53 protein-coding genes (2 of these 53 only partly in view) are annotated in these 57,671 nt (G+C 66.7%); 28 read left to right on the top strand and 25 right to left on the bottom strand.

Translation table 11 applies throughout. From position 1 onward, the window contains the following. The 4 genes in view from G6N56_RS09415 to G6N56_RS09400 are tightly spaced (at most 56 nt apart) and all read left to right on the top strand, a layout consistent with a single transcriptional unit that may run on beyond the window. Positions 1-113, top strand: the 3' portion of a protein-coding gene (locus G6N56_RS09415; RefSeq protein ID WP_085255426.1) for a CoA transferase. The gene continues 1,117 nt to the left of window position 1, outside the view; only the last 113 of its 1,230 coding nucleotides appear in the window; the start codon falls outside the window, past its left edge; it ends in the stop codon at positions 111-113. After that, complete coding sequence (locus G6N56_RS09410; RefSeq protein ID WP_085255425.1) at positions 110-1,303, top strand: acyl-CoA dehydrogenase family protein; 1,194 nt, start codon at positions 110-112, stop codon at positions 1,301-1,303. Before G6N56_RS09415 ends, G6N56_RS09410 begins: the two co-directional genes overlap by 4 nt. A gap of 4 nt (positions 1,304-1,307) precedes the next feature. Continuing rightward, positions 1,308-1,994, top strand: coding sequence for a GntR family transcriptional regulator (locus tag G6N56_RS09405; RefSeq protein WP_085255424.1), 687 nt, complete (start codon positions 1,308-1,310; stop codon positions 1,992-1,994). Positions 1,995-2,050: 56 nt separating this feature from the next. Continuing rightward, entirely contained in the window at positions 2,051-2,410 is a 360-nt protein-coding gene (locus G6N56_RS09400; protein WP_085255423.1) for an Rv1352/Rv1906c domain-containing protein, read from the top strand. On the opposite strand, the gene G6N56_RS09395 is transcribed toward G6N56_RS09400, so the two are convergent. From G6N56_RS09395 to G6N56_RS09370, 6 genes are read right to left on the bottom strand one after another with little or no spacing between them, the layout of a single operon-like run. After that, positions 2,386-3,936, bottom strand: coding sequence for a class I adenylate-forming enzyme family protein (locus G6N56_RS09395; protein WP_085255422.1), 1,551 nt, complete (start codon positions 3,934-3,936; stop codon positions 2,386-2,388). The genes G6N56_RS09400 and G6N56_RS09395 overlap by 25 nt on opposite strands. Beyond that, a complete protein-coding gene (locus G6N56_RS09390) occupies positions 3,929-5,509 on the bottom strand; it encodes a class I adenylate-forming enzyme family protein (RefSeq protein ID WP_085255421.1) in 1,581 nt (526 codons plus the stop codon). The genes G6N56_RS09395 and G6N56_RS09390 overlap by 8 nt, the downstream gene beginning before the upstream one ends. Then, complete coding sequence (locus G6N56_RS09385; protein ID WP_085255420.1) at positions 5,499-6,974, bottom strand: class I adenylate-forming enzyme family protein; 1,476 nt, start codon at positions 6,972-6,974, stop codon at positions 5,499-5,501. The genes G6N56_RS09390 and G6N56_RS09385 overlap by 11 nt, the downstream gene beginning before the upstream one ends. Continuing rightward, positions 6,974-7,765 carry an enoyl-CoA hydratase/isomerase family protein gene (locus tag G6N56_RS09380; RefSeq protein ID WP_085255419.1) on the bottom strand — a complete coding sequence of 264 codons (792 nt, stop codon included), beginning with the start codon at positions 7,763-7,765 and terminating at the stop codon, positions 6,974-6,976. Before G6N56_RS09380 ends, G6N56_RS09385 begins: the two co-directional genes overlap by 1 nt. After that, entirely contained in the window at positions 7,756-8,568 is an 813-nt protein-coding gene (locus tag G6N56_RS09375) for an enoyl-CoA hydratase/isomerase family protein (RefSeq protein ID WP_085255418.1), read from the bottom strand. The genes G6N56_RS09380 and G6N56_RS09375 overlap by 10 nt, the downstream gene beginning before the upstream one ends. Then, complete coding sequence (locus tag G6N56_RS09370) at positions 8,565-9,386, bottom strand: enoyl-CoA hydratase/isomerase family protein (protein WP_085255417.1); 822 nt, start codon at positions 9,384-9,386, stop codon at positions 8,565-8,567. The genes G6N56_RS09375 and G6N56_RS09370 overlap by 4 nt, the downstream gene beginning before the upstream one ends. A 130-nt stretch (positions 9,387-9,516) precedes the next feature. Between G6N56_RS09370 and G6N56_RS09365 the strand changes: the two genes are divergently transcribed. Together G6N56_RS09365 and G6N56_RS09360 are read left to right on the top strand one after the other, a co-directional pair. After that, complete coding sequence (locus tag G6N56_RS09365) at positions 9,517-10,209, top strand: hypothetical protein (protein ID WP_163645099.1); 693 nt, start codon at positions 9,517-9,519, stop codon at positions 10,207-10,209. Next, positions 10,206-11,093, top strand: coding sequence for an enoyl-CoA hydratase/isomerase family protein (locus tag G6N56_RS09360; protein WP_085256147.1), 888 nt, complete (start codon positions 10,206-10,208; stop codon positions 11,091-11,093). The genes G6N56_RS09365 and G6N56_RS09360 overlap by 4 nt, the downstream gene beginning before the upstream one ends. Before the next feature lie 39 nt (positions 11,094-11,132). On the opposite strand, the gene G6N56_RS09355 is transcribed toward G6N56_RS09360, so the two are convergent. After that, on the bottom strand, positions 11,133-11,933 hold the full coding sequence (locus G6N56_RS09355; RefSeq protein ID WP_085256148.1) for a TetR/AcrR family transcriptional regulator: 801 nt from the start codon (positions 11,931-11,933) through the stop codon (positions 11,133-11,135). 244 nt (positions 11,934-12,177) lie between these two features. On the opposite strand from G6N56_RS09355, the gene G6N56_RS09350 reads away from it, so the two are divergent. The 13 genes from G6N56_RS09350 to G6N56_RS09290 all read left to right on the top strand — a co-directional run bounded on the left by G6N56_RS09350 (position 12,178) and on the right by G6N56_RS09290 (position 25,528). Beyond that, positions 12,178-12,975, top strand: coding sequence for an SDR family NAD(P)-dependent oxidoreductase (locus tag G6N56_RS09350; protein WP_085256149.1), 798 nt, complete (start codon positions 12,178-12,180; stop codon positions 12,973-12,975). A 45-nt stretch (positions 12,976-13,020) separates the two neighbouring features. Continuing rightward, entirely contained in the window at positions 13,021-14,028 is a 1,008-nt protein-coding gene (locus G6N56_RS09345) for a dihydrodipicolinate synthase family protein (RefSeq protein ID WP_085256150.1), read from the top strand. Between the two features lie 93 nt (positions 14,029-14,121). Beyond that, the gene (locus tag G6N56_RS09340) at positions 14,122-14,394 is read left to right on the top strand and encodes a GlsB/YeaQ/YmgE family stress response membrane protein (RefSeq protein ID WP_085256151.1); all 273 of its coding nucleotides are present in this window, start codon (positions 14,122-14,124) and stop codon (positions 14,392-14,394) included. Positions 14,395-14,550: 156 nt separating this feature from the next. After that, positions 14,551-15,393 carry an enoyl-CoA hydratase gene (locus G6N56_RS09335; protein ID WP_085256172.1) on the top strand — a complete coding sequence of 281 codons (843 nt, stop codon included), beginning with the start codon at positions 14,551-14,553 and terminating at the stop codon, positions 15,391-15,393. A gap of 29 nt (positions 15,394-15,422) precedes the next feature. Then, complete coding sequence (locus G6N56_RS09330) at positions 15,423-16,625, top strand: amidohydrolase family protein (protein WP_085256173.1); 1,203 nt, start codon at positions 15,423-15,425, stop codon at positions 16,623-16,625. 11 nt (positions 16,626-16,636) lie between these two features. Further along, positions 16,637-18,253 carry an acyl-CoA synthetase gene (locus G6N56_RS09325; protein WP_085256152.1) on the top strand — a complete coding sequence of 539 codons (1,617 nt, stop codon included), beginning with the start codon at positions 16,637-16,639 and terminating at the stop codon, positions 18,251-18,253. Next, positions 18,250-19,080 carry an amidohydrolase family protein gene (locus G6N56_RS09320; protein ID WP_085256153.1) on the top strand — a complete coding sequence of 277 codons (831 nt, stop codon included), beginning with the start codon at positions 18,250-18,252 and terminating at the stop codon, positions 19,078-19,080. Before G6N56_RS09325 ends, G6N56_RS09320 begins: the two co-directional genes overlap by 4 nt. A gap of 2 nt (positions 19,081-19,082) precedes the next feature. Continuing rightward, positions 19,083-20,141 (top strand): acyl-CoA dehydrogenase family protein, encoded by a 1,059-nt coding sequence (locus tag G6N56_RS09315; RefSeq protein WP_085256154.1) that lies wholly within the window; start codon positions 19,083-19,085, stop codon positions 20,139-20,141. A 14-nt stretch (positions 20,142-20,155) separates the two neighbouring features. Next, positions 20,156-21,355: an acyl-CoA dehydrogenase family protein gene (locus G6N56_RS09310; RefSeq protein WP_085256155.1), complete on the top strand. Its 1,200-nt coding sequence runs from the start codon at positions 20,156-20,158 to the stop codon at positions 21,353-21,355. A gap of 271 nt (positions 21,356-21,626) precedes the next feature. After that, complete coding sequence (locus G6N56_RS09305; protein ID WP_085256174.1) at positions 21,627-21,989, top strand: DoxX family protein; 363 nt, start codon at positions 21,627-21,629, stop codon at positions 21,987-21,989. A 148-nt stretch (positions 21,990-22,137) separates the two neighbouring features. Next, complete coding sequence (locus tag G6N56_RS09300) at positions 22,138-23,919, top strand: FAD-dependent oxidoreductase (protein ID WP_085256156.1); 1,782 nt, start codon at positions 22,138-22,140, stop codon at positions 23,917-23,919. Then, the gene (locus G6N56_RS09295; RefSeq protein ID WP_085256157.1) at positions 23,916-24,374 is read left to right on the top strand and encodes a VOC family protein; all 459 of its coding nucleotides are present in this window, start codon (positions 23,916-23,918) and stop codon (positions 24,372-24,374) included. Before G6N56_RS09300 ends, G6N56_RS09295 begins: the two co-directional genes overlap by 4 nt. A gap of 71 nt (positions 24,375-24,445) precedes the next feature. Beyond that, positions 24,446-25,528, top strand: coding sequence for a methyltransferase (locus G6N56_RS09290; protein ID WP_085256158.1), 1,083 nt, complete (start codon positions 24,446-24,448; stop codon positions 25,526-25,528). 65 nt (positions 25,529-25,593) lie between these two features. Here the strand turns inward: G6N56_RS09290 and G6N56_RS09285 are convergent, their stop codons facing one another. The 10 genes from G6N56_RS09285 to G6N56_RS09240 all read right to left on the bottom strand — a co-directional run bounded on the left by G6N56_RS09285 (position 25,594) and on the right by G6N56_RS09240 (position 39,134). Next, positions 25,594-27,240, bottom strand: a complete 1,647-nt coding sequence (locus tag G6N56_RS09285) for a long-chain-fatty-acid--CoA ligase (RefSeq protein ID WP_085256159.1) — start codon at positions 27,238-27,240, stop codon at positions 25,594-25,596. Between the two features lie 28 nt (positions 27,241-27,268). Then, the gene (locus G6N56_RS09280) at positions 27,269-30,214 is read right to left on the bottom strand and encodes a type I polyketide synthase (RefSeq protein WP_085256160.1); all 2,946 of its coding nucleotides are present in this window, start codon (positions 30,212-30,214) and stop codon (positions 27,269-27,271) included. After that, positions 30,211-30,471, bottom strand: coding sequence for an acyl carrier protein (locus tag G6N56_RS09275; RefSeq protein ID WP_232069256.1), 261 nt, complete (start codon positions 30,469-30,471; stop codon positions 30,211-30,213). The genes G6N56_RS09280 and G6N56_RS09275 overlap by 4 nt, the downstream gene beginning before the upstream one ends. Positions 30,472-30,473: 2 nt before the next feature. After that, entirely contained in the window at positions 30,474-31,442 is a 969-nt protein-coding gene (locus G6N56_RS09270) for a hypothetical protein (RefSeq protein WP_085256162.1), read from the bottom strand. Further along, a complete protein-coding gene (locus G6N56_RS09265) occupies positions 31,439-32,590 on the bottom strand; it encodes a hypothetical protein (protein ID WP_085256163.1) in 1,152 nt (383 codons plus the stop codon). The genes G6N56_RS09270 and G6N56_RS09265 overlap by 4 nt, the downstream gene beginning before the upstream one ends. A 537-nt stretch (positions 32,591-33,127) precedes the next feature. Further along, complete coding sequence (locus G6N56_RS09260) at positions 33,128-34,024, bottom strand: alpha/beta hydrolase (protein ID WP_264020123.1); 897 nt, start codon at positions 34,022-34,024, stop codon at positions 33,128-33,130. Positions 34,025-34,356: 332 nt separating this feature from the next. Then, entirely contained in the window at positions 34,357-34,638 is a 282-nt protein-coding gene (locus tag G6N56_RS09255) for a hypothetical protein (protein WP_085256165.1), read from the bottom strand. An 82-nt stretch (positions 34,639-34,720) separates the two neighbouring features. After that, positions 34,721-37,495, bottom strand: a complete 2,775-nt coding sequence (locus tag G6N56_RS09250; protein WP_142280637.1) for a helix-turn-helix transcriptional regulator — start codon at positions 37,493-37,495, stop codon at positions 34,721-34,723. A 197-nt stretch (positions 37,496-37,692) separates the two neighbouring features. Further along, complete coding sequence (locus G6N56_RS09245; RefSeq protein ID WP_142280638.1) at positions 37,693-38,265, bottom strand: hypothetical protein; 573 nt, start codon at positions 38,263-38,265, stop codon at positions 37,693-37,695. A 47-nt stretch (positions 38,266-38,312) separates the two neighbouring features. Beyond that, the gene (locus G6N56_RS09240) at positions 38,313-39,134 is read right to left on the bottom strand and encodes a CAP domain-containing protein (protein ID WP_142280639.1); all 822 of its coding nucleotides are present in this window, start codon (positions 39,132-39,134) and stop codon (positions 38,313-38,315) included. Positions 39,135-39,666: 532 nt separating this feature from the next. Between G6N56_RS09240 and G6N56_RS09235 the strand changes: the two genes are divergently transcribed. Next, positions 39,667-40,368 (top strand): hypothetical protein, encoded by a 702-nt coding sequence (locus tag G6N56_RS09235; RefSeq protein WP_085256168.1) that lies wholly within the window; start codon positions 39,667-39,669, stop codon positions 40,366-40,368. A gap of 79 nt (positions 40,369-40,447) precedes the next feature. Here G6N56_RS09235 and G6N56_RS09230 read toward each other — a convergent pair whose 3' ends face one another. After that, entirely contained in the window at positions 40,448-40,894 is a 447-nt protein-coding gene (locus tag G6N56_RS09230; RefSeq protein WP_142280640.1) for a hypothetical protein, read from the bottom strand. A 388-nt stretch (positions 40,895-41,282) separates the two neighbouring features. Between G6N56_RS09230 and G6N56_RS09225 the strand changes: the two genes are divergently transcribed. From G6N56_RS09225 to G6N56_RS09215, 3 genes are all read left to right on the top strand, one after another. Then, complete coding sequence (locus tag G6N56_RS09225; protein WP_085256170.1) at positions 41,283-41,567, top strand: hypothetical protein; 285 nt, start codon at positions 41,283-41,285, stop codon at positions 41,565-41,567. 279 nt (positions 41,568-41,846) lie between these two features. Continuing rightward, the gene (locus tag G6N56_RS09220; protein ID WP_142280641.1) at positions 41,847-42,770 is read left to right on the top strand and encodes an AAA family ATPase; all 924 of its coding nucleotides are present in this window, start codon (positions 41,847-41,849) and stop codon (positions 42,768-42,770) included. 59 nt (positions 42,771-42,829) lie between these two features. Then, on the top strand, positions 42,830-43,801 hold the full coding sequence (locus G6N56_RS09215) for an IS481 family transposase (protein ID WP_085255190.1): 972 nt from the start codon (positions 42,830-42,832) through the stop codon (positions 43,799-43,801). A gap of 24 nt (positions 43,802-43,825) precedes the next feature. Here the strand turns inward: G6N56_RS09215 and G6N56_RS09210 are convergent, their stop codons facing one another. Then, positions 43,826-44,017 carry a hypothetical protein gene (locus G6N56_RS09210; protein WP_158090692.1) on the bottom strand — a complete coding sequence of 64 codons (192 nt, stop codon included), beginning with the start codon at positions 44,015-44,017 and terminating at the stop codon, positions 43,826-43,828. Positions 44,018-44,092: 75 nt separating this feature from the next. On the opposite strand from G6N56_RS09210, the gene G6N56_RS09205 reads away from it, so the two are divergent. Together G6N56_RS09205 and G6N56_RS09200 are read left to right on the top strand one after the other, a co-directional pair. Continuing rightward, positions 44,093-45,730, top strand: coding sequence for a helix-turn-helix transcriptional regulator (locus G6N56_RS09205; protein ID WP_158090693.1), 1,638 nt, complete (start codon positions 44,093-44,095; stop codon positions 45,728-45,730). A 488-nt stretch (positions 45,731-46,218) separates the two neighbouring features. After that, complete coding sequence (locus G6N56_RS09200) at positions 46,219-46,698, top strand: hypothetical protein (protein WP_085254805.1); 480 nt, start codon at positions 46,219-46,221, stop codon at positions 46,696-46,698. A gap of 155 nt (positions 46,699-46,853) precedes the next feature. On the opposite strand, the gene G6N56_RS09195 is transcribed toward G6N56_RS09200, so the two are convergent. The 5 genes from G6N56_RS09195 to G6N56_RS09175 form a co-directional block, all read right to left on the bottom strand. Beyond that, positions 46,854-48,485 carry a monocarboxylic acid transporter gene (locus tag G6N56_RS09195; protein ID WP_085254806.1) on the bottom strand — a complete coding sequence of 544 codons (1,632 nt, stop codon included), beginning with the start codon at positions 48,483-48,485 and terminating at the stop codon, positions 46,854-46,856. Further along, the gene (locus G6N56_RS09190) at positions 48,482-48,778 is read right to left on the bottom strand and encodes a DUF485 domain-containing protein (protein WP_408632697.1); all 297 of its coding nucleotides are present in this window, start codon (positions 48,776-48,778) and stop codon (positions 48,482-48,484) included. The genes G6N56_RS09195 and G6N56_RS09190 overlap by 4 nt, the downstream gene beginning before the upstream one ends. Positions 48,779-49,020: 242 nt before the next feature. Next, positions 49,021-50,232, bottom strand: a complete 1,212-nt coding sequence (locus G6N56_RS09185; protein ID WP_085254967.1) for a CaiB/BaiF CoA transferase family protein — start codon at positions 50,230-50,232, stop codon at positions 49,021-49,023. Positions 50,233-50,253: 21 nt separating this feature from the next. After that, positions 50,254-51,450 (bottom strand): cytochrome P450, encoded by a 1,197-nt coding sequence (locus tag G6N56_RS09180; protein ID WP_085254808.1) that lies wholly within the window; start codon positions 51,448-51,450, stop codon positions 50,254-50,256. An 88-nt stretch (positions 51,451-51,538) separates the two neighbouring features. After that, complete coding sequence (locus G6N56_RS09175; RefSeq protein WP_085254809.1) at positions 51,539-53,191, bottom strand: acyl-CoA synthetase; 1,653 nt, start codon at positions 53,189-53,191, stop codon at positions 51,539-51,541. 207 nt (positions 53,192-53,398) lie between these two features. On the opposite strand from G6N56_RS09175, the gene G6N56_RS09170 reads away from it, so the two are divergent. Both G6N56_RS09170 and G6N56_RS09165 read left to right on the top strand, forming a co-directional pair. Then, a complete protein-coding gene (locus G6N56_RS09170) occupies positions 53,399-54,526 on the top strand; it encodes an alpha/beta hydrolase family protein (protein WP_085254810.1) in 1,128 nt (375 codons plus the stop codon). 2 nt (positions 54,527-54,528) lie between these two features. Further along, positions 54,529-55,590 (top strand): TIGR03857 family LLM class F420-dependent oxidoreductase, encoded by a 1,062-nt coding sequence (locus G6N56_RS09165; RefSeq protein ID WP_085254811.1) that lies wholly within the window; start codon positions 54,529-54,531, stop codon positions 55,588-55,590. Between the two features lie 83 nt (positions 55,591-55,673). On the opposite strand, the gene G6N56_RS09160 is transcribed toward G6N56_RS09165, so the two are convergent. After that, positions 55,674-57,170 (bottom strand): acyl-CoA carboxylase subunit beta, encoded by a 1,497-nt coding sequence (locus tag G6N56_RS09160; RefSeq protein WP_085254812.1) that lies wholly within the window; start codon positions 57,168-57,170, stop codon positions 55,674-55,676. An 85-nt stretch (positions 57,171-57,255) separates the two neighbouring features. Here G6N56_RS09160 and G6N56_RS09155 point away from each other — a divergent pair, with 85 nt between their 5' ends. Beyond that, positions 57,256-57,671, top strand: partial view of an LLM class F420-dependent oxidoreductase gene (locus G6N56_RS09155; protein ID WP_085254813.1) — the start only. The gene runs 607 nt beyond the window's last position; only the first 416 of its 1,023 coding nucleotides appear in the window; its start codon is at positions 57,256-57,258; its stop codon lies beyond the right edge, outside the window.

The raw sequence follows: 57,671 nt of genomic DNA, 5'->3' as shown, positions 1-57,671 counted from the left end.
CCGCCGACGTCCTCGCCCGGGGCTTGAGATTGACGACGGCCGACATCGACCGCTTGACGAGCGCCAACACGATCGCCGCGCCGAACCGGGCGAGAGAGGACGACCGCGCATGACGAGGCTTGCCCAAACCCTCGGCCTGACCGAAGTGCAGACCGAGATCATCGCCACGGTAAGGCGATTCGTGGAGAAAGAGATCATTCCCGCCGCGCCCGAGCTCGAGCGCGATGACGTCTATCCCCAGCACATCGTCGACCAGATGCGTGAGATGGGGCTGTTCGGGTTGATGATCCCCGAGGAGTACGGCGGGCTGGGGGAGTCGCTGCTGACCTACGCGCTGTGCGTGGAGGAACTGGCGCGGGGCTGGATGGCCGTGTCCGGTGTGCTCAACACGCATTTCATCGTGGCCTACATGCTGCGTCAGCACGGTACCGACGCGCAGCGCTTGCGATTCCTCCCGCGGATGGCGACCGGTGAGTGCCGCGGTGCGTTCTCGATGTCGGAGCCCGAGCTGGGCTCCGACGTCGCCGCGATCCGCACCCGGGCGCAACGCGAACCGGACGGCGGCTACACGATCAATGGCCAGAAGATGTGGCTGACCAACGGCGCCACTTCGACGCTCATCGCGGTGCTGGTGCGCACCGACGAGGGCGCGGACAGGGCGCACCGCAACCTGACCGCCTTCCTCGTCGAAAAACCCACCGGATTCGGCGAAGTCGTGCCGGGGCTGGTGATCCCGGGCAAGATCGACAAACTCGGCTACAAGGGCATCGACACCACCGAACTCATCTTCGACGGCTACCACGCGAGCGCGGACGACATCCTGGGCGGCGCCCCGGGGCGGGGTTTCTTCCAGATGATGGACGGCATCGAAGTCGGCCGGGTCAACGTGTCGGCACGAGCCTGCGGCATCGGCCTGCGCGCTTTCGAGTTGGCGGTCCGCTACGCCCAGCAGCGGCACACGTTCGGCAAGCCGATCGCGGAGCACCAGGCCATCGCATTCCAGCTGGCCGAGATGGCGACCAAGGTCGAGGCGGCACACTTGATGATGGTCAACGCGGCGCGGTTGAAAGACTCGGGCGAGCGCAACGACGTCGCCGCCGGAATGGCGAAATACCTTGCCAGCGAATATTGTTCGGAGGTGACTCAGCAGAGCTTCCGCATTCACGGCGGGTACGGTTACTCCAAGGAGTACGAGATCGAACGGCTCATGCGCGACGCGCCCTTCCTGCTCATCGGCGAGGGCACCAGCGAAATCCAGAAGTCCATCATCAGCAAGCGGCTGCTCGCCGAGTATCAGGTGTGAACCGATGAGCGTCCCGGACTTCGCCGTCCGCCCACAGCTTTCGGACGACGTCGCGCGCCTGATCCGCACCAGGGTGTTCGACGGCACCTATGCCGCCGGGACGTTCATCCGCCTGGATCAACTGGCCGCGGAGCTGGGGATCAGCGTCACACCGGTGCGCGAAGCGCTCTTCGCGCTCCGCGCGGAAGGCCTGATAGACCAACAGCCGCGCCGTGGATTCGTGGTCTTGCCGGTGACCGGCCGCGACGTCACCGACGTCGCGAACGTGCAGGCCCATGTCGGCGGGGAACTGGCCGCACGCGCGGCGACCAATATCACCGAGGCGCAGCTGCGCGAGCTCAAGGAGATTCAGGCGCGTCTGGAGGAGGCGTACGCCGGTGACGACGGCGAGCGAACGGTCCGCCTGAATCACGAGTTCCACCGAGCGATCAATGTCGCCGCGGACTCACCCAAGCTCGCACAACTGATGTCACAGATCACCCGATACGCACCGGAATCGGTGTTCCCCACCATCGCGGGGTGGCCGGAACAGTCAATCAAGGACCATAGGCGGATTTTGTCGGCGCTGAATCGGCATGATGCGGGGATGGCGCGTGCGGCGATGTCCGAACATCTTGCCGCGGGGGCCGTTCCGTTGATCGACCACCTGACCGCGCGCGGGGTGGTCGTCGTCGACGGCGACCATCCTTGAGCGCGGACCGCGACAGGCCTACGCTGCCAGGTAGGGGGCGACGCCAGGGAGAAACGATGCCCTCATTTCGCGCACGGGCCGTCTTGGTCACCGCGGTGGTGGCGATCGCTGTCGCCGCGCCGGTGAATGCCGATCCGCTGGACCCGATTCCCGGCAACGGTGTCTTCGTCGTGGGGCCCGACATCGCACCCGGCCTGTATCACACCGGCGGCTCGGCGTCGGCGTTCGGCGTGTGGATCAACAACGTGCCGACCCAGGACTCGATGTGTTCGTGGTTCACCTACAGCACCCCCGATGCGGCCAAGGACCATGTGCTGCAAACCAATACGTCCATCGGTCCGATGTACGCGAACGTCAACTCGAGCGTCAAGGCCTTCGAGTCGCAGAACTGTCAGCCCTGGACGCGGGTCCCCTGAGGCCGGTTCGCGTCCATCAGCATCTCCCGCAGCCCGTGCACATCCACCTTTCCCGTGGCGCCCCGCGGAACCTCGTCTTCAGACTCGAGCAGCAGCCACATCGTCGGGACCTTGAAGGTGCTCAGCAGTTTTCGGCCGGCCGCCCTGAGTGCGTCGACGTCGAGCGGGCCGCCACACACCACCGCTGCACCCACTCGTTGGCCCCCCGGACCTGGCACATTGGTGACGAAGGCGTTGCCGACGCCCGCGATGGTGCGCAGCGCCCGCTCCACTTCGCCGGGATAGACGGTTGCGCCGCTGACCTTGAACATGTCGTCGGATCGGCCGTGGTAAAACAGGAACCCCTCTTCGTCGAGGTGACCCAAATCGCCGGTGTTATAGAAGCCGTCGGCGGTGAACAGCTCTTCGCGACTGCGGCCGCAGATGCCGCGCAACGTGTGCGGTCCCCGAATCTGAATCGCTCCTGCGGCGCCCGGTGCGGCAGGTTCGCCGCTGTCGGGGTCGACGATGCGAACCTCCGTGCCTGCGAACGGCTTTCCGCAGCTGCCCCACGCCGCCGGAGGCATGTCCGTGTCGGCCGGATACCCGCAGTACGGTCCGAACGCCTCCGTCATGCCGAACAGGGCGGCGCGGGCTCCCGGCTCGGCGCGCTGGTCGGGGGGCAGCAGGGCTTGCAGACTGCCCGGATGCAAGGCGGGCAGGTCGGCGCCGACGGCACTCGCGTGCCGGGCCAGCGCGTCGGCTTGATCGGGCCAGCCGCGGAACAGCGTGACGCGCTCGGCCTTCAGTAGCCGCAGCGTCGTGTCGGGCCGCGGGACTTCCTCGGTCACCAGTGTGGCACCGGCCAGCAGCGCGGACAGTATCCCGCTAGCCAGGCCACCGACCCAGAAAAACGGCATCGGCACATACAGGCGGGTGTCGGCCGTGATGCACCGCGCTGCGAGTCCCGCCTGCACGGCGCCCAGCGCGCTGCCGTGGGAATGCATGACCCCCTTGGGTGCCCCGCTGCTACCCGACGTGAAGACGATTGCCAGCGCGTCGGCCGGAGTGACGGTTGCGGCCAGGGCATCGACCATCCGTCGCGCGCGTCCGTCGGTGCCTGCGGCCGGCGGCCGGTCGACCGCCCAGACGTGGCGTAACGCCGGAAGCTCCGTCCGTGGCACCGCCCGGAGGTCGTCCAGGTAGCGGCGGCCCCGGAATTCCTCGACGCTCACCACACACTGCACCGCGGCGGTCCGTAGTTGAGCCACCAGTTCGCCGGGTGCCAGCAGCGTGCTCAATGGAACCAACACGGCGCCAATGCGCGTAAGTGCGATGGCCACCTGAACCCAGCGGACACCGTTGGGCATGATCACCGCAACGCGGGTGGCCTTGCCGACACCCGCTTCGACGAACACCGCGGCCAAATCGTGGGTGGTCGTGTCCAACTCGCGATAGCCGATTCGGGTCGCCGGGTCGATCACCATCGGTTTGGCACCGTAATCGGCGGCCTGCGACCGCACCAGCCGGTCGACCGTTTCACGCATCGAACAAGGTCCTCAGTCCCGGCAGATCCACCTTCCCGCTGGACAGCAGTGGTACGTCGGCGCGGGACACGGCGATGATCCGCTTGGGGATCTTGTAGGCGGACAGCTCGGGCTTGAGCATCTCCCGCATCTCTGCCGCGTCGAAATCCGAGCCTTCCGGGACGACGATGACCGCCGCCACCAACTGCCCGCGTTCGGGGTCGGGAAGGCCCACGACGTACGCGGTCGCGCCGGTGACCTTGACGATGGCCTTCTCGACCTCGGCGGCCGCGACGTTGGCACCCGCCGTCTTGATCATCGCACCGCGCCTGCCGACGAAGTAGAAGAATCCGTCAGCATCGATGCGCACCAGGTCACCGGTGTGGAACCAGCCGTCGGCGTCGAAACATTCCTCGCGGCTGCGTTTGTGATACCGCTGCATCACGTAGGGGCCGCGGATGCACAGCTCGCCCACTCCCGAGGCATCCCGCTCCACGAGCAAGGTTTCGAAGCCCGGTGCAGGCTTCCCAAAAGATCCACGCCGCGTTTCCGGTTGATCCGATTCGTCGTCGCCGAGCAGCACGACGCTGCCCGCTTCGGTCATGCCGAGCATGTTGTGGCGCAGCTCCGGGTCGGCGGGCCGGGAATCCGGCGCCATGATCGGGTACAGGTTGCCCCGCCGCAGGGACGAAAGGTCACGGTCACCGAAGCTGGGGTCACGGGCAAGGTGAGCGATCCCGGCGGCGAAACCATTGGCGGTGGTGGGCTTTTCGGCTTCGAGGAGATCGAGTGTCGCGGCGAACTCGGCGGCGTTGGAGCACAGCAGCGTCGACCCGGCGACAAGCGTGGCGAGCAGCCCGAACGCGAACCCGCCGATCCAGAAGAACGGCGAATTGCAGAATAACTTGTCCGCGGGCGTCAACCCGCGAATCCGGTTGAGGTTGCGCTGATGTCCGAGCAGGGCGCCGTGCGTGTGCACCACTCCCTTGGGGGCGCTGGTCGAGCCCGACGTGTACACGATCGCCAGCGGGTCGCAGTCGGCGACGTCCTCCTCCATCGCCGCCAACAGTTCCACGGGTACGGCGCCGCCGAGCCGGTAGATCCCTTCGATGTCGCGCACGCGGCGCACCGCGTCGCGGTCGTGACTGATGCCGACCTGGCGTAGTTGAGGTGTGGCGGTGACGAACAACCGCCCGCCGGAATCGAACTCCGGGTCCGAGACCACTTCGGCCAGGCGGCGCACGTAATCGTGTGAGCGGAACGACGCGGCGGCCAACAGGATCTCGACGTCGGCGTGCACCAGTTGCTCCCGCAACTCGCGGGGGGTCGCGAAGGTAGAGAACGGGATGACCACCGCGCCGATCCGCGCCGCCGCAAACATGCCGACGACGAACTCGGGCCCGTTGGGATACAGCAGTCCGACGTGCGTGCCCTTGCCGGCGCCCTGGGCGATGAGCCCGCGGGCGAGCGCAGCCGAGCGGCGATCGGCCTCGGCGTAGCTGATGCGGTTGTCGTCACAGACCAGGAGTGGGTGGTCCGCTCGGGCTCCCGCCTGATGCCGCAGGGCCGCGCCGACCGTGCCGTCAGTAGACATGCTCGTTGGTGGGTGCATCGAAGAACCGCTTGACCGCGCCGAGGTCGGCCTTGCCGGACGGCGTCCGCGGGATTGTGTCGACGATCGCGATCCGCGCCGGAATCTCGTAGCCAGCCAGCCGCGACCGGAGGTACTCGGTCAGCGCGCCGGCATCGGTGCTGGCGTCCTCGCGCAGCTCGACCATGGCGACCGGCGTCGCACCCAGACGCGCGTCCGGACGGCCCACTACGGCGGCCCCGGCCACCGCGGGATGGCCCTCCAGCGCGCCGCGCACCTCGTCGGGCATCACCTTGAAACCGCCGCGGATGATTGCCTGGTCGGCCCGACCGACGATCCAGACGAAGCCGTCGGCGTCGATATGCGCCAGGTCCGCGGTGCGCATCCACTCCACCGACGGTCCCAGTTGCGCCGGCTTGACCTCCAGCAGGCCCACCTCGCCGGGTCCGATCGGTCGGCCGGAGTCGTCGACCACCCGGAGCCGGGCGCCCGGCTGGGCGCGGCCGACGCTGCCTCGTTTGGCCTCCCAGTGCCGCTTGTGGTCGGGAAGGGTCCAGCCGGCCACCCCGCCCCCGAATTCCGTTGCGGCGTAGGAGGTCAGCACGGGAATGCCGTACTTCTCGGTGAACGCGTCGGCGTCGTCGGCCGAAAGCGGCGCGGTTCCGCACGTGACGGCTCGAACGCCCGCCAGGTCCGCTCGCGTCAAGTCGGAATGCAGAACGGTCCGCAACGCGGCCGGTACCAGGGACACCGCGCGGGGCCGGTGCCTGCGCACCGCGTCGGCCCACGCCGTGAGTTCGAATCGTTCGAGGAGGGCAAACGGTCTCGCCTCGACGAAGCATTGCAATACCCGGAACACGCCGCCGATGTGGACCAGCGGCGAGTTGACGATCGCGATGCCACGCCGTACCTCGGTCGGCGCTTTGGTGCGCTCGAAGTCGGGGCCCATCACGCTGCGCGCGAGCGCGTCGTAGCCGAGGTCGATCCGCTTGGGCGGACCGGTCGTCCCGCTGGTCAGCATCCGCACTGCGACGCCGCCCCGCGAAGCGGACCCGGCCGGGGGTGGTGACACCGCGCGCGGGGCGCCGTCGAGGCGAGGGGGGATCGGCACCGTTGCGGTGTCGGCCTCCGAGACGAGTGCCGAAAGATCGTCGCCCTCGCCCACGATCAGCGGCAGCCGGAGCGCGGCGATATCGGCCCGGGCGCGGTCGTCGCCGCGGCCAGGGTTGATGACGACGACGGTGCCGCCGGCCAGCAGCACGCCGAGAAAGGCCGCCACGTGACCCGGCCGGTTGCGCAGCAGTATGCCGATGCCTGCGTTCTGCTCGGCGGCCAGGGATGCGACGGAGCGAGCCAGCTCACCAACGCGGCGCAACGAGATCCATTGCCCCTCAAACTCGATTGCCTGGGAGTCCGGCCGCAGACTCAGGACGTCGGCGATCCGCCCGCTGAGTGGGTGGCGGGCCATCAGCGGATCTTCGGCCGGCGCGGCGCCACGTCGCCTTGCCGCGCGGCGAGTTCGGCGGCGCCGAGCGGGTTGCCCAACCGGGTATAGATGAGCCCCTGCTCGAGGGCCGCACGGTACGGCTTTTCCAGCGACTCCCAGATCGCCTTCACGGTGCCTTGCGTTGCCGACGGCGGCTTGGCGGCGATCGTCGCGGCGATCTCATGGGCACGGCCCCACAATCGGTCGGGAGCGACCACCTCGGACACCAACCCGACGCGCAGCGCGGTGTCGGCGCCCACCCGCTCGTCGTTGCCCATCAGTGCGATGCGCAGCGTTTCCCCTAGACCGATGCGCCGCATGAGGCCGATCGGCTCCAGCGCACAGACCAGTCCGGCCGACACGTGTGAGTCGAAAAACGTTGCGTCGTCCGAGCAGATGACGACATCGGACTCGTTGACGAAATAGAATGCGCCCGCCGTGCACATGCCCTGGACGGCGCACACGACGGGTTTCCACATCTTTTGCCACTTCGGGCTCAGCGTCTCGCCGGGATCCTCGTGATTCCAGACGTTTTCGGGTTGACCATAGGGCGTTTGGATGTCCAGCCCGGCGCTGAACGCCCGGTCACCGGCGGCCCGCAGCACCACCGCATGCACCGAGTCGTCCAGCTTGACCAGCCGCCAGACCCGGGCCATCTCCTCACACATGGTGCGGTTGAAGGCGTTGAGTTGCGCGGGCCGATTCAGCGTGATGGTGGCGACGTGGTCGGCGTCGTCGACCTCGAGCAGGATGGTCTCGAACTTCACCGACATTTCCAATCGGGGGGCCGCTTCTCGACGAATGCCTTGGGACCCTCCAGCGCGTCCTCGGTCCTCAGGACGCGTTCGCGAAAGGTTTCGGCGAGCATCTCGGCTTCGTGCAGCGGCAGGTCGAGACCCTTCAGAATGGCCAGCCGCGTCCCCCGCACGGCCAGCGGTGCATTGGAGTTCACGATGCGGGCGATCTCACGGGCCCGCTCCATGAGTTTGTCGTGTTCGACGATCTCGCTGATCAGGCCTAGCTCCAGGGCGCGTTCGACGCCCATGCGCTCGTGCTTGCCCATCAACGCCATCCGCAGGGCGACCGATCGGGGGAGCACCCGGGCCAGCCGCACCAGCTCGCGTCCGGCCACCAGGCCAATGCTGACATGGGGATCGAAGAACGTCGCACGGTCAGAGGCGATGACGATGTCGGAGGTGGTGACCCAGTCCAGCCCCGCGCCACAGCACAGGCCGTTGACCGCGGCCAGGACCGGCTTGGCCATCCGCCGAAACGGGGGAGTTCCCTCCTGAGGTGCCTCCCACTGCTCGTACGTCGACAGGTATGGCCGTTCGTAGATCACCTTGCCGTCGCCGGGAATGGCCTTGACGTCCGCCCCGGTGCAGAACGCGCGGCCGGTGCCGGTGACGACGAGCAACCACACGTTGTCGTCGTTTTCGGCCGCGTCGTAGGCGGTTCGAAGTTCGGTGATCATGTGTGGGCTCAGGGCGTTCAAGGCGTCCGGTCGGTTCAGCGTGATGGTGGCGGTGTGCCCGTCGACGTCGTAAGTGATGGTCTGGAACGCGGGAACGGTCATCGGCCCTCGAACTTCGGTGTGCGCCGCTGGCGAAAAGCATCCAAACCCTCTTTGAAGTCGCCGGTGCGGCAAGTCAATTCGAGGTTAAACAGCTCTTGTGCCAGTGATTGAGGCAGCGTCGCGTGCTGACCGAACGCCATCGCCTGCTTGGCGAGCCCGATCGCCGCCGTCGGCCCGTTCGCAAGCCTGTCCAGCAACTCCTCGGCGGCGTCGTCGAGCCCCGAGTGTGCCACCGCGTGATGGATCAGGCCCCAGTTGGCCGCATCTGTTCCGCTCACCTTCTCGCCGAGGAGCAGCATCCGCCTGGCGCGGGCGAGGCCGACCAGCCGGGGCAGCAACCAGGTGGACCCCGAATCCGGGCTGAAGCCACGGCTTATGAAAGGTTCCCAGAACACGGCATCAGTTGCGGCCACGGAGAAATCGGCCGCCAGTGCGAGATTGCAGCCGAACCCGGCGGCCCACCCCCGCACGCTACAGACCACGGGCAGTTGGACGGTTCCGACGAGTTCGATCACGCGATGGGCGGCGTGCGGAATGCGCCGCACGAGATCGCCGGCGCGGGGACGCGAGCCGCCGTGGGAGTTGATGCTCACCCAATCCACGCCGGCGCAAAAGTGGTCGCCGGCGCCGCGCAGGTGAATGGCTCGCAAGGAGTCGTCGACGGCGGCGTCGGTGAGCGCATCCACCAGCGTGCCAATCATCAACTGCGTCAGCGAATTACGGCGCGATGTGCGATCAAGTGTGATTCGTAGAACCGCGCCGTCGCGGGACACGGTCACCGAGCCGTCGGCCCCCGGCGGGTCGGCCTCGTGACTCACTGTCGAAACCGGCCTCTCCTGCCGCTACGGTTACCCATACAGTAAACAATACGATTGCCAACGGTGTATAAGTTAGCAAGGAAAGTCTGCCGACGGAATATCCGGGCCGGACCCGGCGAAAGAGAGAATCATGGCCTTGGAGGGGCGGGCCGCGCCGGGTTCGACGCCGACCCGCGACGCCAGATTCGGCGAGACGCCCCTTGCCCAGACGGTCGCCGCGGCGGGCGCCCTGCGGCGCCTGGGCTCATTGCTTTTGTCCCTCGAGCATCCTCATCCAACGGTGGACGCCATGCTGGTGAAGCTCGCCGAGTGGGAGGGCGAGCTGGCCGGCGCGATCCCGCCCGACAGCGCGCCGCGCATCGGAGAACTCCCCGACGACCCGCGGCGGGTCTATCTCAACCATGCGACCGACATCGGTTCGTACAACCCGTGCTTCCCCGAGTACGAGTTCGATCACCTCGATTCCGTGCGGGCGGGCGGGCGGGTCTGCTTCCCGCTGGTGTACGAGGGGCCGCCCGGCCTGGTGCACGGCGGCTTCCTGGGGGTCTTCTTCGATTGCGTCATCCAGCATCACAACTGTGTCACCGGCCGTTCCGGCAAGACCCGCGCGCTGGCCGTGACGTTCCGCCGGCCGACACCGGTCCTGAGCGATCTGCGGTTCGACATCTCGCGAGAGCAGAGCGAGCGGGGCGTCGCATCGATCGCGCGACTGATGCTCGACGACGAGGTGCTGTGCACGGGTGAGGTCGACACCTTGGCATCGGCGCCGGAGAAGCTGACCGGATTCGACTTCGGTAGGCGGCGAAAGGAGGCCGACCAATGACCGCCACGGGCGCTTCGGACGACCGCGTGCTCTTCGAGGTCGACCCCGACCGGCGAATCGCGACCATCACACTTAACAATCCGTCGCAACGCAACTCCTATGACGCCGCCATGCGCGAGACCGTCGCACGCCATCTGGATCGCGTGGCCGAAGATGACGACGTCACGGTGGTGCTCTTACGGGGAGCCGGCGGCGTCTTCAGCGCCGGAGCCGACATGAAGAATGCCTACGGCTGGTACGGCGCGCCCGGCGACGAGGCCGGAACCGAGCGCCGTCCCAGCCAACGTCGCCGACTCACCGTGGATCGCAAGTCTTTTGGCTTCTACCACAACTTCATGGGTTTTCCGAAGGTGACGGTCGGTGAGATCGCCGGGTATGCGCTGGGCGGCGGATTCGAAATGGCATTGATGACCGACATCTCCGTCGTCGCGCGCGACACACGAATCGGCATGCCGGCGACGCGTTTCCTGGGTCCTGCGCTCGGCAGCCTGCACATGTTCTTCCACCGGCTGGGACCGGTCCTGGCCAGGCGGTTGCTGCTGACCGGAGACATCATTCCGGCGGGCGAGATCGAGGGGCTCGGAATCTTCACCGAGACATGTGACTCCGGGTCTGTCACGGCCCGCGCGCGATACTGGGCCGAGAAGGCGGCGAAAATGCCCGCGGACGGAGTCGTCATCGCCAAAGAGGCGTTCCGGCTTGTGGAACAGACCCAGGTGTACCACGGCGAGGAGACCGCAAGCTATCTGTTCCACGCCTTCGGCACTAACCTGCAATTCGCCCCCGGCGAATTCAATTTCGTCAAGACGCGCGCCGAGCACGGCGCCAAGGAGGCATTCCGGCTGCGCGACGAGCACTTCCACGTGTCGGAGCCCGAGGCCTAGTTCGCCGCCGCCACGCGAGATTGCGGAGGTGGTGCCCCCTCACTTCGGAGCGGGCGCCCGGCTTCTTCCGCGCTGAACGGGTGACTTGGTCGCTCGCCGCTGGCGGGAGGGTGCAGCGGCTTTGGCGCCCCTCTCGATCAGATGGCCGGCGTGGTCGAGGATGCAGTCCAGGCCGTATTCGAAGTTGGTTTCGTCCGGGGCCCCGATGCGGTGTCCCTGCCCGGTCACCTGGGCAAGCAGCGGGGTGCTTCCCGGATCGATCGCCATCGTGTCTTCAAAGGTGCGCGATTCGCTGTCCGGCGATTGATTCTTCTCCGACAGCCGGTGCAGCACCACCGACCCGCGAACGTGCAGCGACATCGCCGAGTACGTGTCGAAGGCGTCCTCGGGCGACAGGCCCGCCTCCACCAGGTTGGCGATCGCCCGCTCCATCTCCTGAGCGCCCAGTCTCGCCGCCTTCGGGCTGAGCGCCGCCCGGATCAGAATCAGGTCGCACAGAATGGGGTTGCCCAGGAACGTCTTCCGCATCGAGCGCGCGTGATTGCGCAGCGACTCGCGCCAATCGCTGGCTTCGACGTAGGGGGTGGCGAACACGTACTTGCTCAAGGCGCGGTCGGTCATCGCGTTGAGGAGATCGTCTTTCTTGCGGAAGTACCAGTAGATGCTGGTGACCCCGACACCCAGGTGCTTGCCCAGCAGGGGCATGCTCAGGTTGTCTATCGACACCTGCTCCGCGAGTTCGAATGCGCCAGTGATGATGTCGTCGGGATTGATGGACCCACGCTCGCGTCGTTGACGCTTGTCGGCCGTCGCCTGCTTGGCCACTGAGGGCACCTCCATCAACGAATGTCCTGGGCGGTCCCAACGGGTGACGCCGTCGGGCTCCGACCGTCAACCTTACCGGTGGCCATCCGATCACACGTCCGGGCAGCCGCACGGTCGTCTTCGGGCGGGGTTGCTGGCGCGGCTTTCGTGTGGTTCGCCGTCTGTTACTGTAATCCCTATCGTAGGCTTTTTGATACCTATGGCCGAATGGGCGAAGATGATCGGACACCAGCCGTTTAACGGGTCTCCGGGCTGAGCCGTGGACCTCGGGCTGGCAAACGCCGCCGCGGCCGTGATCGGTGGTAGCCGCGGAATGGGTCTCGCGACGGCCCGCTGTCTCGCCGAAGAAGGCGCCCGGGTGGCGGTCATCGGCCGCACCCGCGCCGCACTCGACTCGGCCGTGACGGAGTTGACCGGTCGCGGTAGCCGGGAGGCGCTCGGCCTCAGCGCCGACATCGGCGACGCGCGCGCGGTCGACGGCGTGTTCGCCGAACTTGCCGAGCGGTGGGACGGCGAACTGAACGTTCTCGTCAATACGGTCGGTCCGGGTGCGCCGGGAGCCTTCGAGGAGCTGACCGACGACCAGTGGCGCCGATCCGTAGAAGACGGTGTGATGGGCATGGTGCGCTGCGTACGTTCGGCGCTTCCGCTGCTACGCAAGGCCCGCTGGGCCCGCATCGTCAACTTCTCGGCTCACTCCACCCAACGGCAGAGCGTCATGCTGCCCGCCTACACCGCGGCCAAGGCGATGCTGACGAGCGTCTCGAAGAACCTCTCCCTGCTGCTGGCCAAGGACGAGATCCTGGTCAACGTCGTCTCGCCCGGCAGCATTGCGTCGGAATCGCTGGTCGCGTGGGCGAAGTCGGTCGGAGTCGATGGGGACGACCCCTATCGCCTGATGGACGCCATCGCCGAGCACTTCGGTCATCCAGCCCAGATGCCCCGCGCGGGTCTGCCTGAAGAGGTCGGGCCGGTTGCCGTTTTCCTGGCGTCGCGACGCAACTCCTACATGACCGGCGCCAACATCAACGTCGACGGGGGTTCCGACTTCACCTGACCGGGCCGTCCCGCGGAAACGTCTGAGCGACAAGGGGAGTGCACTGTGGCGACTGCAGACGAGGCGCGAACCTGGGCGCGCACGGCCCTGCGGGGAATCGGGGATTCGCTCTACACCCCGTTCCACGGGCCGGACGGTGACGAGATCGACTGGGACGCTTACCGGACGCTGGTGCGCTACTGCGTTCACGACCTCAGGCACCCGATGTTGTGGTGCACCAGCGGGATCGCTGAATACTGGTCGTTGACCATCGCCGAGCGGAAACGGTTGCTGGAGGTCGCAATCGAGGAGGGCCGCAACGCCAATCCTGGCGTCGTCGTGCAGGCCTGCACGTCGGCCATCACGGCCAAGGACTGCCTGGAACTTACGCTGCACGCCCAGCACGCCGGTGCCGACATCGCCTACATCCAGACGCCGATGATGGAAACACACGGCGGCGAGGGCGTGCTGCGGTTCTTCGCCTACATCGCGGCGCGCACCGACATCGCGCTGGGCATGTTCAATTCGCCGTCGTCGGGTTATGTGCTGTCCCCCGCGGAGAGCGCGCGGATCTATCACGAGGTGCCCGGGGTGTGCGCGACCAAGGAGGGCGCCTTCCGGCCGGCCAGCAGCCGGTTGCTGCATCAGCTGGCGCCGGACCTGGTGCTCTGGGAATGTGACAAGACGGTGTATCGCGCCGGATGGTTGCGCGACGGCATCGTCTCCGCGGCACAGCTGGGCACGGCCGGTTACCTGTACGAAACTCCGCAACGGAGACTGCTTTCCGAGTACTGGGAGCTGGTGTGGAGCGACAAGCTGGTCGAGGCCATGGACTACGGGCGGGATTCCGGCCTGGACCAGTTCGACATCGACCTCGGCTCCTGGTGGACCTGTTACCCCGGGCGGCCGGACTACTTCACCCACTGGGGCGGCGCCTTCAAATACTCCGCGTCGCTGCTTGGCCTGCCGATCGGGGACCATGCTCATTCCCGCCCCCCGCAGGCCGAGTTGCCGCCGGAGGCCAAGACGCAGATCGAGAAGGCCTATCGCCGCCTCGGTCTGCTCGGCGCGTGACGCATTCGGGCCGCGGTGACGCCGGGGTTACAACCGACGCGCGGCGGGCATACGGTCTGAGTCGCTTGCTGGGTATTGGAAAGGATCGCGGACATGCTCACTCTGGGTGTCATCGGCTGGATCATCATCGGCGGACTGGCGGGCTGGATCGGCAGCAAGATCATGCGCACCGACGCGCAGATGGGGATCGTCCTCAACATTGTGGTCGGCATCATCGGCGGCTTAATCGGTGGCTTTCTCCTGCGGGGCTTCGGTGTCAACGTGTCCGGCGGCGGGCTGCTGTTCTCTTTCTTGACCTGTCTGTTGGGCGCGGTGATCCTGCTCGGGATCGTCAAACTGGTCACCCGCGGGCGCGTCTCGCGCTAGCCGCGGGCGCTGCCGTCCGGGAAACCAAATCCCCTGCTGGACGCGGGTTCGTGCGGCCGCGCCGACGCTTGTGGAACGCAGTACCGATAGGTATACAGTAATGCGTACAAAGCGGGATGGGTCCAGTACGGGGAGCGCGAGGAGGTGCCGCAGCAGATGCCCGGCAGCGACGGCGCTTCCGACGAACCCGTGCTCTACGAAGCCACGCCGAGCGGCGTCGCGATCCTCACGTTCAATCGACCGGAACGCCTCAACGCCTGGGGGCCCGACCTCGCGGCCGGGTTCTACGCCGCCGTCGACCGCGCCGAACGGGACCCGGCCGTCCGCGTCATCGTGCTGACCGGCCGCGGCCGGGGATTCTGCGCCGGCGCGTTCCTCGGCACGGCCACGTCGGCGCCCACCTACGGCGAGACCATCGAGAAGGCCGCGCAGACAAACCTGGCCGACCTGGTCGGTGAGCGCCCGCCACATTTTGTCACCGCGCTGCGCAAGCCGATCATCGCCGCCATCAACGGCTCCTGCGTCGGTATCGGCCTCACCCAGGCGCTGATGTGTGATATCCGGTTCGCCGCCGCAGGGGCCAAGTTCGCCGCCGTCTTCGCTCGCCGCGGCCTGATCGCCGAGTTTGGCATCTCCTGGATCCTTCCGCGACTGACCAGCTGGGGCGTCGCGCTCGACCTGCTGCTGAGCGGCCGCACCTTCCTCGCCGAGGAAGCGGCCGAGCTCGGTCTGGTGAAGGAGGTCGTCGCGCCCGAGGACTTGATGGCGCGCACGCTCGATTACGCCGAGGAGATGGCGCGAAGCTGCTCGCCGGCGTCGATGGCGGTGATCAAGCGGCAGGTGTACGGCGACGCGAGTCGCGATGTGGCGGAGGCGACTTCGCGCGCCGAGGTGCTGCTCCACGAGGCCATGCCACGGCCGGACGTCATCGAGGGCATCACCAGCTTCCTCGAGAAGCGGCCGCCCCGGTTCCCTTCGCTCAGTTCGACCGATGCGTGAGTTCGCCGATGGCACCGGAAAGGATGGACATGGGCCAATTGGGTTATCTGGCGATCGACGTCGACAACCACTATTACGAGCCACTCGACGCTTTCACCCGGCACTTGGACAAGGCGTTCAAGCGCCGCGGCGTGCAGATGCTCAGCGATGGCAAGCGGACCTGGGCAGTGATCGGGGACCGCGTCAACCACTTCGTCCCCAACCCCACCTTCGACCCGATCATCGTGCCGGGCTGCCTGGACTCGCTCTTCCGCGGCGCGATCCCCGAGGGCGTCGACCCGGCCTCGCTGATGAAGGTCGAGCGGCTGGCAACCCACCCCGAATACCAGAATCGGGATGCCCGGGTCGCGGTGATGAACACCCAGGACATCGAGACGGTCTTCATGTTGCCGACTTTCGCGTGCGGCGTCGAGGAGGCCCTCAAGCACGACATCGACGCGACCATGGCCTCGGTGCACGCGTTTAACCTGTGGCTCGACGAGGATTGGGGCTTCGACCGGCCCGACCACCGAGTCATCGCCGCACCGATCATCTCGCTCGCCGATCCCGCTAAGGCGGTCGAAGAGGTCGAGTTCGTGCTGGCGCGCGGCGCCAAGCTCGTCCTGGTGCGGCCGGCACCGGTGCCCGGCGTGGTGAAGCCGAGGTCGCTGGGTGATCCCGCTCACGACCCGGTCTGGGCACGGCTGGCCGAGGCGGGAGTTCCCGTCGGCTTTCACCTCAGCGACAGCGGGTATCTGCACATCGCCGCGCAGTGGGGCGGCAAGGCGACATTCGAGGGGTTCGGCGAAAAGGACCCGCTGGACACGCTGCTCCTCGACGACCGCGCCATCCACGACACGATGGCCTCGATGATCGTGCACGGCGTGTTCACCCGCCACCCGGAGCTCAGGGCGGTCAGCATCGAGAACGGCTCCTACTTCGTGCATCGGCTGATCAAGCGGCTGAAGAAGGCGGCCAACAACTATCCCCGGCACTTCCCCGAGGATCCGGTCGCGCAATTGCGCACGAACGTGTGGATCGCGCCCTACTACGAGGACGACCTGACCGAACTGGCGGAATTCATCGGCGTCGACAAGATCCTGTTCGGTTCCGACTGGCCGCACGGCGAAGGCCTGGAGTCGCCGGTGTCCTTTACCCGAGAGCTCGACGGCTTCAACGCTGCCGACGTCCGAAAAATCATGCGCGACAACGCCCTCGACCTCCTCGGTGTCCAGGTCGGATCGCCCGCGTAGCGCCTGACACCATGAGTGAATGGACCGTGGGCGCCGTTCTCGACGCCATCGCCGACGTCGTTCCCGACCGGCTGATGACGGTGTGCGGGAACCGGCGGAGCACCTTCGGCGAATCGGCGAGCCGGACCAACAGCCTCGCAAACTACCTCCGAGCGAACGGTTTTGGGGCTCACACCGAACGCGGGGCGCTGGAGCCGTGGGAATGCGGTCAGGACCGCGTCGCGCTCCTTATGTACAACGACCTGTATCCCGACATGGTGGTCGCCTGCCTCAAGGCCCGTGTGGTCCCCGTCAATGTCAACCACCACTACTCGCCGCGCGAGATCCGCGACTTGCTTGCCTATGTCCGGCCGCGGGGCATCATCTGCCACCGCTCGCTCGGGGCCAGATTCGCCGACGTGCTGCCGCCCGACGGGACCGAGCTCCTGGTGTCCATCGACGACGGAAGCGGTGCCGCCCACCTGCCGGGTGCGGTCCCGTTGGGCGATGCGCTGGCGGCGGGCGACCCCCACCTCCACCTGATGGGGTCGCCGGATGACCTGATCATGATGTGCACCGGCGGAACCACGGGACGCCCGAAGGGCGTCCTGTGGCGCCAGAGCGACATGTACGTCTCGTCGATGGTGGGCGCCGACCACGACAGCATCACGGAGATCCACGACAAGGTCCGCAATGGCGGTCCGCCGTGGTTCGCGGTTTCCCCGCTGATGCATGCGGCGGGCATGTGGACCGCGTTCGCCGCGCTGTGCGCCGGCCTGCCGGTCGTGCTCTACGACGACCGCAACAAGCTCGACGCGCGGTCGGTCTGGGAGACCGCGGAGCGCGAAAAGGTCGGCATGATGACGATGGTCGGCGACGCGTACGCGGGGCCGCTGGTCGCCGAACTGCGCGCCCGCCCATACCAGTTGTCGTCGCTGAACGCGATCGGCACGGGCGGGGCCGCCACCAACGCGAAATACAAACGGGCGCTGATGGAACGCCTGCCGCACGTGACCATCGTCGAGGGGTACGGGTCTTCGGAGAGCGGCAACATGGCCTTCGGGCACAGCCGCGGCGGGACCACCAGCGAAACCTTCGAACCCAGGGTCGGGGCCTCGGTCGTTTCCGCGGACCGCAGCCGGTTCCTGCGGCCCGGCGATCGCGAAATCGGCTGGGCGGCCAGGACCGGCCGGATTCCGCTCGGGTACTTCGACGATGCCCAAGCGACCCGACGGGCCTTCACCCGGATCGATGGCCGACGGGTAGTGATCCCCGGCGATCGGGCGTCCCTCGAACAAGACGGCACCATAAGGCTTTTCGGGCGCGACTCGCTGGTGGTCAACACCGGCGGCGAGAAGGTTTTCGTCGAGGAGGTCGAGGGCGTGCTGCGCGCATACCCGGGCGTCGCCGACGCCCTGGTCGTCGGGCGGCCGAGCGAACGGTGGGGGCAGGAGGTCGTCGCGCTGATCGCGCCGCAACCCGGCGCCGACCTCACCCCGGACGACCTTCGCGGCGTCTGCGCCGCGCAACTGGCGCATTTCAAGGCGCCCAAGGCATTCATCTTCGTCGACGAGGTTCAGCGCCTCGGCAACGGTAAGCCCAACTACCGGTGGGCCAGGGAACAGGCCACCCAGCAGGTCCGGTCATGACTGCCGGGGCGATCGACTGCCTGGTCAACGTGCACTTCGGTGAAACCGAATCCCAGCCCTCCTGGATGCTCAAGGTCCGCGACGACTACTTCAACGGCCCCGAATCGATGTTCGCCCCGGTCGACCTGTCCGATCTGCTCGACGAGATGGACGACCACGGCGTGCGGAAGGCGATCCTGATGGATTCGCTCAGTAAGCCGTCGACAACCGCGCGCAAGTTCGTCGAAGCCAGGCCGGACCGGTTCGCACTGGCCATGGGCGGGCTGAATCTGCTGCGCCCGGTACCAACCCTGCGGGAATTGACCGCCGCCGCGGGCGATCTTCCGGTCGCGTATGCGGTAGTGGGGCCGAGCTTCTGGGGTGATGGCCAATACCCGCCCAGCGACGCGGTCTATTACCCGCTCTACGCCAAGTGCGCCGAGCTGCGCCTGCCCCTCTGTCTCAACACGGGCATCCCCGGACCGCCGATCCCCGGGGAGGTCCAACACCCGATGCACCTGGACAGGGTGTGCGTGCGGTTCCCCGAGCTGAAGCTTTGCATGATCCACGGGGCCGACCCGTGGTGGGACGTGGCCATCCGGTTGCTGCTCAAGTACGCCAACCTGCGCCTGATGACGTCGGCCTGGTCACCCAAGCGGCTGCCGGAAAGCCTGCTGCATTACATGCGGACGCGCGGCCCCGAAAAGGTCATCTACGCGTCAGACTGGCCCGTGCTGCGCATGCAGCGGGTGCTGCCCGAGGCCCGCGCCCTGGATCTGCCCGCCGACGTGCTCGACAACTATCTGTACAACAATGCGCAGGACTTCTTCTTCGGGAAGGAACGCTGACGATGGACCGCTTCGAACTTCGCCGACTGGACTACAGCCTCTCCGACGATCATACGGACCTGCAAAGCGCGTACCGGCAATTTTTCAAGGCGCACTGTCCGATCGAAACGGTGCGTGCCGCAGAGCCGTCCGGCTTCGACAGGAATCTCTGGGGGAGGCTGTGCGCGATGGGCGCCACCACCATGGCGCTGCCCGATTCTTGTGGGGGAGACGGGGCGACCCTGGTCGACCTGACGCTGGTGGCGGAGGAGGTAGGCCGGTCGCTGGCGCCGGTTCCGTGGATCGACCATGTCTGCGCCGCCCGGCTGCTCGGCCGGCTGGGGGCGTTGGACGCCGCGACGGCAGGCGTCGTCGGCGGCGAGCAGCTCGCTGCTCTCGACGTACGGATCGCGGATTCGGTGGGCACCCGATTGATCCCGACGGGTTCGATCGCCGACCACATCCTCGTCCGCGACGGAGACCGGGTCGTCCGCCTCACCTTCGGCGCCCGACCCGCGAAGGTCGACAACATCGGTCGGCTGCCGATGGCCTGGGTGGATCCGGCCGCCGCCGACACCCGCACGGTGGTGGCCAAAGGTGCTCAGGCGGTGGCCGATTACCAACTCGCCCTGGATGAATGGCGACTTCTGACTGCGGCGGCCCTGGTCGGTTTGGTTGAGGAGACGATGACCATCGCGGCCGAGTTCGCCAAGACGCGCTACACGCTCGGTGTACCGATCTCGACCCTGCAGGCCATCTCGCACCCACTTGCGAACATGGCGATCACCGTTCAGGGCGGGCGAAACCTGGTCCGGCGCGCCGCGTGGTTCCTGGACAACGAACCCGACGAACGACCCGAGTTGGCACCCTCGGCCTTCGTTTTCATGGCCGAGGAGGCCGCCAAGGCGGCGACGATGGCGGTCCACATCCAGGGCGGCCTCGGCGTGTCGTCCGAGGCCGCCGCGACGGCGTACCTGGTGCGCGCCAGGGGCTGGCCGCTGGCCGGCGGTGACCCGGGCATCGTGGCGCAGCGCATCGCCGACATCGTGACCGCCCGCGAGGGCGCGCCGCAACCGGTGTAGGAGAGGGGAAAGGCATGGATTTCTCCCGGGTCGAACTGTCCGACGACGACCAGGCCTTTCGCGACGAAGTGCGCAGCTTCCTCGACACGCACGTCACCGAAGAGGTCAGGCGTCGGGACCGCGAGACCGGCGACAACTTCGACGAGGGCCTGCACCTGAAGTTCGGCGCCGCAGGCTATTTGGAGGCCGAGTGGAAGTCCGACGCGGAGGGGGGGTTCAGCCGGGTGCGTCGTCGTATCTGGGAGCTGGAGAAGCGGCGGGCGCGGGTTCCGTGGGTGACCTGGGGCACCACCGCCATGGTGGCGCGCTCGGTGGCTAAGTTCGGAACGCCGGAACTGCGAGACGAGGTGCTGCCGAAGGTCTTCAGCGGCGAGGTCCGCCTTTGCCTCGGATACACCGAACCCGAAGGTGGCTCCGACGTGGCCACCTGCAAGACGCGGGCGGTCCGGGAGGCGGACGGGGCCAGCTGGGTGATCAACGGCTCCAAGATGTTCACCACCGGGGCGCACAATTGCCAGTACGTGTTCCTGATCACCAACACGGCTCCTGACGCGCCAAAACACAAGAGCCTCACCATGTTCCTGGTTAGGCTCGACTCGCCGGGAATCGAGATCCAGGGGATCCGCACGGTCGACGGCGACCGCACCAACATCGTCTACTACAGCGAGGTCCGCGTCGATGACAGGTATCGGCTCGGCGACGTGAACGCGGGCTGGACGGTGCTGCGCGAGCCGCTGAACGTCGAACACGGCGCGGTGACGGCGGCGCCGGACGGCCTGCAGGACACCTCGATCATGATGCATCAGGCCGGGTTCCTGTCCGAGGCCGTTGACCGCGCCGCCGCCCGCGTCACCGGGGTCGAGCCCGGTGGCCGCCGGCTCATCGATGACGGTTCGGTCGCATACCGGCTCGGCCGCAGCGTCGCCCGCCTGGAGGTCGCGCTTTCCGCGCCGGGCATCTTCGGCCGGGTTGCCATCGCGCAGACCATGCGTGACATCTCACCGGATTTGATGGACATCCTCGGGGCGGCGGCGGCCCTCCCATTCGGGACCGACGGTGCCGCCGACGACGGCAGCGCCGAGTACGCCTACCGATTCGCTCCCCTGGTAGGCATCTACGGCGGCACGCTAGAGGTGTTCCGGAACATGATCGCGCAATACGTCCTCGGCCTGGGCAAGCCCAATTACTCGCCGCCGCTGCAGAAAACGTCCTAGGGCCGACGCGCGGCATCCCGGCCGTTGATCCGCCGTGATCGAGCGCCAGTCGTTCGGCGTCGTCGGACGCCAAAGGCGTCTCGTGCTGCGGTGAGGTCGCTGACCTGGGCATCACGCGTTGTCGGCCGAAGCTACCGGTGAACTGAAGCCGGTCGACGGCCGTTACCAGTCCGTGCATCATCGGGCGTCGGTCACGCATCCCCGCTCGACGGTCGGTCCACTCGGTGGATCGCCGGCGCGCGGCGGGTGTCGGTAGGCGGTGATCGGCCCGATGCACGTCGCGTTGTGGGTCTTCAGCATGGGGCTGGCTGCGGCGTTCGCGGCCGCGGGTGCGACGAAACTGGTGCTCTCGAAGAACGAGCTTGTATTGCGCGGCGCGAGTTGGGTCGGCGACTTCACCTTGGGAACAGTGAGATTGGTGGGGTTGACCGAGGTCCTGGCGGCGCTGGGGATGACTCTTCCGGTGTTCCTGAACATCCCGGAGGGATGGGCGCTGGCGGCTGGCGTGGCGGGTCTGATCGTCGTTTCCCTGGGGGCGGCGGTGATACACGCGCGTCGACGTGAACCGGTGATGATCGCGATGAACGTCGTGCTGTTGGCTTTGGCCGTGATGTCCGTATGGGGGCGTCGGTGAGTGGCGTGTTGTGATGTACATCACTGTCATTCGGTTGAGGGCTCCGCCGCCCGGCATCGTGTAAGCCGTATGACGCAATGCCACCTCCTGTTGTGGCCCGACTCCGGCGGACGCCGCAGCGGACCGCGGTCCGGGGACCGCAGCCACCGTGGCTGACACCTGTGACGTGGTGATCGTCGGCGCCGGACCGGTGGGCGCGACGGCAGCATTGCTGCTGGCCGCCCGCGGTGTCAGCTGCGTTGTCGTGGAGCCGCGTGAGCGCCCGCAGACGCACCCGGCCGCACACGTGCTCTCGACTCGGTCAATGGAGATATGGCGCGAGATCGGGCTGGACCGTGAGCTGCGTGCCTTGAGTGCCCAAGCCTACGAGCTGCGCTGCATCGCGTACTGCACTACGTTGGCCGGGCCGGAGCTCGGCCGGGTGCCGGTGGCCGAGCTGCCCGACAGGCAGGTGGAGGCCATCGAGGCGATCAGTCCAACGCGCAGCGCCCATTTGCCGCAAAGCCTCCTGGAAACCCTGCTCTGGCAACGCCTGCGCGACAACGCTCACATCGACTTGCGCAGCGGCTGGCGCTACGTCACCCACACGGACGGACCCGACAAGGTGGCGGTCACAATCGGTGACACGGCCGGCGGAAGCCGAATGATTCTGGGGCAGTACCTTATCGCCGCCGACGGCGCGGCCAGTCCGGTGCGAAGAGCGCTCCGTGTCGCGATGAAGGGGCCCACCCTTCAACACATGATCAGCGTGCACTTCTCCGCCGATCTGGAGAAGTTTCGCCGCAACCGCCGTGGGCCGGTCATGTGGACGCACAGCGGCAAGGGCGTGGGGGCCTTGATAGTCCACCGCCCACCGCACGATCTCGTGTTCCAGATCCCTTACTTTCCACCGGCCGAATCGCTGGAGGACTTTCCGGCGGCGGTCTGCCGAGACCACATCCTCGATGCCATCGGCGATTCCAGCGTCCGCGTCGACATCCACTCGATCAAATCGTGGGCGATGAACGCACAAGTCGCGACCAACTACCGAGTAGGTCGGGCGTTCTTGGCCGGAGATGCGGCGCACCGGTTTCCGCCCACCGGCGGCCTGGGTTTGAACACCGGCATCGCCGACGTGCACAACCTCGCGTGGAAAATCGCGTGGGTGCTCACCGGTCGGGCCGGCAACGGACTTCTGGACACCTACGAACAAGAGCGCCGGCCGGTGGGACGCAGTGCCACCGACCACTCCGTGGCCAACGTCGAGGGTCTGCTCGACGTGGTTGCCGCTCTGGGCATGCCACGCCGAGTCGGTAGTCTGCTGCCGCGAATCATTGCGGCACTTCCCGAATGGGTGCCACGGCGGCCCGTGCGCACGCTGGTCCGAGGCCTTTCCGCGCAGGCGTATCGCACCTTTGGCCTGGCGGCGTCCCCGGGAAAGGTCGGCGGATATCTACGCCGCAGGGCAGCAGAGGCGATCAGCCGACAAGGCCGCCACTACCGCAGCTGGGGGAGCGACCTCGGGGTGATCTATTCGAGCGGCGCGGTGGTGGCCGACGGGATACCCACGAGGCATTGCGATCCCGAGTTCTACACGCCGTTGGCCTGGGCCGGGGGACGGCTTCCGCACGGCTGGGTCGAAGACCGCGGCAGGCGCGTATCCACTCTCGATCTGATCAGCCATGATCGGCTGACACTGCTCGCCACGCCCCGATCCCGGGCCCGGTGGACGCACACCGCCGCGACGCTCCCCATCGCGGTCGGCACCGTCGATGAGGCGGCGCATCACGTGTTCCGCACCGGTGCAGCGGCGGACGCGGACGGCCTCATCGTGCGGCCGGACGGCCATATCGCCGCTGTACTGCACTCCGACAGGCGCGACGCGACGCAGATACGGCAGGCACTGAGCGCGGTCAGCGCACCGTGCGGTGTTGGGAGGTCTATCTCGTGAATTCCATTGGCGCACCGCTCGTCGAGCTACGACTGCTCAGCTACCGGCCGGCGGAGATGGCGGCCTGGTGGTCCGCTTTGCTTGGTGTGCAACCGCATCCGGTCACCGCGAAGCTGACCACTGTCACCGCCGCACGCCTCGGAGTCGTCATCGAGCGCTCCCAGACTGCATTTGACTACCATCCCGAGGCGAGCGGCGTCACCGCGATCAACTTGACTTTCGACGAGCCAGACGACATCCGTGCAACGGTCGATCGGTTGGCGGGGCACAATTCTCACCCCTACCGAGCGACCCGCCAGGGCGCGGTCACGGCGCTGTGGTTCCGCGACCCCAACGGTACCGATGTCGCGTTGAGCCTTCCCTCGGGCAACGCTGGCCCCGATGTGAACCTGGCCGAGTGGCCCGACGAACTGGACCCCGACACGGTGCTGGCCGACACCGAGCCATCCCGCTAGCGGACCGAGACATCCGATCGCCGACGATCGACCCGGGTGCAAACCCGCCGAAGAAAGGCTACACCCAGCCCATGACCGTGCAAATCTCACCAAAAGTCATTCGCGTCGTCGAACGCGCACGGGGCGCGCTGTCGCGCGCTCATCAGCGAACGGCCCCGCCGCACGTGGCGATACTGGAGATGCTTCTGGAAGGTTGGACCGCACAGGCGATCACCGCGGCCGTGCAACTCGGTATCGCCGATGCGCTCGCCGACGGCCCCCTGCCCCTCGAGGACTTGGCGTCTCGAGTCGAGGCCGACGCCGATGCGCTGCGCCGCTTGATCCGTGCGCTCATAGGCCGCGGAATTTTTCGGCAGCGCAAAGACGGCCGTTATGAGCTGAACGCACTGGCCGATACCTTGCGTCCGGACGCACGGTTCTCGGCGGCCGGTCCGGCCCGCATGTTCGGTTCACAAGAACATCGCGAGATATGGAGTCACCTGGCGGATGCGATCAGATCCGGGGAGGGGATTGTCCCAGTACTGTACGGCACCAGCGGGTTCGAGTTCTTGAATCAAGACCCGGAGCGCGTCGAGGTGTTCGGCAAATGTATGGCCGACATCACCGAGATGGTGGTGGGATCTCTGGTCGCCGCCTACCCGTTCGACGCATATCCGACCATCGTCGACGTCGGGGGTGGGACTGGCCAAAACCTGGCGGCGGTACTGAATGCCGCACCCGCGTCGAAAGGGGTCCTCTATGACCTGCCGGCCGTCGTCGCCGACGTCGAGCCCCTGCTGCGCGCGCGTCACGTCGCTGATCGCGTGCAAGTCGCGGAGGGGTCGTTCTTCGACAGCGTTCCCCCGGGCGGGAACCTTTACATGCTCAAGCAGATCGTTCATGACTGGCCGGACGCCGAGGCGGTCCGCATCCTGCAGAACGTCCGTTCGGCGGCAACCACGGGAGCGACGATCGTGTTGATCGAATACGTGGTCCCGGACGACAATCGCGACCATGTCGGGCACTGGTCTGACCTCGAGATGCTGGTAATGCAGGCCGGCCGTGAACGCACCGCTGCGGAGTACCGGAGCTTGCTTGACGCCGCGGGGTTCCACATGACCCGCGTGGTTCCCACCATCTCGCCCATGAGTCTGGTCGAAGCCCGAGCGCGATAGCGCTTCGCGGGGCCGCCGGGCTGATAGCGCTTCGCGGGGCCGCCGGGCTCAGGTAGCCCGCGGCATCATCGCAGCAGGAGTTCCCGAGCGCTATTTCGCCGAAGCTTGCCCGACGACGTCTTCGGCAAAGTGCCTGCCGGAAAAAGGCGGACCTGGCGCGGAAGGTGTCCGACGTGTTGGCTCACCCGGGCCGTGATGTCGCGGCTGATCCGCACCCGCGTGGCCTCGTCGTCGACGTCGCGGACTTCGGCTAGTACCGCAAAACCCTCCGGGCCCTCCTCCTCATCGACGCGCAGCGCGATAACGCACCCCGTCCGCACGCCCGCGACACCCTCGGCCGCCCGCTCGATGTCGTGCGGATAGAGGTTCCTGCCGGCTATGACGATGAGCTCTTTGGCGCGGCCGCAAACATAAACTCTTCCCTGCTCGTCGAGGTATCCGAGATCCCCGGTATCGAACCACCCGGCCGCGGACGCGAGAGGGGTGACACCGTCCGATGTGAGGTAGTTCTTGGCGACGGAAGCTCCACTGATCTCGATGGTGCCGATTTGTCTTGGCGCCAACGGCATCCCGCCGCGGGTGATGCGAACGCTGGTGCCGGTGACGGGTGGACCGAGACAGACAACGTGTTGCGCATCTTCGGTGTCATCGCGGACGGGTTGCGCCCGGTGGTGATCGCTGGCCGCACGCCGCGCTATCGCATCCACGATCGGCCGGTCGCGGCTCACCGCCAAAGACACCACCAAGGTCGCTTCCGCGAGTCCGTAGGCGGGTACCGATGCCGTCGGGCGCAGCCCGAATGGCGCTCCCGCATCGGCGAATTCTGTCAGTTGACGGTGGTCGACAGGCTCCGCGCCGATTATCGCGATCCGCAGTGACGAGAGATCGATAACCGCTGGTTCTTTGACGCGGCGCAAGGCACGAGACAGAACGCCATAGCCGAAACTGGGGCCCGAGGTGATGGTGGCGCGATGCCGGCTGATCAGCTCAGCCCAGACGATCGGTCGGGCGAGAAACTCTTGCGGCGGGACGACAACGGTCTCGACGCCCATTTGCATTGGCGCGCAGACGAAGCCGACCATGCCCATGTCGTGGGAGAGTGGCAACCAGGACACGATCACGTCGGTGTCGGTGTCCACATTCATCCCATCGAACAGCGCGACGACGTTTGCGGCAAGGTTGGCGTGAGTGATCTCTACGGCCTTCGGCGTGCCCGTGGAGCCGGAGGTCAACTGCCTTAGCGCGATGTCTTCGTCTTGGGCGTCGTCGGGTTTCAGCGCGCCGGGTGTAGCAGTGCGCAGGGATTCGACGGTGCAAACCTTCACGCCGTGGCTGGCCAGTTGATCCAGCGCCGCGAGGAAGGAGTCGCCGACAACCACCACATCCGCTCTGACCAGGCGGATTGCGCGTACGGTGTCGGCCAGCCACACGGTTAGGTCGGCGCGGGGTGTCGGTTGCTGAAGCATGGTCAATGCCGCCCGCATGAACCAGGCTGCCTGGGCGAGCGAGGCAACATCGGCCGCGTCGCTGGCCAGTACCGCAATCGACCCCTCGGGCTCAACGCCCAGGCGGCCGAGGCCGGCGGCTATCCGCGCTGCCCGGTGCTGAACTTCGCTCCAACCCAGCCGGATTGGGGCCGCCACCGTTCCCGCGGTGAGACCCCGCGAAGACGATGCCGCGGTGACGTTTATTTGGCGGGTGAGCGCACTCACGAGACATTTATCCTTTCACGTGCAGTGATCATCCGGTCTCGCCGCTCAGGCTGAGCCGTTGCGTGATGAAGCCGACCAGATCGCCGACGCTGCCGATGCTGGGCAGAACTTCGACGACGTTGACGTCGCTCAGTGGCGGGTACTGCGTCCGAAGCCGCTCCAGCAGCCGGAGTTGGAGCAGAGAGTCGTACCCCAGGTCCTCGACGAGTCGTTTGGACAAGTCGAGCGTGCCGCTTGGGTAGCCGCCGACATCGGCGATCATGTCCACGATTCCGGCTGTGACGACATCGCCCGTTGGTGAGCACGATGCCGGCGCGCCGTTCGCCGATTCATCGGTGGTCTGGGTGTTCGACATGTGCTCGCCGTGGACGGTTGGACGGTCGAGCCAGAATCGGTTGGAATCATCGAAGACGTAAGGCGGGAGCCGAAACGCGAAGTCCGTCGAGCGCCCGCAGAGTGCGTCGAGGTCGGGTGAATACCCATCGCGCATCGTTGCCGCAGCAACTTCGAGCAACTCGGTCCCCCCTGAATCGGGACCGCTGCACAACGCCAGCATGCGCGCCTCCGAGGCCATCTCGGACTGTCTGGCAAGGCTGAGCAGCACAGATCTGGGGCCGGCCTCGGCGAAATACGCGGGAACTGTCCAACTCAAGGCCGCCCGCACGGCATCCGAGAACCGCACGGGCGCAAGGATCTGCTCGGCCCAGTAGTCGGCATTCATCTCCTGGCCCACGACTTGCCTGCCGAGCACCGTCGAGAAGATCGGGAATTCGGCATCTCCGGGCTCGAGCCCCTGCAGTTCGCGGCGGAAATCCTCGACGATAGGGCTCATGCTTGGCGAGTGAAATGCCTGTGACACATTCAAGCGCACCGCCTTCCGGCCTTGCTGCCTGATCAACGTGTGAGTTCGTTCCACGGCATCGATTGGCCCCGAAATCGTCAACGCGTGCTCTCCGTTGACAGCCGCGACGGCACAGGCCGACTCCGCTTCGAGAACCGCTTCGGCCTCCGCGAGGCTCAGTTCTGCCGACAACATCGCACCGTCGTGCGGCAATGACTCCATCATCCGCCCGCGTACGGCGACCAACCTGGTCGCATCCTCGAGGGTGAGCACGCCGGCAAGGCAGGCCGCGGTGATCTCACCGAGGCTGTGACCTATCCCGAAGGCGATCTCGATCCCGCTCTCCCGCAGCGTGCTTGCCAGTGCATAGGAAACGATGAACAAGGCCGGCTGTGCCAGGCTGGCGTCGGCCAAGCTGGACTGGCTCCCGAAAAGCGCCCCGAGCACATCAGCGCGCAGATGCTGGTTCACCGCAGCCGCGGCCGCGTCGAGAATGCTCCGGTACACCGGATTGGCCTCGTAGAGCGGCAGTGTCATGCCGGGGTACTGGGTTCCCTGGCCTGAGAAGAGGAGTCCGAAGCTGGCCGGAGTTTTGCGCGCCGGGGCCGACGATGCCAGGTCGGGCCGAGCGCCCGCAGTGAACTGGCGGAGGCATTTCAGCAGTGAGTCACGGTCACCGTGCACCGCGATGCGATGCCGATTCGACCGTTTCACCACGTTGGTCGACCGACACCAGGAGGCCACGTGGTCGGGCTCGAGGGAGTCCAACGCGGGAGTGACCGCCGCGATGTTGCGCAACAGGGACTTCGGCGAAGATGCGGAAATTGTCAAGACTCCGTATCGACCCGTGACGGGCGCTGCCGGTGCGGGTGCGGACTCCACGACCACATGCGCGTTGCTGCCGCCGAGGCCGAAGGAGCTGATCGCGCCGATTGCGCCTTCGGTGGGCAAAGCCCGTGCGCGGTCGGCCAGTTGCAGCCCGAGCTCATCGAGCCGCAGCCCGCGGTGGTCTTCACCGCCGTACGTCGTGGGTGGCAGCGTGCGATGCTGCAGCGCCAGACACGCCTTGATGAACGATGCGATGCCGGCGCTGCCCTCCGTGTGTCCGATGTTTCCCTTCACCGAGCCCAGAAGGCAGGGATTGGCGCGTCGTGCGTGGTGCACTTCACCGAGCGCCCGGGCCTCGATCGCGTCGCCGATGACCGTGCCCGTGCCGTGCGCTTCGACGAAGTCGACCGACGCCGCGTCGATTTCGGCAAGTTCGAGCGCTCGCCGCATCAGTGCGACCTGGGTGTGGCGGTTCGGCGCGGTGATTCCGTTACTGCGGCCATCGTGGTTGACCACCGAACTCTTCACGATCGCATAGATCGGCTGCCCCGCCGCCAGGGCATCGTCAAGCCGGCGCAATACCACAGCGCCGACGCCTTCCCCGCGGCCGATGCCGTCGGCGTGTTGCCCAAACGGCTTGCACCGGCCGTCCGGGGCCGACAATCCCGCCTGGGTATAGAAGATCGAAAGCGAAGGCGTCAATATCAGGTTGGCACCCGCGGCGATGACCAGGTCAGCTTCGCCCGACCGTAACGCGGCACAACCGTGGTGAACCGCGGTCAGCGAGGAGGAGCACGCCGAATCTATCGCCATGCTCGGCCCCGTCAGCCCCAGATGGTAGGAGATCCGGTTCGCGGCCATGAAGTAGCCGCTGCCGGTGCCGCGGAACGGGGTGACTCCGGCGAAATCGTTGAGCTGCAGACTGCTCCACTCGCTGGACATGATCCCGACGAACACACCGGTCTGCGTGCCGGCCAGTGAGCGTGGATCGATTCCGCCGTCCTCGAGTGCCCGCCACGACGTCTCGAGCAGCAGTCGCTGCTGGGGATCGAGCGCAGCCGCTTCAATGGGTGCGACGCCGAAGAACTGGTTGTCGAACGCGTCAACGTTGCCGATGAAGTGGCCACGCCTGGTGTTCATGGTGCCCGGCGCTCCGCCTCGGTCATAGTAGGCGTCGACATTCCACCGCTGGGCCGGAACCTCCGTATCGGTGACCGTCGCATCAAGCATCAACTGCCAGAACGCGTCTTTGTCAGGCGCGGCCGGAAAGCGGCAGTCGATCCCCACCACGGCGATGGGTATCACAACGATCGCCCGAGTGCTGCAAGGTGTTGCGCGATGCCATCGACCGTCGGGTAGTCCCAGACGATCGTCGTTTCGGCGATGATGCCCAGTTCGTCCTCCAAGTCCGCGCACAGCGCGAGGCTGGCGGCCGAGTCGAGGCCATAATCGGCAAGCGGCGTGTCGACGTCGATGGCGTCGACGGGTAACCCGACGAGCCGGGCGACCTCCGCGGTCAGCCAGTCGGCGAGTTCCTGGTGGTCGATGGTCTTCATGGTCATCGTCATAGCGTGCTCAAGCTCCTCAACGGTCGTTCTGTTCCGCGGAAAGCGGTATGCCCAAAAAGGATCTGGCGGTAGACCAGCCCGCGTATGCGGGCCGCCAGCCGTGCTCCACCGAGGACCTCCGCGGTGGCCGCCAGCGGGAGACCCAACGCGATGGCTGCCAACAAGACCAGCACGAATGCGGTCAAGCTCGCAGCACTCGCAGCTTTACCGTGTGCGCGGGCCCGGTCAGCCAGGGCGCCCCATCGCCGAAAGGCATGGCCGGCAAGGATATCGGCGACGGCCAGTGCCGGAACCACCGGCGCCATCTCGGACGGCCGTGGCTCCGCCTCGGCAAGGCAGCGACCCACCTCGGCGACTCTGCCGAGTTCATCCGCACCGACGCCCGCCCTCCCGAACCACAGGAAGGGCTCGCGGTTTCCGGTCAGCAGCCAACGCAGCGTCGTGACCAGTGTCGTCGCCGACGAACGGGTGTCCGTGGCGGCGACGACCTCGACGCTGCGCGCCCCGGCGGCCCGCAGAAGTTGACACATCTCGATGGCGGCGGAGTACCACATGTTGCGGCAGGCGATGACCGTGACGACGTCACGGTCTCGCACTGACTCGGGGTGGGCGGCAAGCAACGACCGAATCGGGATCGACGGCGACAGGTACCACACCTGGTACGCCAAGATCACCAATTCGTCCGCTGCCGTGTGGAATCCGTCCTTCGGCTCGACGAGTTCGACGAGTGCCGATCGATCGACCGCTTCCGGGAATACGCCGAAGAATCGCCGAACCGGCCACGGAAACGGGAACCCTTTGCGCGGTTGGACGTCGACCCACCGAACGCTCCAGTCACGGCCCTCCAGGGGATCGGTCAATGCCTTGGTGACCTCGCGCAGCTGCCCCGTCTGCGTGTACAAGTACACGACGGCCCTGGAGTAGCTCCGCTGGGTGGTGGAGCCTCCCTCGACCGATGCGATCATCGGCCATCCTCGGAAGCCGCCCCGGAGACCGCCGTCAGGTGCATGAACGAGATGGCGAACCGGCCGGACTCGGGGACCATGCACAGCAGCGTTTCTCCGTCTCTGATGAGCCCCTGCTGCAACATTTCGTCGAGGATCACGTAAATTGACGCGCTGCCGATGTTTCCGACGCTGGTCAGATTGCTGTACCAAATCTCGGGGCGAGACGCCACCTCGATACCCCGTCTCGAAAACTCGTTCAGCACCAGGGTTTTCATTCGCTCGCTCGAGTAGTGAGCGGGTACCCACGACAATGTGGAGGGATCGAACTTGCCGAGCCGACTCAAGCGCTCAAACTCGTCGACCCCGATCGTGACCACGTGAGGCAACATCGACAAGTCTTGCCTCAACACGGTCGCGCCGTCCGCGGCGGCCTCGGAGGCGGTCGGGTAGTCGACCCAAGTCTTGTCGCAATTCCTTTCTTTGCTGCCCAGGAACATGCAGGCCGTTTGGGTGTTCGCGTACGACCTGAGGGAGATCCAGTCGATACGCAAGCTGATACCCGATGCAGCGGGCCGATCCTCGATCACCGCGGCGCCGGCGCCGTCCGACAGCATGTAGCGCAGAAACGCGGCCTCGAGCGGCAAAGAGCCGTCCTCGGCAGCGGCCCCCATCTCGGCGTAGCGGGACCCTTTGAGCCACCGCGAGATGGACTCGCTGGCGACGCTGATCGCGTTGCGCTTCTCGCCGATCGCCACCTGGAGGTAGGCGTTCTTCAAGGCCATCATCCCCGAACTGCACACACCGTGGGAGGTGGCGATCTCGAGGGGACCATAGCCCAGCTCACCGTGGATCATGCTGGCCAGGCCCGGCGTCACCAGGTCGGGCAATGAGGTCGCCGCGCAGAGCAATTCGATGTCATCTGGCCGCAGCCCCGCGCGCTCCGCGGCGCTGCGAACGGCGCCGGCCGCCATCGCCGCATTCGAGATAACCGTCTGTTGCTTCTTGTCGATCGCGTAGTGGCGTGTCTTGATGCCACAGTTGGCCAGCGTGATCGCTTTGAGATCGCTGGTCGAGCGCCCCGCCGTGCCGATGTAGTCTTCGATTTCCTCGTTGGGTACGGGTTCGCCGGGAAGGAAAGTGCCCGTAGCTGTGATGTATGCGTTCAATGAACCTGCTCCATCGTCGTGGTGCCTTCAGTCGAGGCACGCGAATATTGATTTCGGTTTTCTCGTGCGGATTACCGCAACGTCGGACGGCGCGCGTCGGCTCCGTTTTCACCGAGGTCTATGCATTGCAGTCGGGCCGCCGTGTGTGGCCCCGAGACGTCTTCCACAACGAAGAACGTCACTGCATTCGACGCGAATACTTCCGCCGCCGGATCAAGGCGCTCCGCTGCGCCGTAGCGCTGGAATGCGGTGGGTCGCCCTTGGGTCGTGAATTCAATCCGAACCGCCCGGCCCCGTCGCCCCGCACGGACACCCAGCCATCGGTGTTCCCCCTCTCTCCAAGAACAAGCCCGAGCACCGAACGAACTTGCACCGGTTCGGTGAGGCTTGGCTAAATTGCCGCCACTTGAAGTACGAGGCGGCCGTCGGGAAGGTTCAAGTCAATGGCCGGCCGGCGCGACAACGGCTGTAGTCACCCGTGACCGAGTGAACCGGGCGGGCGGCAGGATCGAGGGCAAGGACGCGTTGGCAGTGCCGTTACGCCACCAACATCCGTCGAATTGCTTTGACGCGGTCGCTGATCATTCGTAGCCCGATGGTCGTTCCGGGGATGGCGTGAGCGATGTGGAATGCCCCGGCATAGTGCTCGAGATCGGTTGGAACACCGGCCTGCATGAGGCGATTCGCGTAGCGAAGGCCCTCGTCCCTGGTCGGATCGATCTGGTAGGTGGTCACGAACGCCCGCGGAAGTCCGACCAGTTCCTGCACCGAAGCGCGGGCCGGCGCTGCGTAGATCGGGACGTCCGCGCCGCCCGGCTGTGCGATCCCCTTCAGGTAGTGGCGCCAGCCAAGCGAATAGTCGACCGGCCTCCACATCGGGGTGTCGACGAGGGTCTTCATCGACGGGGTCTGCAGCCGGTCATCGACAAGTGGGGCATCGAGGAACTGGGCGGCCAGCCGGGGACCGCCGCGGTCACGAGCAAGCAGCGCAAGTGCCGCCGCCAGGCCGCCGCCCACGCCTTCACCCAAAAGTCCGACAGACCCAGCATCCAGGCCGAATTCCAGGCCGTTGTCGGCCACCCAGCACAGGACCGCATAGCCGTCCTCCAAACCCGCGGGGTACGGGTCCTCGGGTGCCAGTCGGTAATCGACGGTCACCACCGAAACATCGGCCCATTCGACGAGCAGTCGGGCGGTGAAGTCGGCCATCGCCAACCCGCCCATCACGTAGGAGCAGCCGTGCAAGTAGACCAGCACGGGCGCGGGGGTGGACCGCTGGTCCGACGCGTAGATGCGGACGGGTATCTTTGCCGCGCCTCGACTCCTGTTGACGGCAACGTCGCAAACGGTTAGCGGAATCCCTGCATGGTATTTCGGCTGAGCGAACAACAACTGTCCGCTTTCCCGGGCCGCCGCAAGATCCGAAAGATCCATTGTGGGCAGAGCAGCCACCGCGGCAGCAAGCTCAGGGTCGAGAACATCGCCCATGGGTAATCACTTTCCAGTGGTCTAGCCCGTACGAATCCCCCAAACGTGATTGTTCCTCAGCCGAGCGGCGCGACCTTGCGCACCGGCGCACGAATCCTTTTTCGTCTGCGCACGTATCGCGACTGAAGCGGTGGTTCCGGACGACATGGCACCGAAAGTGACGCGGTCAGACACTGCCCGCTCATCGCTTTCAGTGTCAGCACGGTTTGGTGCGGGGTAAGCCGCAAAACCCCGCCGTCACTCCTGCAAGCCGTCCGGCGAGAGATCGTCTTCTCCAGTTACAGCGCTTCAACGGCGGCCGTGACACGGTCGGCGGGCAGTCCGGCCTGCTGGCAGGCGTGTAGGACCACTTCGGGGGAGTCGGCTGCGAACACACCGAACGCGTAGGCATCCCGCGGGACCTCTACGGCGTAAAGCAGTTGCGGCGCATTGGGCTCGCCAGGCATCGCCGCCAACGTTCGGCGCAGCCGCTCGGCGATGTCACCGATTCGCTGGACGGAGAGCCGCGGTGTGTACCACTCGGCCAAGTAGCGCGATCGCGCCCGCTCACCGTTGGGCATCGTGTCACGCTACGTCGCCCTGGCGCGGGTTTCATCAGTGGTCTTGCTACAAAATGATGACGCTCGGACAGTGCTAGTGAGCCTACTCGTGCGCCGCCGGCTCAGAGTCGGCGTCGTTCATGACGTGATAGAGCTCAATGCGAGAGTGGATTCCCAGCTTGTGGTAGATGCGAGAGAGATTGACTTCGACCGTCTTTCGCGTGATGAAAAGCTTGGCGGCGATGTGGTGGTTGTTCATCCCGGCGGCGGCCAGCTCGGCGACGCGTCGCTCTCTGGGGGTCAGACCGGGGGATCGGGTCCGCCCGGCGGTACCACGGTCCAGGTCGGCGCGGGCCTGTTCGGCCCACAGTGGTGTCCCGACGCTCTCGAAGATCAGCAGGGCCTCGCTCAGCACAGCGGCCGCGGCGCGCCAATGACGCAGTCGGCGCTCCAGCCGGCCGAGAACCAGAAGCGTCCGTGCGCGTTCGAACGGCATGTCAACACGATCGTGGTGGACCAGCGCGGCCTGAGCATGTGTGACGGCGGCCTCGACGTCGCCGCGCGCTGCCGACAGCAGGGCCCGGCATCGCGTGCCGACGGCCAACATCCACGCGCGCTCCAGTCGCGCCCCATTGCTTTCCAGGGTGGCGACCAGGCGTTCGGCCTCATCGAGCCGACCGAGGTTGATCAGTGCTTCGGCAGCATCGGGAACGAAGCCGGCGCCGACGGCCTCGGTGTAGCGCGGCACGAGGTAGACCATCGGCAGCAAGGGTTCGAGAGCGGCAAGCGCCCCGGCGTGATCGCCAAGGGACAGTTCCAGAAAGCCGTGTACGGAGATGACCCACGACAGCATGAGGTTGTAGCCACTGCCTACACCGGCCGTGAGGGCACTCTGGATGTGACGGCGAGCCTCTTCGACCCGACCCTGGTAGGCGGCCACGGTGGCTTGGAGCGACAACGCGATGAACAGTGCCGCGCCGCCGCCGAGCTGGCGGGCCCGCTGTTGGGCCTCGTCGGCGACTTCCGCGGCCCGCCCCAGTTCGCACAGCCAGGTGTCGAACAGCACGAGTTGGAACTCCAGGAAGATGAGCTCGCCCTCTTCACCGACGGCTTCGCACCGCTGCGCAAGCTGTGCAAGCACGTTGCGGGCCGCCGCGAACTCGCCGGTCCAGCCCCGCAGCAGTGCGGTCTGGACGCTCGGCCGAAGCGACACCGGCATCGCGGTGTCCAGCCTGTCCAACGCAGCGATCCGATTCAAATCGGATGGGGCGATGCCCTCGCCGTTCATGAACCGCATGATCGCCCGCATGCTCAACGCGCGGCAGAGCGCGTCGGGAAGGTTTGTGTTCTCCGCAACGGTAACTGCCTGCTCGGCGGTCGCCAGGGCAGCGTCCCGCTCGCCGGTGTTCAGTTGCGCGAACGCCAACGTGGTCATGACGGTCACCCGCAGCGCCGCGTCGTCGCCGCAGTCGACCACTGCCTGCTGACAAATCTGCGCGGCTTCGAGAAAGCTGTCGTCGTAGAGCCGCACCATCGCCAGCTGTTGCAAGGCCTTGGCGCGGCGAGGGCCCGCCGCTAGCTCTGCCGCCGTTTCGAGAGCCTCGCGCGCCCGGCGTGGGTCGCCGGCGTCGAATAGGCACTGCGCCAACAGGGTCAGGCGATCTTCGGTGGCGCCCCCCAGCCCGATGGCCATTTCCAGCAGCTCCGCGGCGGCCGCCGGTGCGCCGCGCCCGCGGGCGACGTCGGCGCCGGCGTCGAGCGCACTGAGTGTTTCCGGTTCACCGACCGGATCGGCCAGCGCTAGGTGGCGGGCGCGCAGCTCGGGTTCCGTCACGACCTGGGCGAGACGGCGGTGGATGGTCCGCCGGGCGAGCGGGTTCGCCCGCACGCGGACCGCGTGGGCCAGAAGAGGGTGTGTGAAGCGAATGCTGATGCCATCGATGGTGACGATCTGTCGCGTCTCGGCTTCGCCGAGCATCTCCAGGAGGCGTGGTGGCGCGACGTCGATCGCCTGCGCGACAACGCGTATCGCCGGATCGGCGAGGCTGGCGATCGCTAGTAGCGCCTCAGCGGCGTCGTCGTCGAACCTGCTGATCCGTGAGTGCGTCACCTCGCTAAGGCTGTCGGGTAGTCGAAGGTCGAGTCCGGCACCGCCCTGGTCGATCTCCCTGGCCAGTTCCAGCGCATAAAAAGGATTTCCGCCTGAGACCTGGTGAATGCGCAGCAGGCGTGGCCGCGGGATGGGATGTTCGAGCTGCGCGATGAGCGCATCGTGCAGCTCGCGAACAGATAACGGCGGCAGCCGGACTCGGCGAACTGCGTCCGGCCTCGACAAGTCCAACCATCTCCCCGATGACGATGCGGTACCGCTGCGTTGGGTGCACAGCCATGCCACCGGGCCGGACAGGCGTCGGGCGGCGAACGCCACCGCGGCCCGGGTGGAGCCGTCCAGCCACTGCATGTCGTCGACGGCGACCAGGACCGGTGACTCTCCGGCCAGCCTTGCGAGCACGGTCAGAAACGCGGCGCCCACCGCGCGCTGCTCGACCCCACGCACCGCGGTTTGCTCCTCGCTGAGTAACGCCGCCGCCAGCGCGCGTCGCTGCGGCGGCGGCAAATCGGCCCACACGCCGTGATCGACTTCGGTCAGCAGGTCGGCCAGTCCGGCGTAGGCAAGGACCGACTCGGCCTCGCTTGCCCGGGTGGCCAGGACGCGAATGCCCTGGTGCCGTGCGCGTTGCAGGGCGTCTAGCCACAGCGTGGTCTTCCCGATACCCGGATCGCCTTCGATTTGCAGCCCCGTGGCGGAATCGGTCGCCGCACTGAGAAAATCGGCGATGCTGCGGACTTCTTCGCTGCGGCCGACGAGCGGACTCACTGGCGGGGGCTTCCGGGTCTGTTCTAGGCGGGTTCCGAGCGTGCCTCTCCGACGGCGGAACGCTGCGCGATTCCGAACATGTTCATAGCGCAACCAGTCTCCGGCGGTGAGTGGGGCAGTTCCCCGCTCGGAGCTTAGCGGTTGCCGGCCATGCGTGCATAGCGAGAATGCGCGCACCCAATGCGACTGGTCAGCGATCAGCGAGGGACCATCGGCGCGATCTTGCGGGCCAGGTTGACGGCTGCAGCATTGGCCTGGTCCGCGGACATCCGGAGCACGGCGACTTGGACGGTGTTGATGCGGTCGCCGGCCGCGAACTCGACTGAGCCACCTCCCAGGTAGCGCATGCCGTCCGGCCCCGGCGTCCCGGGATCGGGGAAACCGGAGTCGGGGGCCGGAAGCTTGTTGTGCAGCGCGGTGCCGGGATTGCTGATCGTTAGCGACACCGATTCCTCGGTCGCGGTATTCGTCCACGTGCAATCGGCCTGGTCGGCAGCCTTTCCTGTCGACACTCCGGGCACGGAGACGCCGAGGAGTGGCGAAATGTCTTGCGGTGAGAGCATCGAGCAGGCGTCGATGCGCTTGGCGCCACCTGGCGCGGTAGTGGCCGCGGACTGCGACGCGCCAGGACTGCCGGCGGTGACCGAGGTGCCACTCGATCCGCAGGCGGACGTGACGCACCACAACGCCGCGAGGGAGAGCAATGCGACCGAACCTCGCGCCAAGCCTACCGGTGTGCGCGGCGAGGTTGCCGAGATATGTTGCGGCACAGGGCCCTCCTTCAGGACGTGTGCATTCGGCAAACGTGGTGTGTGCTTCAGTGGGAGCCCATGTCAACGGTCCAATAATGTCCTAAAGGACCCCCTGCGAAGTGCGCTGCGCCGGCGTCCGTGAGGTTACAGTTCAGGATCAGGTTGCGGTGACCCCAGTTGTTGGCGCCGCCGTCATCTTGCATCCAGAACTGCAGCGCAGTCGCTTCGGAGGTGAAGCCGTCGGCAACAATCTCTCCAGTAGACGAGTATCCGGCTTGCGTGATGGGTCCGCCCTGATCCGTTTCGAGGCCGCCGCTCGCGGTCCTGTGCATGTTGGGAAATTTGTTCACCGTATTTTGGTCCATCGTGGCGATGAAGCCGTTGTGCGTCGCAGCCGTGTTGTCCAAGGCCCCGGAATCGGCGAAAGGCTTCCCGCAGGCCTTCGTTGCGGCGCCGGAGGTGTCCCATGGCTTGCCCGTGTTGGGATCTGTGGTGTGCGGCGGGTACTTGCCGGGGTTCATCCTGGCGTCGTTGACCGCCGCGAGCAGAGCAGGATCGGGGCCACCGCTACCCTTGGCCGCCGGGGCACCGCCGGGGTTGAAGCCGGCCTCCGGCTTGAGACCGCCGGTGTTGCCGACACCGGCATCGGCATTCTCCTGCCAGGTTTGTTGCCGCCGCCCAGGGTCCACGCAGACCCCGTCACCGTCAAATGCTTCGCGCCACACCAAACCCGAGGTACAGGTCTTCGGTCCGTAGGCGCCGCCGCCGGGCACATAGCCCACACCCTTTGCCGCGGACGCGTTTTCCTTCTGTACGGTGTCGGCGATCGCCTTCGGGACGCAAACGTTGTCGCCGGGTCGAGCGTTACGCGGTACCAGCCCGGCCATGTCGTTGGGAATGCATCCACCGTCGGCCGATGCGGCCGGCGGCACCACCGCACAGCTCAGCACCGTGATGGCGGCGGCGCACAACGGCAACATCGGTAGTCGACGGCGACTGCGGTGACATACTTTTCGCGCTTCCCGCCCGAGGCGGCGGATGGACTTCGCGTGGGTCGCTAATTGCGGTGTCGCAACGAGGGACATGAGAAAGCGCTCCTCTCGATATCCGGACTGCTCGAAGCTACGGCCGGCGGGTCGAGGAAGAAATAGGGCGTTTCCCTATCTGTTATTGCGGCTCTGGTCCCATGCCATCGCTTTGGCCGCGACGCACAGTGGACAACGCAACGCATGCAACGATTTCGGGCCGAAGCGCCTGCCGGCAACATTGACGGTGCACCCGCTGGTTGGCCTCCGCGGAGCCGTGCCGGCACGGTGGCGACCAGCTGCATAGGGAAATTACCGATATCACCCTGCGCCTGTCTGTGCCTAGCGTGAGAGCAACATGCCGTCGAAGCCGCGCGTAGTCGAGAGGAAAGCCATGGCGACCGTATCCAGACTGCGGACGCCGTTGTGCGTGATCGCTCTTGCCGGCGTGGCCGCGTTCATCACGGAGCCGGCGGCAGCCGCGGACCCGCCGGCACCGGCGTGCAAACCCGGGTTTGTCTGGAGGGCTGCTCGTCCAGGGGACGCGGTCTGTGTCACCCCCGAGATCAGGGATAAGACCGCGCAGGAGAACGCCGCCGCCGCGCAAAACGTTCAACCCGGCGGCGGCAACGCCTGTAAATCCGGATTCGTCTGGCGCAACGCCTATCCGGGCGACGCAGTCTGCGTGACCCCCGACATGCGCGATCAGGCGGCTGCCGATAATCAAGCTGCCTCATCGCGCACAGTCGCCACCGCAGACACCTGTCAGAAGTGGCGGGGCGCTACCGACGAACTCATCCTTGCAGAGGACAACGGCTACAAGGTCTTCGCGTACACCTCCTTGACCGGCCAGGCCAGCTTCGAGGGTCACGGTGGACCCGAGGTCAAAGGAACCATCACGACGCCCGGCGGTATCAACGGCAACGCCATCAGTTTCAACGTCAACTGGAACAACGGTTGGCACAGCCGCTATATCGGGAATATCCATCCCGACGGAAGCGCGCGTGGTGGCTACGAGGACTTCGGGCCCCCCAACGACTCTGACGTCCACAGCGGCAACTGGGATTCGGTCGCCAAATTCATCTGTGACCAGTGAGCTGCCGGCGAGCACACGGATTCCCGGGCCTTGACTGAACCGCACTCGGCTCTGCTCAATCAAGCCGTGGCCGCCGAAACTACCTGAGGTCGTTCGGTGGTGGCGGGTACGGTGGGCAGTAATCCGCGTGCTGTTGTGCGCCCAGAACCGTGCCGCACCGGTACGCGTTCCAATCAAGATTTTCCCGCCTGGTGTCCGGCGTCACACAGACCGCGTCGCCGTCGAAGGCCTGCCGCCACACCGATCCCTGCTTACAACTCTGCGGCCCGTAGGGGCCGTTGGGATCGCGCCGGTCAGCGGCTGTGGCGTTCTCCTGGGCCGTGCGGGTGCGGTCATCCGGTCGGACACAGACGGCATCGCCGACTCGCGCTTCCCGCCATACCAGGCCCTGCACACATGTGTTGGGCCCGTACGGCAGGTTCGGATCCGCTTGCGCGGGAATCACACCGACGAACAGCGTCGCCGAAGCGGTCATCCCGGCCACGAACGAAGTGGCCATCCATGACGTTCTGACCGTTCCTGCCATGGTGGCTCCTCGAGTCGATCGGCGTTGGACAGCGCTACGCCTGACGCGCCATCCCGACTGCTCGACGTTACGGCCGGTCGGGGCCGGGCAGAAATAGGGAGGTTCCCTATAGCTCCCATGAAGCGACCGGTCGTAGCGTCGAACGGTGGGAAAGGTCGAGAGGATTGCCGCGTGACATCTCATTCAGCCTTATCGGGGATTGGTCAACCGGTCGCGCCGAACGCGAGCATCCGTTGCCATCGCGGTGATCTTTCGTTGCATCGAACGGCTGCGCCGCCCGCTACGGGAAGGCCGGCGCCGGCTTGTCGTGCGCCCTACCCGGCACTCACGACAACTCCGACCTTGCGCTGGTGGTGACGGGGAGACAACGGTCGGGTGAAAAATATCGATGGAGCAGCAGAAGCGGTTTCTCGTCGAGTGGTATCGCCCCGAACTTACTGTGCCGCCGTGCGAACGCAGCGCCACGGCACTGTGTGCCAGTGCGGCTAGGTTGGTGGTTCAAGGCGTTTCGGTGCGGCTTGAGAGCATGCTGGCGGTGCCCGCCGACGAGGCGCTGTTTGGGATTTTCAGCGCCGAATCGGTGGAAGCGGTGGCAATGGCCTGTGAGGGGGCGGGTATGCCGGCCCAGCGACTCACCGCGGCGACCGACATCCACCTGCCGCCTCGGGCATAAACAGCGCGTGGAGCGGTCCTGTCGACCGCCCGAGGGATCCATTAGGGGCGGGGTCGTGAAACTGTAGTGGTTTCCCTGATGCAACGGCGCCCCGCCGCCTTTTATGTTCGGTGTCCATAGGCAAACACCGAAGGGCGCTTGAACCGGCCACGCTCTTGGTGCGCCGACCGACCGAGGGGAACACGTGGCCGCGATCACCGACGATGGTCGACCAATTCGCGCAAGAGGGCGCCGCCGTTGCGCGACCCACCAGTGCTCCTGCGTGGGAGGGCTGCCCTAATGGTGGCGCCAGCGCCCTTGGTTCCGAGACGGCCTTCCCACGCCAGGACGGTCGACCAGTTCCTGACCGCCGCAACACAGCGCCCGGCGTCGTTGGTGGTAGATGGTGAAGCGTGCATCGGAAAGACGACTTTCTGGCTCGATGCACTGGCTCAGGCTCGTGAGCGCGGCTTTCTGTTACTGGTTGCGCAAACTGCGGCCGCGGAGTCAGAGCTGGCATATGCCGGGCTCGCGGACCTCCTCGGCAGCATCGAGCTTCCGATTCCCGAGTTGCCGGGTCCGCAGCAACGCGCGCTGACAGCTGTGCTCTCACACACCGACGGCGGCGACCACGGCAGCGACCACGGCAGCGACTGGCGAGTCCTGGCGGAGGCGTTTCTCACGGTCATCGAACGGCTCGGCGAGCAAGCGCCGGTATTGATCGCCATCGATGATCTCCAGTGGCTTGACATGCCGAGTAGACGCGTGCTCGGTTACGCCGCCCGGCGATTGGTGTCACGAGTGGGTGTGCTGGCCACGGTGCCCGCCGACGCCGCGCCGACCGGTCGAGGGTCATCGCTCAAGTTGTCGCGCCCCGATGCGATGCGGCGAATCACCGTCCTACCGATGAGCTTGTCGGGGCTGCACGAGCTGTTCTTACGGCGTCTGCAGCGATCATTCACGCGCCCGGCCATGGCGCGGATCCACGAGCTCTCCGGCGGGAACCCGTACTACGCGCTGGAATTGGCTCGGCAGTTCGATGGTCATATGGCCGACGCAGCGCCGCGGCTGCCGGACAGCATCGTCCACGGGGTCCGCAACAGACTCGACCGCCTCAGCCCTCGGGTCCGAGAGGTGTTGCTCGCGGCGGCCTGTGCCCGTTCCCCGACCGTTGGTGTGCTAGCTGTCGTGACCCGGGAGGTTGTTAACGGCGTGCCTGCTTGAAAGTGGGAGGACCTCCTGACGGAGTGGATGTGTCTGGCATTCACCCGTAGGAGGTCCTTGTGTCTCACGCTAACGCCCGTACCAATGTGTTCGCTCGTCGGTTGATCGTTGAGCGTGTCGCCGCTGGGTGGCCGGCCGCGCGTGTGGCTGAGCAACTGGGGATTTCGCGGGCAACGGTGTACAAGTGGCTGCGCCGATATGCCCAGGGCGGCAATCCTGCGTTGGCCGACCGTTCGTCACGGCCGATCCGGATGCCCAACCGCACGAGCTATCAGGTCGAGCAGAAGGTGCTCGCCGCCCGCCGACGCCGTAAGCGCGGCGCTGTGGTGCTGGCCGCCGAACTCGGTCTGACTCCTTCGACGGTTGGGCGGATCCTGGCGCGCCACCAGATGCCGCATCTGAGTGCGATCGACCCGATCACCGGCGAGGCGGTGCGCTGCTCTCGACGCAGCCCCAACCGCTACGAACACCCCACGCCGGGGGCCATGGTTCATGTCGACGTCAAAAAGCTCGGCCGCATCCCCCCCGGTGGTGGGTGGCGGCTGCACGGCCGCCACGCCGCGGTCTCAGTAGCCCACCGGCACAAGAAGACCAAGATCGGCTACGACTACGTCCACACTGCCATCGATGACTACACCCGGCTGGCCTACAGCGAAGTGCTCCCCGATGAGAAGGACCCGACGTGCGCTGGGTTTCTCCACCGGGCACTGGCCTGGTTCACCGCCCACGGCGTGCGCGTGCGTCGGCTACTGACCGACAACGCATTGGTCTACCGACGCGGCACCGACTGGGGCTGGGTTTGTTCGGCCTGGCAACTCAAACGCCGATTCACCCAACCCGGCTGTCCCTGGACCAACGGCAAAGCAGAACGTTTCAACCGCACCCTGCTCAACGAATGGGCCTACGCCCGCCCCTGGACCAACAACACCCTGCGCAGACGCGGCCTTGACCAATTCCTTCGCCACTACAACACTCGACGAGGCCACTCCGCCCTCGGCGGACAACCACCGATCAGCCGACTCGCTGCCTGACAACAACGTGTCAGGTCACGACAGCTAGCCGGCGCCACGGGCGCCGACGCACGTGCCATCGTCGAGCTGCTCGAGGAGGCCGAAGCCGAAGGCGTCGTCGCCATTCACGGGCCCTGGTTGCGCTTCACGGAGCCGTTGTTGGCCCAGGGTGTGTTGGCCGGCGCAACGCCGGCGCAGCGCCGCCAGATGCACCGTCGCCTGGCCACGGTTGTGCACGAGCCCGAATTGCAGGCACGGCACTTGGCGCTGGGCGCCATGACGTCCGACGAGCGGACGCTGCGCTCACTAGACATGGCCGCCGAACTGGCCCGCGCCCGCGGGGCGCCGGCCGATGCGGCGGAGCTCGTCGACTTGGCGATCAGTCTCGGAGGTGACGATCCGCTGCGCCAGATGCGCTCTGCCCAATACCATTTCGCTGCGGGCGAGCCGGCGTACGCCAAAAGGCTGCTTGGCGAGGCGATCACCTCCATGCCGCCGGGCCTCGTCCGTGGCGAGGCGGCGCACGCGCTGGCGATGATCGCTTTCCATTGCGACAGTTTCCCTGCCGCGGCGTCGCTCCTTCAGCAGGCAATGAACGACGCAGTGAGCAGCCTTGCGCTGCGCGTACAAATACAGGTCATGCTCGCCTATTCGTGCGCCCACCTCGGCCAACTCGATCAGGCCGTGCGAACCGCCGAGAATGCCGTGAACATCGCGGCCTGTCTCGAGCAGCCTGAGTTGATCGGCCTGGCCCTCGGGGCGAGGACTATGTTGTCGTTTTTGCGCGGTGACGGCGTAGACGAGATTGGTCTGCGACGCGCGCTGGAATGTGGTGAAACGGGGGCGCACGTCCCGCTGGTGCTCCGTCCCCGGGTGCAGCAGGCGCTGATCTTGGCGTGGACGGACCACCTTGACGAAGGCCGCCGGCGGATGCTCGACGTTCGACGCGGCTGTATCGAGAACGGAGAAGAGAGCGAGCTGGTCGCTTGTGCGTTCCATTCGGCGCTGATCGAGACGTGGATGGGAAACTTTGCAGACGCCGAGCGGATCGCAGGGGAAATGATCGAGCGCGCCACGCAGATCGACGGCGATTTGGCGCGCGCGATGTCGTTGATCATCAGCGGCCTCGTCGGTGCGTACCTGGGACGAGAAGCACAGTCCCGCAACGACATCACTGAAGGATTGGCCGCCAGCCGGCGGTGCGGTTCGCAGCAACTGAGCGATTTGGCCAGTACCGCACTGGTATTCCTGGAGGTTTCGCTGGGCGATTACGGCGCTGCATTGAGCGCCGGGGAAGGTTTGCGGTCTCGACTGCAAGCAACTGGTCGACAGACCGAAATCATCTTGGCTGCATTCGTTCCCGACCTGGTTGAGGCGCTCACCGCCGTCGATCGCATCGACGATGCGGCGCAGCTGGTGGAGGCCATGGAAAGCAACGGCGCTCGTGTCGACAGACAATGGACGGTCGCCATCGGCGCGCGCTGCCGTAGCTTGCTGTGTTCGGCGCGCGGCGATGTCGACGACGCGCTTGCCGCAGCCGGGCGCGCGCTTGCCCACCTCGACGGCCTGGCGATGCCGTTCGAGAGAGCCCGCACGCAGGTTCTCCTTGGCGAGTTGCAACGCCGGCATCGTCTGAAGGACGCCAGCGCGGCCACGCTAGGCGAGGCGTTGCGCGGGTTCGAAGAACTCGGAAGTCCATTGTGGGCAGATCGGGCCCGCGCTGCCCTTGCCCGCGCCGGCGTGCCACGGCTGCGGACCAGCGACGGCCTGACCCTTTCGGAACGGCGAATAGCTGAACTCGTCACCAAGGGAATGACGAATCGGGCCATCGCCAGCACATTGTTCATCAGTCCAAAAACGGTGGAAGCCAACCTTGCCAGGATTTATCGGAAGCTCAACATCCGGTCCCGCGCCGAGCTGGCCTGGCACGTGAGCCAAACGCCGGCCTGAGGGCACCGTCCCGCAGTGCCATCCGCGGACGAGCGAACACCTCGCCGTGTCGCGATCGTAGGGAATTACCCTATTTCCCCCTCGGCGCGCGGGGACATAGCGTCGAATGCCTCGGGATCGGCGACAGGAGACCTTTTCATGCACAGTCATTTCGCGCCCGTGTTGCCGATCTATATGGCCGCCCCCTCGTCGGCGCAGACGTCACGGGATTACCTCGCGCTTCGGCTGACGGCGGATGCACACCCGGCGGCATCCCCGACCCGGGGACGCCGGTTTATCCGCCCGGCACCGCCAAATGGGTTTCGACGGCGTGGTCGCGGACGGTCGAGGTGACCGGAAGCAAGTTCCTTGCATCGACCTACACCGACCACAACGGCACCCACGAACGTGCGATTCGGGTCGGTGGGCAGCGGGCCACGCTCACCGGGCACAAGCCCGGCGGGTGCGCGTGCCGAATGTCCTAAATGCAGGGCTAGGGCGCGCGGCGAATGGATCGATTCGAGGGGCTCGGTGTGATGGCCGCTGCTGTGTGTTCCGCGGTCGCGGCCGTCTTGATTCCCACAGCGGTCACCGCGGCGCCCACGTATCACCTGATCACCACCTCGACGCCGCCCGCACCGCCGGTGTCGTTGGCGCCGAACGACCAGGGTTACGTGCGTGTGACCACGATCTCGCAGGCTATCGGCTGTTCGGTGGCTGCCGTCATAGTCGCCTGCGAAACCTCCTCGGACGGTTGGCCTGCCCGGGGCGACGGGAAACCGTTTCATACCGTGAGCGTCAACGTCGACGGCGAACTCCAATTCGTTGACGCCGACCTAGGTGCCCTCGAGGGCAAGGTCGAGCTGAGTCCGCGGACATACTGGGCCCAACACTGGACCATCACCGCCGCCGCCGACGCCATCAGCTTCACCAATGACCGCACGGGTCACGGCATGCGCGTCAGCACGGAGAAGGTGGATTCGTTTTAGGAATCAAGCCCAGCCGACCTGCGTGCTCACCTCGTCCGTACCCTCGCTGCGCCGGTGCCGCGGAGTTTTTCCCATCCGGCGCCGAATGTGTAATCAGTCCTTGAGCCCGGGCGGCGTATCGTCGCAACAATCGCACGTTCGGTGGAGGGGCCGCGTCAGTGGGCGGTGGCTTTCTCGGCGCCGATCCCGGTGAGCGAGCGGACCTCCATCTCCGCGTTGAGCTCCGGATCGCCGCGGTCGGGCGACGACAGGGTGCCGACGACGCCGAGTAGGAAAGCCAATGGGATCGAGACAATTCCGGGGTTGGAAAGCGGGAACCAGGCGAAGTCCGCGCCCGGGATCATCGCGCTCTTCGAACCGGACACCGCGGGGGAGAACACGATCAACACGAGCGTCGAGATCAGGCCGCCGTACATGCTCCACAGCGCGCCGCGGGTGTTGAACCGCGGCCAATAGAGCGAATACAGGATGGTCGGCAGGTTGGCGGAGGCCGCGATCGCGAACGCGAGCGCCACCAGGAATGCGACGTTCTGGCCGTTCGCCAGGATGCCGAGCGCGATCCCGAATACGCCGAGCACGACGGCGGTGATGCGCGACACCCGAACCTGTTCGGTCTCGGTGACTTGGTGGCGCCGGATCAGGCTGGCATAGATGTCGTGCGCGAACGACGTCGATGCGGTGATCGTCAGGCCCGCGACCACGGCGAGGATCGTTGCGAACGCCACCGCGGAGATGACGCCGAGCAGGACGACTCCGCCGAGTTGGAACGCCAGCAGGGGAGCCGCCGAGTTCTGGCCGCCGGCGGCCTTGAGGATGCGGTCGGGCCCGACCATGGCGGCGGCGCCGTAGCCCAGCGCCAGCGTGAACAGGTAGAAGGCACCGATGAGGCCGATCGCCCATACCACCGAGCGGCGCGCCTCTTTCGCGGTTGGCACCGTGTAGAAGCGCATCAACACATGCGGCAGGCCCGCGGTGCCGAGCACCAGTGCGAGGCCCAGCGATAGCAGGTTGATTTTCGAGGTAGTCGATCCGCCGTACTGGGCGCCCGGTGCCAGCACGTTCCGGTTGGCGACTCCCTTGGTGATGGCGTGGGACACCGCCGACTGCGCCGACCCCAGGATGTCGGAGAAGTTCATGCCGAACTTCGCGAGCACCATCACCGTCATCGCCGCGGCGCCGAGGATCAGCAGCACGGCCTTGATGATCTGTACCCAGGTGGTGCCCTTCATGCCGCCGACGAGAACGTACACGATCATCAGGACTCCGACGGCGGCGATCACGATCGATTCGCCAAGGCGGCCCTTGACGTTGAGCAGCAACGCGACCAGACCGCCCGCGCCGGCCATCTGCGCGAGGAGGTAGAACAGCGAGACGGTCAGCGTCGAGATGGCCGCGACCAGTCGCACCGGGCGCTGCCTGAGCCGGAAGCTGAGCACGTCGGCCATCGTGAATTTGCCGGTGTTGCGAATCAGTTCGGCCACCAACAGCAGGGCCACCAACCAGGCAACGAGGAAGCCGATGGAATACAGGAACCCGTCGTAGCCGTAGACGGCAATCGCGCCGGCGATGCCGAGGAAGCTCGCCGCGGACAGGTAGTCGCCCGCGATGGCGATGCCGTTCTGTGGTCCCGAGAAGGCACGGTCTGCGGTGAAGAACTCGGTCGCGGTGGCGTTGCGCCGGCTGGCCCGGATCACCACGCAGAGGGTGATCAGGACGAAGACGGCGAAGATCGCAATGTTGGCAACGGGATTGCCGATCGTGTCGTGCGCGGCGGCCAGCGCGGTCACGATGCCCGACCTTCCAGCTTCGAGCGGATGGTGGCGGCGCGCGGGTCAAGTTCACGGTTGGCGAACCGCACATAAAGCCCGGTGATGAGGAATGTGGTCAGGAATTGTCCCAGGCCGATGAGCAGCCCGACGTTGACATTCCCGAAGACCTTGACGGCCATGAAGTCGTGCGCGAAGGCGCCCAGCAAGACATAGGTGGCGTACCAAGCCAGGAACAACGCCGTCATCGGGAAGACGAAACGGCGTAACCCGCGCCGCAATTCGACGAACTCGGGACTGGCGTGGATGCTCACGAACTGCTCGCCGCCGGATACCGGGGCTTGCCCCGGTGGAAACTCGGTTGTGGCCAACGCAACTCCTCACATCGATGGTGAGACGGGCTTTCCGCGATAGCCTACGAGCTTGGACGCCGAGATTCGGAGTCTCGTTTTTCGGTGCGAACTTCATTTAACCGTGGCGTAGCCGCGCGTGCACTCGGTGGCTACCCGCGCGACGCCGTGAGTGCACTTAGCGCGTTAAGTCGCGGTGGCGGCATTCACGCGATCGCTCCGGCTTCCTTCAGCTCGGCGATCCTGTCCCAGTCCATGCCGAGCTCCATCAGGACGAGCTCGGTGTGTTCGGAGGCCTGTGGTGCCCTGGACGTCTCCAGCGGCTCGTGGTTGAACTGCACGGGCCCGCGCACGACCTTGAACGGTTCTCCGCCGCCGGCGAGTTCGAGCTCGGCGACCATGTCGTTGGCGATCGCTTGCTCGTCGGCGGCGAGATCGAGCAGGCTCTGAAACGGTGCCCACTGCCCCCTCATCGTCTTGAGGTGCTGGCGCCAGTAGTCGAACGGCTTTCGCGCGAAGGCTTCCGCGATGAGTTCGGCCGCCGCGTCGGCGTTCTGGATCAGCGGGAGCACGTCGGCGAAGCGTGGGTCGTCCGCGGCCTCGGGGATGTCGAGGTGCGCGAAGGTGTCGCGAATCAACCCGGTCGGGCTGATGACGCACAGGTTGATGGTGCCTCCGTCGGAGGTCAGGTAGTTGCCCATGAACGGGTTCACCGATGCACCGGATCCCGGCATTGCGTTGCGCATGACCTCGCCGGTCTCCATGCCCTGCGTCATGCTGGCGCCCGCCGCCCACCAGGCCGTGCTCAGCAGCGACACGTCCACCTCGAGGGCTTCACCGGTGCGCTCGCGGTGCAGCAGTGCGGCCGAGATGCCACCCGCGATGTTCATGCCGCCGATGGAATCGCCGAAGGCCGGGATACTTTGCGGCAGAGCACCTCCCAATCCCTCCGGGGTCAACGCGTAACCGATGCCGCTGCGTGTCCAGAAGGCGGTGCCGTCATAGCCGCCGACGTCGCGCTCGGGTCCCTTGTCGCCGTACGCGGTTCCGCGGGCATAGACGATGTTGGGGTTCACCCCCCGGATGTGCTCGACGTCGAACATGTTCTTCTGCCGTTGGGCAGGAAGGTAATTGGTCAGGAAGACGTCGGAGGCCCTGGCCAATTCGTAGAGCACCTCCTGGCCGCCCGGTGTGGAGACGTCGATGCCGACGCTGCGCTTGCCTCGATTGGGATGCTCCATCAGCGGGTGCCGGTCGGGGTCGACCTGGATGCCCCCCATGTTGAGGAACCCCCGTTGGGTGTCACCACGGACCGGATGCTCCACCTTGATGACGTCCGCGCCCCAGTCCGCGAGGATGGCGCCCGCCGCCGGCACGAATGTGAACTGCGCCAGTTCCAGCACACGGAAACCCGCCATTACCTTGACCATTCGTCATCCTCACTTTGCGTCGAATGTCACCGGAAGGGCCGTCGGGGAGCGGAAAGGTTGTCCGTGGATGTGCGGGTCACCGTCGCTTTGCAGGACGAGGTTGGTCAACCGGCTCAGCAGGCACTCCAGCGCGACACGGGTTTCCAGCCGCGCCAAGTGCAGTCCCAGACAGGTGTGCTCACCGGCCGCGAAGGAGATGTGTGGCACCTGCTTGCGGGCGATATCGAACTCTTCCGCACGCTCCCAACGCCTTTCGTCGCGATTGGCCGAGCCGATGCACACGCCGACCACGGATCGCGCCGGGATGCGCACTCCGTCCATTTCGGTGTCTTCCGTCGTGAAGCGTTGAACGGTGGTCAGAGGTGTCTCGAACCGCAGCCCCTCCTCGATGGCCCGGGGAATAAGGCCGTGGTCGGCTTGCACCGCGGCGAACTGGTCCGGGTGGGACAGCAGAAGGTACAGCAGGTTTCCCGACGACCGATACGTCGTCTCCAGCCCGGCGGGCAGCAGCAGGCGAAGGAAAGAATAGATCGCTTCGTCGCTGAGCCTTTCGCCTTCGATCTCGGCGCCGACCAGATCGCCGATGATGTCGTCGGTGGGCTCGGACTTACGCAGTTCGATCTGTTCGAGGAAATAGTCCTTCAGCGCGGCGGACGCCTCGAAGGCCCGTTCGTAGTCGACGTGGTAACTGATCAGCTGCACGGCCCGCTTGCGGAACATCGGCAGGTCTGCCTCCGGCAGTCCGAGCAGCCGGGCGATGACTCGGGTGGGGAACTCGAACGTGAACTGCCGCACCAGGTCGGCTCGGCCGGTCTCCGCGAAGTCGTCGATCAGCGCGTTGCAGACCGGCCGGACGATGCCGGGCTCCCACCGGGCCAGCGTCTTCGACTTGAACGCCGCCGACACCAGGTTGCGGTGGTCGCGATGTTGCCGGCCCTGCATTGCCAGGATGGTGGGCCCCATGAACAGGCCGATCGTCTTGTCGTACGGCTTGGAGCTGAAGATTCGGCCGTCCCGGAAAACCCTATTGACCGCATCGAACGACATCGCGGAGTACTCACGCGCGGGCCGTAACGACTCGGGCGACTTGGAGTAGTCCATCACCGTGCCGGCGAATATCCCTGCCTGCCCTCGATTTTGGCGGAAAAACGGGTAGGGATCGCGCAGGCTGACCGTCGCGACGCCAGCCTGAGCGTTCGTCGTCACCTGGTTCTCCGGCGTCTACGGGGGGAACGGACCGTCCTTCGGTCCGATCGTACTGTAATTACTACAGTAAGCAATATCGGGGGCAGGCTCAGCCGTTGGCCGCCTGCTCGCGAGCCCACCGGTAATCCGCCTTGCCCGATGGGCTGCGCTCGATGGCGGGGCGGAACACGATCGCTTTGGGAAGCTTGTAACGGGCCAGCGATCGCCCGGCGTGCGCGACCAGCTCGTCGGCGTCGGTGGTAGCACCCTCGGTGAGCGCGACCACGGCCACGACCTCCTGCCCCCAGCGCTCGCTGGGGCGGCCGGCGACCACCACATCGGTCACCGCGGGATGCGACGCGATCGCCGTTTCGACTTCCTCGGCGAAGATCTTCTCGCCTCCGGAATTGATGGTGACCGAATCGCGGCCCAGCAATTCGATAGTGCCGTCGGCCCGGTGACGGGCGCGGTCACCGGGTACGGCGTATCGCACGCCGTCGATGACCGGGAACGTCGCGGCCGTCTTCGCCGCGTCGCCCTTGTAGCCCAGCGGGACGTGTCCTCGCTGCGCCAGCCAACCGATGCCGCCGTGACCTGGGCGCAGGATGGCGGCCAGGTCGTCCGCGGCGACGAACGTGTCGGGCCCGGCGTTGAAGGTGCCGGTGGACACCGACCCCCGCACGGACATGTGGTGCATCTGCACGCCTGTCTCGGAGGATCCGACGCCGTCCACCACCGCGGCGTTGGGCAGGGCTTCGATCAGGCGCTGCTTGACGAAGGGCGTCAGCAGGGCGCCGCCGTTGGCGATCACGGCCAGCGACGAGACGTCCGCCACACCGCTCTCGATGGCGGCCACCAGCGGACGCGCCATCGCGTCGCCGACCACGGTCACCACCGAGACGCGTTCGCGCTCGATGGTGCGGACCACGTCCCCGGCGTCCAAATGGTCGACGACCGTCGGGAAGACGACGGACTGGCCGGTGGTCAGCGCCGTCATCACGGTCCACTGCGCGGCGCCGTGCATGAGCGGCGGCAGCACCATCAGGCTGGTCCCCGGGCCCGCGGCGGCGGCCGTCACGATCTCGTCGAGGGAGCGCGCGGGCTCGCCGGTCACCAGGTTGCGTCCGCCGAAGGACGTCATGAAGATGTCGTGCTGCCGCCAGAGCACACCCTTGGGCATCCCCGTGGTGCCGCCGGTGTAGAGCACGTACAGGTCATCGGGAGAGGGCTGCACCGGCGGCGGCTGCGGCGAACTCGCCGCGATCACGCTCTCGTAATCGACCGCGCCGTCCAGCAACTCGTTACCCGACCCGTCGGCGATCTGGATGAGGACACGCAGCAGGGGAAGGTCGGGCAGCACCTCGGCGACCCGTGGCGCGAACGCGGAGTGGTAGAGCAGGGCGGTCGCCCCCGAGTCGGCAAGCAGATACTGCAGCTCGCTCTTCACGTACCGGAAGTTGACGTTGAACGGGGCGACCCGGGACTGGAAGGCACCCAGCATGCCCTCGACGTACTCGTTCCCGTTGTACGCGTAGATGCCGAGGAGGTCTTGCCCCGCCTCGTGGCCCCCGATCGCCGAGCGCTCCGTATGACAGCCCAACCCCCGCGAGTGCAGGTACGAGGCGACCCGGCTCGATCGCTCGATCACCCGTCCGTAGCTGAACCGACGCTCCCCCTGGATGAGCAGGTCCCGATCCGGGATCGCGGCCGCGACGGCCCGGGCGACGGCCGGCACCGTGAATTGCGTTGCTGTATCGGACATCGTGCCTCTCGGGTCGCACTGTCGAGCAGACACGAAATCGCATCCGGAAGCCGCTGTGAGTCCGATTCTGCGTCTGCTCGCTGGGGAAGATACTAAGGCGGTTACAGTATAAATTTCAGCCGGTCGGGCCGGCCCACGGGCAAGGAGAGAGATGACTGGATCGGCCGACGCGCTCCCGGTCGCACCGTGCCAGCGTAGGCGCCGGCCATGTCGAAGGTGACGCGAGGACTGGGTGTCACCAGGGATGTCGCCCGGGAGCTGGGCCTGCTGGTGCCGCGCACGGTCACCGGTCTCGGCGAGTCGACCGGCTGGGTCCCGGCCTCGCCGCGGGGCCTGCGCCAGTTCGGTGAGGTCATGCTGGACGAGCTTGCCCTGAGCGGCTTCTCGATCCTCGGCGCGAATCCGTCGGCGCTCCGGCCGCTGGATGGATGCAGGGCCGCGGCGGAAGAACTGGCGGCCCTCGGCATCGACGGCGCGCACGCGGAGCCGGCCCCGATGCGCGTGACGTCGCGGCGACGCCGCCGCCTCGGCGGCCTGGCGTACGAGCGGATGAGCTACGAACACGACCCGTCGCTGCCGCGGACGCTGGCGGAAGCGGGCTTCGGCGGCCCGGCGCGGGCGGTGATGCACGTGTGCCGGCACCGCGACGGGCCCCGGCCATGGTTGATCTGGGTGCACGGAGCCGGCCAGGGTGGCATCGAGGATCTGTTGCTGTCGCGTATCGGGAGAATCCATCGCGGGGTGGGGTTCAACGTCGCCATGCCGGTGCAACCGGGCCACGGGAGCCGGCGCCGCGAGTGGCCGGCCTACCCGGACTTGGACCCGCTGGGCAACGTCGCGGGCATGATGCGGGCGGTCTCGGAGGTTCGCGCCGTTGTCCGGTGGGCGCAGCAGCGCGACGCGACCGCGATTGTGGTTGCCGGGATTTCGATGGGCACCCCGGTCGCGGCGCTGGTCTCCCACCTGGAGCGGCAGGTCGACGCCGTCGCGCTGTACACGCCCATCCTCGGCCTCAACGCGATGATCGCGCGGCACCTGGCGCGCTGGGGGACGTCCCGCGACGAATTCCGCCGACTGTTGGGATCGGTGGAGGTGGCGAAGCTGACGTCGGTGATAGACCCCCTGGCGGCCGACCCCGCTCCGGCGCCGCACAAGCGGCTCATTGTCGGCGCGTGGCATGACCGGATGGCGATGCGGGAGCCGGCCGTCGCTCTGCAGGAGCGCTGGGGCGGCGAATTGTATTGGTACGACGGCAGCCACGTCGGTCACATCTTCTCGCGCCGCGTGTGGTCGGTCACCGAGCGATTCCTGCGCGACGCGGCGGCAGGGAGCTGAAGTTGACCGATCGGATGCTCGGCGAACTGGGTTACTACCTGCTCGCGGGGGCGGGCGGCGATGGGCCGGCCACCCTGATGGACGAGGCCCGCCGCGGTGAGCAACTGGGATTCGGCACCGCGTTCATCTCCGAGCGCTGGAATGTCAAGGAGGCCTCCTCGTTGACCGGGGCGGCCTGCGCGGTGACCGGACGCATCCAGATCGCAACGGCCGCAACCAATCACAACACACGCCACCCCCTGATCACCGCGTCCTGGGCCACCACCATGCACCGGCTGTCCGGTGGCCGGTTCACGCTGGGCATCGGCCGCGGGATCGCCGCCCTCTACGGGGCGTTCGGCATCCCCGCAGTGACCACGGCGCAGATGGAGGACTGGGCGCAGGTGATGCGCCGCCTGTGGCACGGCGAGATCATCGTCAACCACGATGGGCCGATGGGCCGATACCCGATCCTGTTCCTCGACCCGGACTTCGACGAGGACATCCGCTTGGCGCTGGTGGCTTTCGGCCCGAACACGCTCGCCCTGGGCGGTCGGGCGTTTGACGACGTCATCCTGCACACCTACTTCACCCCGGAGACGTTGCAGCGCTGCGTCAAGACCGTCAAGACGGCGGCGGAAAGGGCGGGCCGCGACCCCGACAGCGTGCGAGTGTGGTCGTGCTTCGCCACGGTCGGCGACCACCTTCCCGAGCAGCTGCGGCTGAAGAAGACCGTCGCGCGCCTGGCCACCTACCTGCAGGGGTACGGCGACCTGCTGGTGCGGACGAACGACTGGGATCCTGCTGTGTTGCAACGGTTCCGGAGCGACCCGGTGGTGACGTCGGTGACGGGCGGCATCGATCACAAGGCCACGCCCGAGCAGATCGAGCACATCGCGACGCTCATCCCCGACGCGTGGCTGGAGCCGTCGGCCACCGGGACGGCGCGCCAGTGTGTGGACCGCATCCGGAAGGAATTCGGCTATGGGGCGGACGCGGTCATCCTGCACGGCGCGACGCCCGACGAACTCGAGCCGGTCGTCGCGGCCTACCGGGCGGCCCTGTCGGTCCGCGAGCGCCCGTGAATGTACGGCCGTGACGGCGTGTCGCTGTGCAGACACGGTCGCTCGCGAGGGTGAGGGGTCGCGCGGGGAGGAGGGGAGATCAGTCAGGGCATGATGACGGTCCGGGCCACCGGCTCGGCGGCGGCCTGCCGGCTGGACAGGCCGCGCTGCAACGAGGAAAGCAGCGCGTCGCGCGTCTCGCGCGGATCGATGAGTTCGTCAAAGCCCATCTGCTCGGCCGACCGATACGAGGCCTGCAGCTCGGCGTTGCGCAGCTTGGCCGACAGGTCCTCGTCGGCGTGTGACGCGCGGCTCAGCGCCCCGGCGCCCATGGCGCCCATGGTCGCGCCCGGATAGGCGAATGTGGCGACCTGCTGATCGAAGCCGATGAGCGACATGACCATGGAGCCGAAGCCGTAGGCCTTGCGCATCGTCAGGTGCAGCTTGAGCGTGGTGGCGGCCGTCTGCGCGGCGAACATCCGTGCGCCGCTGCGCAGCACGCCCGCGCGCTCGGATCGGCTGCCCGGCAGCATGCCGGGGTTGTCGGCGAGGAAGACGATCGGCAGGTGGAAGGAGTCGGCCACCATGATGAAGTGCGCGGCCTTGTCGGCGGCGTCGGCGTCGATGGACCCGGCCAGCACTTGTGGCTGGTTGGCGACCACCGCGACGGGGTGGCCGCCGAGGTGCGCCAGCGCGCAGATGATCGCCCGGCCGAACCTCGGCTGAACCTCGAACCAATCGGGGCTGTCGAACACCACGTCGAGTACCGCCCGCATGTCGTAGACGCGGCGATTGTCCCGCGAGACGATGTCGAGTAACTCAGGCGTGGGCCGTGGCGCGGCCGCGGTCGAGATGGGCAACGCCGGCGGATAGGACCACGCGCTCGGCGGGAAGTACGACAGGTAGCTGCGAATCATGTCGAGGGCCGCCGCATCGTCCTCGGCGACGTTGTGGATCACGCCGCTGGCCAGTGCGACATCCGGCCCGCCGAGGTCCTCCTTCGAGATGTCTTCTCCCGTCGATTCTTTGACGACCGGTGGGCCGGCGGTGAAGATCGCGCCCTGGCGGCTCATCACGGTGAAGTCGCAGACCGGCGCGACCAGGGCGCCGTGCCCGGCCGAGGGGCCCAGCACGGCGGTCACCGTCGGCACCCGGCCGGAGCATCGGGCCTGCGCGAGCAGGTCGGTCGGTGTCCGCCCGTAATGCACTCCGGTGGGACGGAATCCGGCGCCCTCGAGCAGCATCACCAGCGGAACCTTGTCCCGCAGAGCCAGTTCGGCGATGCGGTAGCGCTTGGAGTTGCTGCCCGGCGCGATCGTCCCGGCCACCGTGGTGAAGTCCTCGGCGCCCACCATCACCGGTGCGCCGTTGATGCGACCGGAGCCCGTGACGATGGCGTCGGCGGCGACGTCGCCCCCGACCAGCGTGCCGATCTCCCGGAAAGTCCCCGGGTCGAGGAGCCGCTCGACGCGGGCGCGGGCGTCCAGTTTGCCCTTGGCGCGATGCTTGTACAGCCGCTCTTGCCCGCCCATGGCCCGCGCCCGCTCACGCCGGCTGTCGAGATCGTCGAGCGTCTCCCGCCAATCAGGGGCTCTTGTCATGCTGATGTCCTACCTCATGTGGGACGAATGCGTGGCCAGAAACAGCAGGGTCACATACTGGATCGCTTACTGTAAAGTTACCCGCATGGGTAGCGCCCCCCGCCTCAAGTTGGACGGGGGCATTCCCAATCGACTCGCCGACGCGGCGGAGGCTGCCGGTGCGCTCCAGCGCCAGGGGTATGACGGCGGCTGGACCGCCGAGACGAGTCATGATCCGTTTTTGCCGCTCCTGCTTGCTGCCGAGCACACCTCGCGGCTCGAGATCGGCACCAACATCGCCGTGGCGTTCGCGCGCAACCCGATGGTCGTGGCCAACATTGGGTGGGACCTGCAGGAATATTCGCAGGGCCGGCTCATCCTCGGCCTGGGCGCGCAGATCCAGCCGCACATCGAGAAGCGTTTCAGCATGCCGTGGAGCCACCCGGCGCGCCGGATGCGCGAATTCGTCTCCGCGCTGCATGCCATCTGGTCGGCCTGGAGTGACGGCACCAAGCTCCGGTT

It is taken from the genome of Mycobacterium saskatchewanense (assembly GCF_010729105.1).
Classification (GTDB): domain Bacteria; phylum Actinomycetota; class Actinomycetes; order Mycobacteriales; family Mycobacteriaceae; genus Mycobacterium; species Mycobacterium saskatchewanense.
This window is presented reverse-complemented; position numbering and strand designations above follow the sequence as displayed.

Bases quoted from the DNA above. Each gene is read 5' to 3' on its own strand.
- G6N56_RS09410 (WP_085255425.1), top strand. From the start codon at position 110: ATGACGAGGCTTGCCCAAACCCTCGGCCTGACCGAAGTGCAGACCGAG.
- G6N56_RS09260 (WP_264020123.1), bottom strand. From the start codon at position 34,024: ATGGATCTTTCGGATCTTGCGGCGGCCCGGGAAAGCGGACAGTTGTTG.
- G6N56_RS09275 (WP_232069256.1), bottom strand. From the start codon at position 30,471: ATGACCATGAAGACCATCGACCACCAGGAACTCGCCGACTGGCTGACC.
- G6N56_RS09200 (WP_085254805.1), top strand. From the start codon at position 46,219: ATGGATCGATTCGAGGGGCTCGGTGTGATGGCCGCTGCTGTGTGTTCC.
- G6N56_RS09230 (WP_142280640.1), bottom strand. From the start codon at position 40,894: ATGGCAGGAACGGTCAGAACGTCATGGATGGCCACTTCGTTCGTGGCC.
- G6N56_RS09400 (WP_085255423.1), top strand. From the start codon at position 2,051: ATGCCCTCATTTCGCGCACGGGCCGTCTTGGTCACCGCGGTGGTGGCG.
- G6N56_RS09340 (WP_085256151.1), top strand. From the start codon at position 14,122: ATGCTCACTCTGGGTGTCATCGGCTGGATCATCATCGGCGGACTGGCG.
- G6N56_RS09160 (WP_085254812.1), bottom strand. From the start codon at position 57,170: ATGACAAGAGCCCCTGATTGGCGGGAGACGCTCGACGATCTCGACAGC.
- G6N56_RS09310 (WP_085256155.1), top strand. From the start codon at position 20,156: ATGGATTTCTCCCGGGTCGAACTGTCCGACGACGACCAGGCCTTTCGC.
- G6N56_RS09290 (WP_085256158.1), top strand. From the start codon at position 24,446: ATGACCGTGCAAATCTCACCAAAAGTCATTCGCGTCGTCGAACGCGCA.
- G6N56_RS09175 (WP_085254809.1), bottom strand. From the start codon at position 53,191: ATGTCCGATACAGCAACGCAATTCACGGTGCCGGCCGTCGCCCGGGCC.
- G6N56_RS09240 (WP_142280639.1), bottom strand. From the start codon at position 39,134: ATGGCCGGGCTGGTACCGCGTAACGCTCGACCCGGCGACAACGTTTGC.
- G6N56_RS09305 (WP_085256174.1), top strand. From the start codon at position 21,627: ATGCACGTCGCGTTGTGGGTCTTCAGCATGGGGCTGGCTGCGGCGTTC.
- G6N56_RS09395 (WP_085255422.1), bottom strand. From the start codon at position 3,936: ATGCGTGAAACGGTCGACCGGCTGGTGCGGTCGCAGGCCGCCGATTAC.
- G6N56_RS09360 (WP_085256147.1), top strand. From the start codon at position 10,206: ATGACCGCCACGGGCGCTTCGGACGACCGCGTGCTCTTCGAGGTCGAC.
- G6N56_RS09320 (WP_085256153.1), top strand. From the start codon at position 18,250: ATGACTGCCGGGGCGATCGACTGCCTGGTCAACGTGCACTTCGGTGAA.
- G6N56_RS09330 (WP_085256173.1), top strand. From the start codon at position 15,423: ATGGGCCAATTGGGTTATCTGGCGATCGACGTCGACAACCACTATTAC.
- G6N56_RS09270 (WP_085256162.1), bottom strand. From the start codon at position 31,442: ATGATCGCATCGGTCGAGGGAGGCTCCACCACCCAGCGGAGCTACTCC.
- G6N56_RS09405 (WP_085255424.1), top strand. From the start codon at position 1,308: ATGAGCGTCCCGGACTTCGCCGTCCGCCCACAGCTTTCGGACGACGTC.
- G6N56_RS09375 (WP_085255418.1), bottom strand. From the start codon at position 8,568: ATGACCGTTCCCGCGTTCCAGACCATCACTTACGACGTCGACGGGCAC.
- G6N56_RS09325 (WP_085256152.1), top strand. From the start codon at position 16,637: ATGAGTGAATGGACCGTGGGCGCCGTTCTCGACGCCATCGCCGACGTC.
- G6N56_RS09205 (WP_158090693.1), top strand. From the start codon at position 44,093: ATGGCCGCCGAACTGGCCCGCGCCCGCGGGGCGCCGGCCGATGCGGCG.
- G6N56_RS09365 (WP_163645099.1), top strand. From the start codon at position 9,517: ATGGCCTTGGAGGGGCGGGCCGCGCCGGGTTCGACGCCGACCCGCGAC.
- G6N56_RS09220 (WP_142280641.1), top strand. From the start codon at position 41,847: ATGGTGGCGCCAGCGCCCTTGGTTCCGAGACGGCCTTCCCACGCCAGG.
- G6N56_RS09380 (WP_085255419.1), bottom strand. From the start codon at position 7,765: ATGTCGGTGAAGTTCGAGACCATCCTGCTCGAGGTCGACGACGCCGAC.
- G6N56_RS09355 (WP_085256148.1), bottom strand. From the start codon at position 11,933: ATGGAGGTGCCCTCAGTGGCCAAGCAGGCGACGGCCGACAAGCGTCAA.
- G6N56_RS09315 (WP_085256154.1), top strand. From the start codon at position 19,083: ATGGACCGCTTCGAACTTCGCCGACTGGACTACAGCCTCTCCGACGAT.
- G6N56_RS09185 (WP_085254967.1), bottom strand. From the start codon at position 50,232: ATGGCGGGTTTCCGTGTGCTGGAACTGGCGCAGTTCACATTCGTGCCG.
- G6N56_RS09235 (WP_085256168.1), top strand. From the start codon at position 39,667: ATGGCGACCGTATCCAGACTGCGGACGCCGTTGTGCGTGATCGCTCTT.
- G6N56_RS09335 (WP_085256172.1), top strand. From the start codon at position 14,551: ATGCCCGGCAGCGACGGCGCTTCCGACGAACCCGTGCTCTACGAAGCC.
- G6N56_RS09255 (WP_085256165.1), bottom strand. From the start codon at position 34,638: ATGCCCAACGGTGAGCGGGCGCGATCGCGCTACTTGGCCGAGTGGTAC.
- G6N56_RS09385 (WP_085255420.1), bottom strand. From the start codon at position 6,974: ATGGCCCGCCACCCACTCAGCGGGCGGATCGCCGACGTCCTGAGTCTG.
- G6N56_RS09225 (WP_085256170.1), top strand. From the start codon at position 41,283: ATGGAGCAGCAGAAGCGGTTTCTCGTCGAGTGGTATCGCCCCGAACTT.
- G6N56_RS09390 (WP_085255421.1), bottom strand. From the start codon at position 5,509: ATGTCTACTGACGGCACGGTCGGCGCGGCCCTGCGGCATCAGGCGGGA.
- G6N56_RS09170 (WP_085254810.1), top strand. From the start codon at position 53,399: ATGTCGAAGGTGACGCGAGGACTGGGTGTCACCAGGGATGTCGCCCGG.